The following is a 47,828-nucleotide window of genomic DNA, read 5'->3' as shown; positions in this document are numbered from 1 at the left end:
GATTGTCGAGCAAGACGCAGTGGTTGAGTGGGCTTTTTCTTGTCTCAAAAAATCGCTTCCAATATGCTATAATATAGTTAAAACATAAATCCGAAGAGAGCTCTCTTCCTTAATTATATTCATAACTAAGGAATCCTAATAGCTCCTTTGATGAAAAAATTGAGAGGAAACCTAAGGTTATGAAGCAAGAACTAGAGCGACTACTATTGCAGAAGGAAGAATTTTTAGTAGAGGGCGCACTAAACAAGAATAAACTGGCAGAACTGGCAAGACAATATGATTCTATGTTACTCAATCTTTTGATGAGTGAGCCTACTATTTCAAACCACTTTTTCAGCACACTTGAAGAAGGTATCTTGATTTTCAAAAAAGATACTTTTCTGCAGTTCCTCAATAATAAGGAGTTTTTGCCTGATAGCTTTACGGCATACAAGACCAAGATTGGGCTTGCGACTAGCGATAATCGCTACTTGTCAGAAAATAACGAAGTTGTCCTCAATTTCCCTTATAAAGACTGTGTATTAGAAGGTGGGCAGACCAAGGACGATGCCAAACGTCAGGAGATTTTCTTTAACGAAACCCTTGCACCAACGGAAATCAACCGCCTTTTGGATGATAAAGTACTGACTAATTTCAAACGATTTGACGTTGATGGCGAGCATGAGGTGACAGAACTGAGCGATATGGATAACCTTATCATCAAGGGGAATAACCTCGTTGCTTTACATAGTTTGAAAAAACGCTTCGCAGGGAAAGTGAAGTTGATTTTTATTGACCCACCTTACAATACAGGTTCGGATAGTTTTGGTTATAATGATAGTTTCAATCATTCATCGTGGTTGACCTTTATCAAAAATCGTCTGCAAGTCGCTAAACAATTACTCGCCGAAAATGGTTCTATTTGGATTACTTTAGACGATAGTGAGTCTCACTATATGAAAGTATTAGCTGATGAAGTTTTTGGAAGGGAAAACTTCATTGTTGATATTACTTGGGAAAAATCAGATAGCCCCAAGATGGACTCAAAATTATTTTCGTCAAGAAGTGACCATTTGTTAGTGTACGCAAAAAACAAAGAAACAGTTGCAATAAACAGGCTTATGGTTAAGGAGATACCATCACACTATAATAAAGTTGACGAACATGGAAATCCATATTACCTAAAGCCTTTAAGAGCAATGGGGGTTGATGGGTACAGAGAGTTGCGTCCAACAATGTACTTCGGGATAACAGCACCGGACGGCACTGTCGTATATCCTAAAAATGCGGATGATAGTGATGGACGTTGGAGGTGGGGTGAAACGACGGTAAATAAACGAAAAGATATTTTAGAATTTGTTAAAGGAAGTAAGGGCTGGAGTGTTTATTTCAGAACGTACTTTGATAATGCTACTGGAATTCCACCTGAAACGATATGGAAAAATGATGAAGTTGGAACTAATAGGACTTCAAAAAAAGAGGCGAAAGATTTACTTGGTAGTGGTGCCTTTGGCACCCCAAAACCTGAAAAACTCATTCAACGCATTATCCAAATTGGCTCAAATGAAGGTGACTTAGTACTTGACTTCTTCATGGGTTCAGCAACTACGCAAGCCGTCGCCCACAAGATGAGCCGCCAATATATTGGTATCGAGCAGATGGACTATATCGAGACTGTTTCAGTAGAACGCTTGAAAAAGGTTATTGCTGGTGAGCAAGGTGGCATTTCAAAAGACGTCAACTGGCAAGGCGGTGGTTCATTCGTTTATGCAGAATTAAAAAATGATGCTCAAGATTTTAAAGAGTCGATTTTGAAAGCAACTACGACCGAGGAATTGCTTGAATTATTCAATAAGGCAAAAACGTCCTCCTTCCTTTCTTACCGTGTGGATCCTAAAAAATTGAAAGAAGCTGAGTTTAAAGAGTTGAGTTTGGCAGAACAAAAGCAGGTCTTGTCAGAACTTATCGATAATAATAACCTTTATGTTAATTATAGTGATATAGAGGATAGTAGCTTTGCCATTTCTCCACAAGAAAAAACTCTTAACCGGGCCTTTTACGGGGAGGAGTAATCATGGAATTTCTATACGAAATCTATAACATGGCAAGTGCCAATGGTTTTATTGACTTCAAGGAAAATGTTCCAACCGAACTTGAGAAAAACCTCAAATACCCTCTTCGTGCCTACCAGAAGGAAGCCTTGGGGCGGTATTTACATTACAAGGAAGATACCAAAAATCGCTTGAGTCCCGAGCATGTCCTCTATAATATGGCGACAGGATCGGGCAAGACTCTTCTCATGGCCGGTCTCATTCTTGAAAAATATCAACAAGGGGAGCGCAACTTCATTTTCTTTGTAAATAATGAGAATATCTTGACGAAAACCCGTGATAACTTTTTGACAGCTGGAGCAAGCAAGTATCTCTTTGCGGAAAAAATCGTACTCAATAATCAAGTTATACCTGTGCGAGAGGTTACGGATTTTTCTGATAGTAATCCAAATGCGATTAACATTGTCTTTACGACTATTCAAAAGCTCCACCAAGATTTGAACACGCCGAGAGAAAATCGCTTGTCTTATGAGCAGTTCGAAGATATTTCAGTTGTGTTATTAGCTGACGAAGCCCACCATCTTAATGCAGGGCTGAATGCAGGCGAGAAAAAGGATAACACCAGCTGGACATCAACCATTGAAAACATTCAAAAGACGGCTAAAAAGTCTAGTCTATTAGAATTTACGGCAACTATTGACCTAAATAACAAGGATATTGCCCAAAAGTACGAAAAGCATTTGCTTTATAAGTATGATCTGAAAGAGTTTCGCTTGGATAAGTATTCCAAAGATGTTCTTTTTCATCTGGTGGATAGTGACGTGTCGGCACGTATGCTCCAAGCTATTCTTATCAGTCAGTTCCGCAAAAAAATTGCTCTAAAAAACGGCATCAACTTGAAACCTCTAGTCATGTTCAAATCACAGAAGATTGCAGAGAGCAAGGGCAATCTGGATAGTTTTTTGGATTTGCTGACAAATCTAAGTGTGCAACAAATTGTCGCTCAGCGTGAGATAGCCCAAGACGGCATTTTGAAACAAGCTTTTGACTTTTTTGATCAATCAGGGTTATCAGACCAAGATTTGATAGCAGAACTGCAAGAAGATTTTCGTCTCGAACGCCTGCTCTTGATTGATGGAAAAAATAAAACTAGCAATAGCTTGGTGGAATTGAATACACTTGAAAATCCTGAAAATGAGATTCGAGCGATTTTTGCTGTAGATATGCTCAACGAGGGCTGGGACGTACTGAATCTCTTCGATATTGTCCGTCTCTATGACACTCGTGATGGAAAAGTAACCAAGAATGGCTTTGTGGCGGGTTCAACGACTAACGCTGAAAAGCAATTGATTGGACGTGGCGCTCGCTATTATCCATTTGTCTTTGGCGATAATCTAGATGAGAAATACACTCGAAAATTCGATGAAAATGAGCTTCATGAACTGCGTGTCATTGAACAACTTCACTATCACTCTGCTAACAATCCACGCTATATTTCTGAGCTCAAGCAAGTCTTGCGTGAGTCTGGTATTTACGACGACCAAAACTTGGTAGAGCGTGAACTTCGTTTGAAAGACAGTTTCAAGAAGACTCGCACTTATACGGACGGGCTTGTTTGGATGAATAAGCTTTTGAGCCGAAAAGAGTTGGCTGAGAAGCAACAGCTATCTCTCTTGGATGATTCTATTATTCCGACTCGTTTTGAGGTGAGCTTGCCGACGAAATCCAGCCGTGATATTAGTGCTTTTGAAGGTGAAGATATTTTATTGGTCTCGGAAGATATTGTCAGTTTGCCTTACAAGTTTGGCAAGAAGATTGAACCGCATGTTGTTCGAGCAGCAATCAACAGAAATAAAGTCTATACTTTCGAAAACCTTAGCAAGGCATTTCCTGGTCTACCAAGTCTCGATGGCTTTATCATGATGCTGGAAAACATCGAATTGATTATCGAGGGAGATAAAAAGGCGGTAGATAAACTGAGCCAAGAGCACAAACTATTTATCGCTGAAAAACTCTTACATTATATCGAAAAAGACTTGGTGGCACTTGAAGAAAGGTTCTATGGCTCGAATGAGTTCACGGCTTATAGAATTCAGGATTTATTCGAGGTAAATATCAAGCGTAAATTCACAGTTAATCAAGGAAGTGATGCGGAGTTCGGATTGTCTCAGAAAAACCGCACAGAAACCCAGTATTTCGAAGATTTGGATACTTTTGATTGGTATGCTTATGATGACAACTTTGGAACTGACGAAGAAAAAATGTTGGTTCGAGTTATTAAGGAATTGATGGCGGATTTAGAAGAAAAGTGGACGGATATTTACTTGCTTCGCAATGAAAAAGCTGTTAAGATTTATAGCTTTGAAGATGGGCGTGCATTCGAGCCTGATTTTCTGATGTTTGCGAACGATAAGAAAACGGGAAATGTCTCTTGGCAGATTTTCATCGAACCAAAGGGTGGTCAGTTCTTAGATAGTGACAATACTTTTAAAAATAGCAAGGAAGGTTGGAAACAGAAATTCCTTCTACAAATATCTGAACGAGATGAAGCTAGAACGCTGGTGGATGATGATCGCTATCGCATTATTGGCTTGCCGTTTTATAATCATGCGGTGAGCGAGGAACTGGTGAGGGAAGAGTTGAGAGGGTTATAAGGAGGGTAAAATGTATATTTCGAAAATGAGACTGGAAAACTTCAGGTGCTTTGAAGGTGTGAAAGAATTAACCTTCAATTCAGGAGTAAACTATTTTGTTGGTAATAATAATTGTGGCAAGACGACAATTTTTAGAGCTATCGAGTTTCTTAAGTCTGCGAAAACAAAAGACGGATGGATTACAAAAGGAAAAGAAGATGAGGATGTCTCGGTAGAGATAACACTTGAAGGTGAAAATTTAGCCGACTTTCTAGAGCAAGATGATTTGAAAAAGTTTCAACCCTACCTTATCAACGGCTCAAAACTAAGAATCAGAAAAAGTTCAGAGCTTAGTAGCTGGAAAGATAGTAGAGGAAAAGAAAAAGATATTTCTATTAAGAATGTCTCAGCTTTCAATCCAGAAACTGGAATTTTTGAAAATCCTTTTGGTGTCGGAGATACAGTTTCAGCTTTGTTTGATTCGCAGTTTGTTTGGTCTGACATAAATAGTGACGAATATAATAACTTTGGAAAAACGACAACGATAGTAAGCAAATTAATTAATAATATTACCGAAAATTTCAGAAAATCTGATAAGTGGCTAGACTTCGAAAAGGCCCATAAAGAAACCTTTGGAGATGAAGGATTGGTAAGTGTTTTAAATGGTCTACAGTCTAGAATAGAGGAAGTTATGAAAGCTCAGTATGGGGAGACGAAAGTGAATTTTTCTTTCGGCATACCAACGATCGATAATTTCTTCAAAACTGGACAAATTCTACTGGAAGATAATGGCATTCAAACAGATATCTCTGAAAAAGGAACGGGGATGCAGAGAGCTTTGGCACTAACATTGATTCAGGTTTATTCACAAATTGGAGATGAATCTAGAGAAATTACCAAACCTATTTTATTTTTTATAGATGAGCCTGAAACATTTTTACATCCATCCGCTCAGGATAAATTGCTTCAATCATTGAATAAATTATCGAACAATCATCAAATATTTATTACTACACATTCTCCATATCTATTGAAAAATTTCAATAGTAGCACAAACAAATTAAGCATTTTTTCTAGAAATGAGCATGCGATTAATATCGAAGAAGATATTCAATTAAATTTATTCCCTTATAGTCCGTCTTGGGGAGAAATCAATTATAAGGCTTTTGGTGTAGTCAGCGAGGAGTTTCATAACGAACTTTTTGGTTTATTACATAATAAAGCGAGGGAAGATAATAAAACTTATGATGGAGGTAATCGAACAGTTGGTGGAAGCATAGCCAGTTTTGACGACTGGCTTATTGAACAAGATTCTAGCAACTTAGTCGATAGTAACCATCAAAACAAAAACCCTAGAGATGATCGAGTCGACAAGACTATGAGTTCGTATATCAGAAACTATATTGATCATCCTGGCAATGATGAGTCGCTACCAGAAGGCTGCAGCAGAAATAAACCAACAATTGGTGAAATTCGCACCTCTATTGAGAGTATGATGAAAATATATACAGATAACTATTGATAAAAATAGCTTCGCACCGCCATTCGCTCCTAGTGGTTTGAGAATGAGCGACTACGCCCGATACAACGCCATTTTTCGAGCTCCAAGTATGTTTGGCGGTAAACTTCCTGCGCCTATTCGAAGATTAGCGTGACGGACTTCGGTTTGCCGTGGATTGAAATAGTTAAGTCGCTTTCTGAAATAATGGGGTGCTCTGGTCGCTCCCTTCACGGGGCGTGTATTTAAATTCTATGAGAGCTGGCAAGCAGACAATAAAACAGATCGCTATCTTAACGGGAGAATGGATTGAAAGAATATCTTCATTTTTGAATGAAGTTGAGTCACAGTCGCCATTTCCGTGGCCATTTATTGTTTTTTTAAGCTGATCCTGGTACAATAGAAACAATGAAAACAACTAAAAAACATTAATCTATAAAACAGTGAAGATATGGGAGCTCGCAAGTTCGAGCTTCTTTTTTGATAGATAAATGAATGTCAGAAGTGGTTTCGTTTGATCGTAGCTTTCTTTTCCCCTTTTCCATTGACTATCCTTTCTTATTTTTCTAAAATAGTAGGTGTGTGAAGGGAGATTGATATGAAAAAAGGTTTTGTAATGATACTTTCTGCATTGGTCTTGGTTTCGTGTGGTCGTCCTCAGAGGACGGTAATGCCTAAGAGCTCGGACACCAAGCAGACCAGCACTTCGGAAAAGAAGCGGTCCGGCATGGACTTGAAAGCGATCAAAGATAAGGACTACTCGAGCATCAAGGGGACTTGGATCGATGGTCGTGGCAATGAGCTGGTTTTTGATGACAAGGGCTTGGTTAGCGAGGATGTTGAACTCAATGCATCGAGCTTTAAGCAGAAGGACCAGATTGCTGAGATGACGGTCAGTGCTAAGTCAGGTGTTGGAGGCTACGGTCTCTTGCTCCTTCCAAAGGGTCAGAAAGCGGGCAAAGACGATGCTTCGGATAAGTCCAAGGATCGGATCTGGGCGGGTCAGTCGCCGGCTTATGGCGATGATGACAATTTCTACTATCGCAAGAAAGAGCAACCGAAAGATCGGGAGCAAGCAGATACAGACGATAGCAGTAGTACGTCTAAGACGAGTAAGGCCAAGAAGTGGAATACTCGTTCGGATGGTGAGGTCAATTCTTCGAAGAAGGCAGACCAGAATGATTATCCAGGCTACACCGCTGCTCAGGTTGAAGCTGCGCGTGTCTGGGCTTATGTGATCAAGTCTGTACCGACAGAATTGAGTATTAATGAAAAGAGTGCTGGTACAAAGATTTACTTTGGTGGGCTAGGAGTTGACTATCCTAAAGATGTTCGTCAGTTGTTTACACCAATTTCTGCAGAAGGTCATGTGACTTATGCATCCAACGGTGATGGGACGGTGACCATCTATCCTGTACCGAGCCATTGGCAACAGTCTGCGGATGAACTCAATAGTGAAGAGTTTATGACGCAATTTACCCAAGGGATCTTGGACCATGCTGAAACGGTGACATTGCCAGATGGGGATCCAGACATGATTCGCCAGATCCTAGCTGTATTGAAGTAGGAGCTAGATTTGAAAGCTCAGTTTATTGTTTTTTTAAGCTGATCCTGTTACAATGATAGTACACGGAAAAGACTGGTCTTCCAGCCTTTTTCATTTCACTTTAGAAAGGTCTTTTATGAAACGCAAATCGATTTTGTTTCTCTATTTACTCTTGCTAGCGATCGGCCTAGCCTATGAGACCCAGTCGCTGACAGAAGGCTGGATGTCTGGCAGTCAGTACGGGATTGTGGGACTTTCTACCCTGATCCTTTTGGTCTATGCATTTCCTGCTGTCTGGGCCCTCTTTCATTTTGCTAAGAAGTGGAAGTTGTCTTGGGTACCGATTCTCTTTTCTCTGCTAGGAGGGGGCTTTGTTGCCGGTTGGTTGTCTAGCTTTGCTAATACCTATTTCCATGACATGATTCAAGCGATCGCTCCAAATAGCGACTTTTGGAACCAGTACGAGAGTGCCATCGCTGCGCCACTCTTTGAGGAACCCTTTAAGTTGATTCCAATCTTCTTTGTCCTCTATTTGTTCAGTGTCCGTCGCATCAAGTCGATCTTCCTCTTGGCGATTGCCTCTGGTCTTGGTTTCCAGATCGTGGAGGATTTTGCCTATATCCGTCAGGATCTGCCGGAAGGTTTCTCTTACACGGTGTCAGGAATTCTCGGTCGTGTGGCTAATGCGCCTATGTCTCACTGGGTCTACACAGGTCTTGTCATGCTGGGGCTCTTCTTGATTGTCCAAGCAAGCAGAGGACGCAAGGATCTAGGTCTAGCAGGTTGGGGATATTTAGTAGCAGGGTTTGGACTCCATTTTGTTGGCAATTCACCCTTCTCACAAATCGTGACCGAGTTGCCGATTGCGATTCCAGTCTTGAATGCTACTGGGCTCTTCCTAATCTACCAAGCTTATCAAACCGTCGAGCGATTAGAACAAGAAAAATAAAACAAAAAAAGAATGCGTATGTTTGGACACATACGCATTTTTGTTATTTTGGACACATTGTTTTTCTACTTTTGTATAAACTGAGTGATACTATAGCTGTAAACTAAATTCTATTTTGAAAGAAATATTTGAGACTTTCCGCCGTGAGAAAAGTGCTTGAAACATTGTTGTTTCAAGCACTCGGGAGTTTTGAAACGTTAGATTCAAAACTAAGTCATGGAACTTCTTCGAAGTTCGCTGACGTCCGTACTCACCTAAGGAAAGTCTCTAAGAGTATAGGATCTTAAAATGGATTTATTTACCAAGACAGAACTGGCTGAAGAGTTGGGTGATGAGCTCATCTGGAGCAGCATCCCCTGTGATTTCTCCGAGGATTTCCCAGGTGCGGGTGAGGTCGACTTGAAGCAGGTCGACCGGCATACCGAGAGCCAAGCCTTCGTTGACCGCTTGTAGGCTTTCCACAGCTTTCTCGATAAGGGAGATGTGACGAGCATTAGAGAGATAAGTCGCATCTTGCTCGACCAAACCAGCATTTTCAAAGAAGAGGGCGTTGATCCGGTCTTCGATTTGATCGATATTTTGATTTTTTAGAACGGAAATCTTGATATGATCTTCCGGCAGTTGGTCGATTTCGATCTTCTCTGGGAGGTCGACCTTGTTGAGAAGGATGATACGGTTGCTGTCTTGAGAGATTTCAAGGAGTTGGCGATCTTGATCGGTTAAGGGTTCGCTAGCATTGAGGACCAGGAGGACCAGGTCGGCTTCCTTGAGGGCTTTTTTCGAACGTTCGACACCGATTTGCTCGACGATGTCTTCGGTTTCCCGGATCCCGGCCGTATCGACTAGTTTGAGGGGAACGCCGTTGATGTTGACGTATTCTTCGATGACGTCACGGGTGGTTCCTTCGATATCGGTAACAATAGCTTTTTCTTCGCGCAGGAGGTTGTTGAGGAGACTGGACTTGCCGACGTTTGGTCGACCGATGATAGCAGTAGAAATCCCTTCACGCAAGATCTTACCGCGACGGGCAGTCTTGAGGAGGTTGGTCAAGAGGGCTTCAAATTCACTGGTCTTTTCGCGGATGATCTCAGTGGTTGCTTCTTCGACATCATCGTACTCAGGATAGTCGATATTGACTTCGACCTGGGCCAGGGTATTGAGAATTTCTTGGCGCGTGTTGTTGATGAGGTCAGACAGGGAACCATCTAGTTGCTTAACGGCGATGTTCATTGCTTTATCAGTCTTGGCGCGGATAATGTCCATGACAGCTTCGGCTTGGGTCAAATCGACCCGACCGTTCAGAAAGGCCCGCTTGGTAAACTCACCAGGTTCAGCTAATCGAGCGCCTTCACGGATCACCAATTGTAGGATTTCATTGGTTACGGCAATCCCGCCGTGGGTATTGATCTCGATGATGTCCTCACGGGTGAAGGTCTTCGGCGAGCGCATGGCTCCAACCATGACTTCGTCGAGAATCTCGTCCTTATCAGGATCTACGATATGACCGTAGTTGAGCGTGTGGCTAGCCACCTTGCTTAGATCTTTTCCCTTAAAGATTTTTTGAGCAATGGCAAAACTGTCTGTCCCGCTCAAGCGGACGATCCCGATAGCCCCCTCACCGAGAGGAGTCGAGATGGCAGCAATGGTATCAAATTCTTTAGTAATCATGTCATTTCTCTTTTCCTGTAGATTCATCTCTATTCTATCGTAAAGTCAGCAGACGGGCAAGGTTTTGCTTTTAGAACTAAAACTTGGAAAGGGTTTCAATTAATTAGTGAAATCTCTTACAGAATATGCTATACTGTAATAGAATATAAAAGGAGGTCTATGATGGTAAACCTAAAAGAACAGGTAGGAATTAAAGCGGCTGAGTTTGTCAAAGACGGCATGATTGTCGGTCTTGGTACAGGGTCAACTGCTTATTATTTTGTGGCTGAATTGGGTCGTCGCATCAAAGAAGAAGGCTTGCAGATCACAGCTGTCACAACGTCGAGTGTGACCTATGATCAGGCTGAAAGTTTAGGCATCCCGCTCAAGGCTATCGACGATGTCGAAGTGGTCGATGTGACAGTGGATGGCGCAGATGAAGTGGATCCTCAATTAAACGGGATCAAAGGTGGCGGTGGTGCCCTCCTCATGGAAAAGATTGTCGCTACCAATTCTAAAGATTGTATTTGGATCGTAGATGAATCGAAACAAGTCGCAACTCTTGGGGCTTTCAAACTTCCAGTGGAAGTAGTGCAATACGGAGCTGAGAATCTTTTCCGTCACTTTGAACAAAAAGGTTACCAGCCTGCTTTCCGTCTTGCGGAGGATCAGCGCTTTGTCACCGACCAAGGCAACTTTATCATTGACTTGGATCTCAAGGTGATCAAGGATTCAGAAGCTCTAGCCAATGAACTGGATCATACGGTTGGAGTTGTAGAGCACGGTTTGTTCTTGAACATGATTTCAAAAGTGATTGTAGGGACACCAGATGGTCCTGTCATCATCGAAAAATAGGTTTCTCTAAAGAGGAGCCGGGTTTAAAACGGCTCTCTTCTTATAGGGAAGTGGTATAATATAGCTAGTTTAATAAAGGAAAGAGGCAGTTTATGTCAAAATTTAAACGGATGCACTTAGTTGTGCTAGATTCAGTTGGGATCGGTGCTGCACCAGATGCCAATAACTTTGTCAATGCAGGAGTTCCAGATGGCGCATCAGACACTCTTGGACACATCTCAAAATCAGTTGGTTTGAATGTCCCAAATATGGCGAAAATTGGGCTTGGAAACATTCCTCGTGAACAAGCCTTGAAGACTGTTCCAGCTGAGAGCAATCCAACTGGTTATGCAACAAAATTACAAGAAGTTTCTCTTGGAAAAGATACCATGACTGGTCACTGGGAAATCATGGGGCTTAATATTACAGAACCGTTTGATACTTTCTGGAATGGTTTCCCTGAAGAAATCTTGACAAAAATCGAAGAATTCTCAGGTCGTAAGGTCATTCGTGAAGCTAACAAACCTTATTCTGGTACAGCTGTTATCGATGACTTTGGACCACGTCAAATGGAAACTGGTGAGTTGATCATCTATACATCTGCTGACCCAGTTCTTCAAATCGCAGCTCACGAAGACATCATTCCTTTGGATGAACTCTACCGTATCTGTGAATACGCTCGTTCCATCACTTTGGAACGTCCAGCTCTTCTTGGTCGGATCATTGCGCGTCCTTACGTTGGTGAGCCAGGAAACTTCACTCGTACGGCCAACCGTCGTGATTTGGCTGTATCGCCATTTGCGCCAACTGTTTTGGACAAATTGAACGAAGCTGGTATTGATACCTATGCGGTTGGTAAGATTAACGATATCTTCAACGGTGCAGGTATCAACCACGATATGGGCCACAACAAATCAAATAGCCACGGTATGGATACCTTGATTAATACGATGGGGCTTCCTGAGTTCCAAGAAGGCTTCTCATTTACCAACTTGGTAGACTTTGATGCTCTTTATGGTCATCGTCGCAATGCTCACGGCTACCGCGATTGCTTGCATGAATTTGACGAACGCTTGCCAGAAATCATTGCAGCTATGCGTGAAGATGACCTCTTGATGATCACGGCAGACCACGGGAATGACCCAACTTACGCTGGTACAGACCATACGCGTGAATACATCCCATTCTTGGCTTATAGCCCATCCTTCAAGGGCAATGGTGTGATTCCAGTCGGTCATTTCTCTGATATCTCTGCAACAATTGCAGAGAACTTTGGTGTTGAAAAAGCCATGATCGGTGAAAGCTTCTTAGACAAATTGAACTAAGATGACACGCTTCGCTCTCCTCGTAAGAGGGATCAATGTTGGCGGGAAAAACAAGGTCGTGATGGCAGAGCTTCGAGAGGAGCTCCAAACGATCGGGCTGGATGGGGTAGAGACCTACATCAATAGTGGCAATATCTTCTTTGAATCTGCTGGTTCTAAAGCAGAATTGGTGGATTTGCTGGGACATTTCTTTTGTGATCACTATCCCTTTATCCAGTCTTTTTCTCTCTTTTCAGCTGAGGACTATGCGCAAGATCTCGCTGCTTTACCAGCCTGGTGGCAGGAGGATCTGGCCCGCAAGGATGTTCTCTTTTACACAGAAGGCCTTGATCAGGATGCCGTTTGGGAGCTGGTCTCCTCTTTTTCGCTCGGTGATGAAATCATTCATCGTGGAAGACTTGGGATCTACTGGGGCAAATACTCAGAAGAAACCTATACAAAGACCGCTTACCACAGACAAGTCCTCAAGATGCCGGATTACCGTCTGTTGACCATTCGCAATGCCAATACATTCGACAAAATTGGCCAATTTTTAAGGAAATCATAAAGGAGATATGCAATGACATTATTAGCAAAAATCAATGAAACAGCTGCTTTTTTGAAGGGCAAAGGAATGGAAGCACCTGAGTTTGGCTTGATCCTTGGATCAGGTCTTGGAGAACTGGCTGAAGAAATCGAAAATCAAGTTGTAGTAGACTATTCTGAAATTCCAAACTGGGGTCGTTCAACGGTTGTCGGTCATGCTGGTAAATTGGTCTACGGTGATCTTGCTGGACGCAAGGTTTTGGCCCTTCAAGGACGTTTCCACTTCTACGAAGGAAACCCATTGGAAGTTGTGACTTTCCCAGTTCGTGTCATGAAAGTTTTGGGCTGTGAAGGAGTTCTTGTCACCAACGCTGCCGGTGGTATTGGCTTTGGTCCTGGTACTTTGATGGCTATCACAGACCATATCAACTTGACTGGTCAAAACCCATTGATCGGTGAAAACTTGGATGATTTTGGTCCACGTTTCCCAGATATGTCGAAAGCTTACACACCTGAATACCGTGAAATCGCCCACAAAGTAGCTGACAAATTGGGTATCAAATTGGATGATGGGGTTTATATCGGTGTGACTGGTCCTACCTACGAAACTCCAGCTGAAATCCGTGCGTTTAAGACTCTTGGTGCAGATGCTGTCGGAATGTCAACTGTTCCTGAAGTCATCATTGCAGCGCATTCTGGCTTGAAGGTTCTTGGTATTTCATGTATTACCAACTTTGCGGCTGGTTTCCAAGAAGAGCTCAACCACGAAGAAGTAGTGGAAGTGACAGAGCGCGTCAAAGGCGACTTCAAAGGATTGCTAAAAGCGATTCTTGCTGAGCTCTAATCCAATGAAAGTACGACTCCAAAGTCTGCCCTACGGACTGAGGTTACTTCTAGCCACCTTATCATTAGGGATCGGGACGGGTCTGGTCGGAATTGCCTGTCATTATCTATTAGAAGGGGTGCAAGGGCTGGCCTTTGGTCAAGATACGTCGGATTTACTCCAGCAATTTCAAGAAGCTGGAGGTCTCCGTAGATTTCTGGTCTTGTGTGTGACTGGGTGCTTGGCAGCAGGCTTCTGGTATGTCCTGCAAAAGCGTTATAAGATCCTGTCTATTCGCCAGCAAATTGACTTAGCTGGAGACAGGGAACCAGCGCCCTTAGCCCACCTCCTTCATTCAGGGATGCAGGTGGCAATTGTCGGAGCAGGTGCATCGGTCGGAAAAGAAGGAGCCCCACGTGAGGTCGGGGCTCTTCTAGCTGGTCGGTTGTCGAAGGGATTCTCTCTAGCTCTCAAAGAGCGGAAAGTCTTGATCGCCTGTGGTGCTGGAGCTGGTTTAGCTGCGGTCTATCAGGTCCCCTTTGCCAGCAGCTTGTTTGTCTTTGAGACCTTAGGACTCGCCTACAGTTGGCAGAATCTTCTACTGGTTTTGACCAGTACTTATCTGGCCACCTGGGTCGCTCAGCCCATCGTTGGTCAGGAGGCCATTTATCACCTGTCCGCAGTCTCATGGTCGGCTAGCAGCTTCTTACAGGCTATTGTGATTGCTTTCTTGGTCACTCCCTTGGCTCTGGTCTTTGCTTTCCTCGCCAAGCGGGCTAGTCACAAACGGCGGAAGGACGGGACGGTCCTTTGGGCTCTTCCTCTAGCCTTTCTAGTGCTGGGGAGCCTAGTAGCCTTTTTCCCTATCTTTATGGGAAATGGCCAGGTACTAGCACAAGCCCTCTTGTCTAGTCAGCCGATTCCTTATCTTCCACTGACTCTTGCAGTGAAGGGGCTTATAGTTTACCTCCTCTTGCGCAATGGTGCCTATGGAGGGACCTTGACGCCATCATTTGCCTTAGGGATTGGATCTGGCTATCTAGTGACCTTGCTTTTGACAGTCCTTAGGATTCATCTGGATCCAGCTATAGGGATGTTACTTGGAGTTACAGTCTTTTTAGGGACGACCCTAGAAGCTCCTCTGACAGCCATTGCCCTGAGCCTTGGATTTACAGGGCAAACTTGGAATTTGTCTATTCCGCTTGTACTTGCGGCTGGTCTGTCATACGTGATTCGAAAGAGATGGGAGAAGAAATGATGAAGGTTCATTTTGTACTGCATGAAACCTTTGAAGTGCCGGGCGCTTATCTAAAATGGGCACAGGAGCGTGGCCATCAAGTGACCACGACTAAAGTCTATGAGAATGAAACCTTACCAGAGTCAGTGGATGAGATTGACTTTTTGATCGTCATGGGAGGACCTCAATCGCCAGATGAAGATCGAGAAGCTTTTCCATACTACGATCCTCAGGCAGAGATTGAACTGATTCAAAAGGCCATGAAGGCAGATCGTTATATTGTTGGGGTCTGTCTGGGTGCCCAGCTCCTGTCTGTTGCCTATGGAGCGAAGTATGAGCACAGTCCGGAACGTGAGATTGGGGTTTATCCAGTGACCTTGACGCCTGAAGGACTCACAGATCCACATGTCGGTGAGTTTGGAAAAACTCTTGAAACTGGCCACTGGCATGGTGATATGCCAGGATTGACAAAAGATGCTGTTGTTCTTGCTACTAGTCAAGGGTGTCCACGTCAGATTATTCGCTTTAGTCCGAAACATTATGCCTTTCAAGCCCACTTGGAATTTGATTCAGAAGCAGTCGATCTCTTGATTGCTGCTGACGGTGAAGATGTTTTGGAAGAACAAAGTCAAAAATTGACCTTTGTTCAAAAACCTGAAGCCATTCGTGCTTACGATTATCGAGAAATGAATGCCAAACTCTTTGCGTTTTTGGATTCATTAACAAAATAAATAAAAAAAGAAAGGATGGGTTTACCGTATTCGCTGAACTGAATACGGGCGGAGAACTGTGTAAAAAAGATAAATCCTTCTAGATGCGGTGCATCTTTGTCGGATTTCCTATTTTTACTTTGCCTCTTTCACGCCTATTCTAAAAAAATAAAAAAGAAAGGTAGAGCATGTGTTCTAATTTGAACACGAGCGGAAAGCTCGGAAAATAGATAATCTGACTGAGAAATCAGGATTTCTCGTCAGATTCCTAATTTTCAGTCGCTTTCTGGTCGCTCTTTGTATCAAAAACTATGTCTATCCATATTGCTGCTAAGCAGGGTGAAATTGCTGATAAAATTCTTCTTCCTGGGGATCCTCTTCGTGCGAAATTTATTGCTGAGAACTTCCTTGAAGATGCTGTTTGCTTCAACGAAGTCCGTAACATGTTTGGTTATACAGGGACTTACAAGGGTCACCGTGTATCTGTCATGGGTACTGGAATGGGGATGCCATCCATCTCCATCTATGCGCGTGAGTTGATTGTCGACTACGGTGTGAAGAAATTGATCCGTGTGGGAACGGCTGGTTCTTTGAATGAGGATGTGCATGTTCGTGAATTGGTCTTGGCACAAGCTGCCGCAACCAACTCAAATATCATCCGCAACGACTGGCCTCAATACGATTTCCCACAAATCGCTAGCTTTGATCTTTTAGACAAGGCCTACCACATTGCTAAGGACCTTGGCATGACCACTCACGTGGGTAATGTCTTGTCATCAGATGTCTTCTATTCAAACTATGGTGAAAAGAACATCGAGCTTGGTAAATGGGGTGTGAAAGCTGTAGAAATGGAAGCAGCAGCTCTTTACTATCTTGCTGCTCAACACCATGTGGATGCGCTTGCCATCATGACGATTTCAGACAGTTTGGTCAATCCAGATGAGGACACAACTGCTGAAGAACGTCAAAATACTTTCACAGACATGATGAAAGTTGGTCTTGAGACCTTGATTGCAGACTAATGGCAAAATTCCTTCATGATGAATGGCTCTACGATCTCCAAAATTATCACTACAGCCGGGCTCTGCGCTCTATCAAACAGCAGGAAGAAGTACCGGATTTGTTGGTGAGCTTACTGCAGTTAATGGCGGAGCGTCGTGAACTCAATATCCAACCCGTCATGAATCAAAAGTTGAGAACCGAGTTGCTAGAGGCGACTGGTTTTCAGCTTTTTTGGCATGAAGAACCAGAAGATGAGCAGTTGGCCAATTACCTTTATGACTTAGAGGCGAAGTTGCGAAATGAGCAGATTATTGACTTTGTTCGTGCCGTTAGCCCAGCTATCTATCGGATCTTTATGCGATTGATTCAGTTGAAAATTCCTGATATTACTAACTATATTCATAACTCCAAAGAATCGAGTTATGACCGTTGGAAGTTTGAGAGCCTGCATGCGTCCGACAACCCTATCCTGCAGCAATTCCACAGCGAAAGTGTGGTCAATTCATCCAGTTTGACGGAGTTGATTGTGCAGTTGGATTTGCCAGATAGCGTCAAAGTTGCGGCCCAACAATTGCGGGAGTTAGAAAAATCAGTTCGCAACCCCTTGGCCCACTTGATCAAGCCCTTTGATGAAGAAGAGCTCCATCGGACGACGGGTTTCTCATCTCAGGATTTTATGAAGAATTTGGTTGACCTTGCAAGCTACACAGGCATCCATTACGATCAAGCTAACTTTTATTTTGATCAGGCCAATGCTGTCATGGAAGAGCTACTAAAGGAGAAGTAGATGGATAAGATTGCGCAATTACAGGAGATGATTGATCAGAGTCAACGGATCGTGTTTTTCGGTGGAGCAGGAGTTTCCACGGAGTCAAATATTCCAGATTTTCGAAGTTCAGACGGTGTCTATAGTGTTCAGTTGGGGCGGCATTTGACAGCTGAGCAATTGGTCTCCCATACCATGTTTGAGCGCTATCCAGAAGACTTTTTCGACTTCTATAAGAAATACCTACTCTACCCAGATGCCAAGCCCAATGCAGCCCATCGCTATCTGGCTCGGCTTGAAGAGACCGGTAAACTCAAGGCGGTGGTGACACAAAATATTGATAGTCTCCATGAAATGGCGGGGTCTAAGAAAGTCTTGAAACTCCATGGTAGTGCTGACCGTAATTACTGTACGGGTTGCCAGCGATTTTATGATTTAGAGGCCTTTCTAGCTTTAGAAGGCCCAGTTCCACACTGTTTGGACTGTGGTAAGGTGGTCAAGCCGGATGTGACTCTCTACGAGGAACCTCTTGATATGGAGGTCTTTAGTCAAGCAGCCCAAGCCATCCAAGAGGCTGATTTGCTGATTATCGGTGGAACCTCTCTTGTGGTCTACCCAGCAGCTAGCTTGATCCAGTATTTCCAAGGGAAGAAGCTGGTTGTCATCAATAAGACCAGTATCCCACAAGACAAGCAAGCAGACCTAGTTATCGAAGGAAAAATTGGAGAAGTATTTTCTCAATTAAGACCATAAAAAATATCTGAGTGAACATGGATCACTCAGATATTTTTTTACTTATCAAACTTCACTTCCTCAAGCAAGTATTCGATGAATTTTTCTCCCATTTTTGAGAGGGCTGTTTTTTCATGTTTGATGTAGACCAGCTCGATCGGGTCTTCGATATCAAGGGGAATGGAGACGATGTTATTTCCGTTGAGATTGCTGTTGAGGATCCCGGTCGCAATGGTGTAGCCATCTAGACCAATCAAGAGATTAAAGAGGGTCGCCCGGTCACTAACGACGATGGATTTCTTATGATGCTCTTGAGAGAGGATCTCTTCTGAGAAGTAGAAGGAATTGTGGGTTCCTTGGTCATAGCTAAGGTATGGGAAATCTTCCAGATCTGACAAGTGAACGATCTCTTTCTTGGCAAGAGGATTGGTCTTGCTGACAAAGATATGAGGTTGCGCTGTAAAGAGGTGGGTGGCAATCAGGTGATTATCATCCAGCATCTTAGAGAGGACATCGCGGTTGTAGCTATTCAAAAAGAGTACGCCAACCTCGCTGCGGAAGTTCTTGACGTCATCGATGATCTCCCAAGTCCGCGTCTCCCGTAGGAAGAGCTCGTATTTTTCCATGTCGCTTTTTTTCAATAGTGAAACGAAGGCCTCAACCACGAAGGCGTAGTGCTGTGAAGAGACGCTGAAAAGCTCACGAGAGCCCACAGGATTTTTATAGCGCTCGGACAAGAGGTCAATCTGCTCCACCACCTGGCGGGCATAAGAGAGGAACTCCATCCCATCGCGGGTCAAAGTGATCCCTTTGGGATTTCGGATAAAGATTTCAATTCCCATCTCATTTTCCAAGTCCTTGACAGCATTGGAAAGGCTAGGTTGAGTGATGAAGAGTTGTTTTGCGGCCTCATTCATAGAGCCGGTTTCGACGATTTTGATAATGTATTGTAATTGTTGTATTCTCATGCTTTTATTTTAACATAAAAAAGCGCGTTTTTCCCGTAAAATGTGGTCTTTCAAGGACTGTATGAGAATAAGACAGGCTGAGGTAGGTAATAGGAAGTAGGCTAGATCAAATAGTTAAAAAATAGAAGATTGGAAACAAAATCTACATCTGGGGACTGATTTTGATGGAAAAATACAGTTTTGCCTTGCTGAAGGTAAGATCTGATTGATAGAATGGTAAAAAATTGATTGAGGAGATCTTATGAAAAAACTCGTTTCCTGGTATAAGAAAAAGGATAAGGAATTGGAAACCCATTTCACAGCTGGTCTGTTGCAGATCAATTTTGTGACCAATGCTCTGATTCTATTGGCCTTTTACATCTATTTGGTTATTAGTCAGTCGCTCTACGCAATTAAGGATCCATTCATTCAATTTAGTTTTCTTGCTATAGTATCCTTTACGATGGAGGTCTTGCCCTATGGTGTGACCTTAGCCCTTTTTGTTCCCAATATTTTTGTCATTATCTATGGGATCGGTCGGTGGTCTAGCCTCCAGTTCAAAGAAGCTGAAGAAGAAGCTCTCAAAGATCCGGATTTGTTTGAAGATAGGGTGCCAAAGGAAGGAAAAGGGACAAGAGAAGATGACGCATCTCTTATGAAGGAAAAGCAAGAATCACCTAATCCTAAGCCTGTCAAAAAGAAAAAGCAACAGCCTACAATTGTTCTTTGGTTTGGTCTCTTTGGTTGCTTTCTCGAAGCGATTTTCATTTACATCGTCAAGGAGATGACCTTTTACGAATGGAATGAGCCCTTGATCAATTCTCAGAAACATGCCTTGATCTGGTCTGGCGCCTATCCGACCTTCTTTACACTGGCAGCTCTTACTTTACTAGCCTTGATTATCTATTCCTACCGGGATGCGAATTCACTTTCGCCGTTAGCAAATGTCTTCTGTATTAGTGGCATTCTAGGAGGAGTGGTTCTCCTCTTAGTTTTTGATAATCAACTGCAGGTAGCAAGTTTTCACACCTTTTTCTTACTGATCTATTCCATCCATCTCTTATGGGTTCGCATTAAGGAGTGGCAGGAAGATCGAACAGAGATAAGCTATGAGAATCGTCTACTTCAATGGCTCCATCAGCTCTTAAACAAGTCGCGCAACTGGCCATGGCTAGCGGTCCTTATCGCTATTCCAACCCTTGCCCTTGTTGTCCTTGTTCTCATGCTCTTTGGGCAGCAGCCGGATTCCATGATCAAGGCATGGACCAATACAGCTGATTGGGCCTTCTCACAGAAGATCCCTCCTCAGAATCTTATCATTGATGAGCACTATCTCTGTACGGTTGCGGCTGGTGGGCATGAAAAAGTTGTCAAGCCCCAGCGGATGGGCATCCGCCACGGTCATCCAGTCGTTGTCAATCGCCAGCTTTGTATTGCCAATGCCTTTGAACAGGTACTAGAAGAAAAGACGCCGCGATTCCATCGCTTCTTGCGTCGCAATTACGACCGCTATGGCTATCCCTTTGCTAAACACATCAAGAAGAAATGGGCTATGGACCTGATTTACTACCTAATGAAACCCTTGGAATGGCTCTTTTTACTTGTTCTTTATCTAGTTGATCGTAAGCCTGAAAATCGAATTGCCATGCAATACATCAAACCGATCCCAGAAGATTTTGACCCCAAGAAAGCTTCGTAAGCTACCGATTTCTACTTGACAAGCGAGAAGGAGCGCGATATAATGAGACAAATTTAACCTTTAAGAGGTCCAGAGAGGCCTGCAAGGAAAGACGGAATAAAGATCAGCGGACGGAGTCTAGCTGACCATTTGTGGGACCTTGCTTTTGCGAGGTCTTTTTTGCTGAAAGAAAGAAGAGGAAACCAATGGTCAGTGACAGTTGTAAAAAACGCTTTGGCAAAATCATGATGGAGGAGATGGAGCTCGTCGCTCAAGAAGAAATCGCTCCCCGCATCTATTCTATGATCTTGAAGGGGGAAATGGTGGCGCAGATGCTGCCAGGTCAATTCCTTCATATCCGCGTCCCTGATGGGGCCAAGCTCCTTCGCCGTCCGATTTCAATTTCTGAGATTGATCCTGAGACACAGACGTGTCGCTTGATCTACCGCATCGAAGGTGGGGGGACAGCTATCTTTTCCCAATTGCCAATCGGTAGCAAACTCAGTGTCATGGGGCCTCAGGGAAATGGCTTTGATCTCACTAATCTCGGTCAAGGTCAGAAAGCCTTGATCATCGGTGGCGGTATCGGTGTTCCTCCTTTGGTCCAAGTGGCCAAACAACTCCATGAGCAAGGGGTGGAAGTTGAAGTGGTTGTCGGCTTTGCGACCAAAGAAGCCGTTATTTTGGAAGAAGAGCTTTCTCAGGTGGCTCATGTCACTGTAACGACAGATGATGGTTCTTATGGCACCAAGGGCTATGTTTCAACCATCGTTGATCAGATGGACCAGGAGTTTGATGCTATCTATTCTTGTGGAGCCCCTGGTATGCTCAAATATGTCAATACCAAATTTCATGACCATCCTCGCGCCTATATTTCCATGGAATCGCGTATGGCTTGTGGGATGGGTGCTTGCTATGCCTGTGTAGTGCATCTGGAAAATGAAAGCCAAGCAGCCAATAAGCGCGTGTGTGAAGACGGTCCAGTCTTTGAAACCGGTACGATTGTGATGTAGGGAGGAAAGTATGACAAGTAATCGATTAGCTGTATCCTTACCAGGATTAGACTTGAAAAATCCCATTATTCCGGCTTCCGGCTGCTTTGGCTTTGGTCAGGAATATGCCAAATACTATGATTTAGACCTGCTTGGATCCATCATGATCAAGGCGACAACCGCTGAGGCTCGTTTTGGTAATCCAACGCCCCGTGTTGCTGAGACGCCTGCAGGCATGCTCAATGCCATTGGTCTCCAAAATCCAGGGGTAGACGTGGTCCTAGCAGAGAAACTCCCTTGGTTGGCCCAGCATTATCCAGATCTACCGATTATCGCCAATGTAGCTGGCTTCTCTAATGAAGAGTATGCAACGGTATCGCGGAAGATCTCGCAAGCGCCAAATGTCAAGGCCATCGAGCTCAATATCTCTTGTCCAAACGTAGACCATGGCAACAATGGCCTCTTGATTGGGCAGGTCCCTGAGTTGGCCTATGCGGCAGTGAAAGCAGCGGTAGATGCGTCCTCAGTCCCTGTCTATGTCAAGTTAACGCCTAGTGTAGCAGACATCACGCAGGTCGCAAAAGCAGCAGAGGATGCAGGGGCGACTGGCTTAACCATGATCAATACCTTGGTGGGCATGCGCTTTGACCTCAAGACTGGTAAGCCCATCATTGCCAATGGAACCGGAGGCATGTCGGGTCCAGCTGTTTTCCCAGTTGCTTTGAAACTCATCCGCCAGGTTGCTCAATCCACTAAACTTCCGATTATCGGAATGGGAGGTGTCGATTCAGCCGAAGCAGCCATTGAAATGATGATTGCAGGGGCTTCTGCGATTGGAGTTGGAACCGCTAATTTCACTGATCCTTATGCATGTCCATCCATCATAGAAGATCTGCCACAGGTCATGGATCGCTATGGTATTGACACCCTTGAGAACTTCCGAAAACATGTACGGGAAAATCTACTGTAAATCCTTGACTTTTCCCAAATATCGTACTACAATAAATAAAAACCTTTAAAGTAGTCCAGAGAGGCTCCTAAGGTCTAGACGGTGAATCACGGTAGTTGTTCCTACCTAATTTTCGTGTAACCTTGCCTCGGGCAAGGTTTTTTTGTAGACAAAATGATCAATCAAAAAAGGAGTAATCCATGCGTGAAGAACGTCCTATTATCGCCCTTGACTTCCCAGCTTTCGAGGATGTCAAAAACTTTTTAGAGCATTTTCCAGAAGACGAAAAATTATTTGTAAAAATCGGAATGGAATTTTTCTATGCAGTTGGTCCTGAAATTGTACATTACCTCAAAGGGCTTGGACACAGTATTTTCCTTGATTTAAAATTGCATGATATCCCAAATACAGTCAAATCAGCCATGTCCGTACTGGGGACTTTCGGAGTAGATATGGTGACGGTCCACGCAGCCGGTGGTGTAGAGATGATGCGCGAAGCCAAGGCAGCTCTTGGTGAAGGGGCTAAGTTGGTAGCCGTGACCCAGTTGACTTCTACCAGTGAAGAAGACATGCGTGATTGCCAAAACATCCAAACAACGGTCCAAGAATCTGTAGTTAATTATGCTCGCAAGGCCCAAGAAGCAGGCTTGGATGGCGTTGTCTGTTCAGCCCATGAAGTAGCCTTGATCAAGGATGCCACTTCATCAGACTTTGTCTGTGTCACACCAGGGATTCGTCCTGCTGGAGCTGAAATTGGTGACCAAAAACGTGTCATGACTCCACAAGAAGCCCATAAAATTGGATCTGACTATATTGTCGTTGGACGTCCAATCATCCAAGCAGAAAACCCATGGGACGCTTACCATGAAATTAAGAGACAGTGGAATGCGTAAGAGCTACTAAAAGTGAAACTTTTGTAGCTCTACGGAAAGTCCTATGGGACCTTTCCTAACGCATTCACTAGATTTAGAGTATAAAAATAATCGTTTTATCCTCTAAATCGTCGGAATACCAATCGCTACTAAAAGTGGGATTTTTTGTAGCTGTACGGGAAGTCCTACGGGATCTTCCCTAACGAGTTCACTAGATCACAGAAGAGAAAATGATCGTTTCTCTTCTGTAATCGTCGGAATAATCGGAGCCCGATAGGGCCTTCTCTAAACTATTCACTAACTTAGTTGAAAGAAAATTATCGTTTCTTTCAACTAAGTGTCGGAACTTAAAAAGTCCATGGGATCTTCCCTAACGCGTTCACTAACCTGTAATGTTGTTGTTTAAATCTAAAAATGATTTAATTCGTATATGATTAAAATCGTAAAAAAGGAGTCGTCATGTCATTAGCTAAAGATATTGCTAGCCATCTTTTGAAAATCGAAGCGGTTTATTTGAAACCAGAAGAACCTTTTACTTGGGCATCTGGGATCAAGTCCCCAATTTATACCGATAACCGTGTAACCCTCGCTTATCCTGAAACTCGTACCTTGATCGAAAATGGATTTGTAGATAAAATCAAGGAAGCTTTCCCTGAAGTAGAAGTGATTGCAGGTACAGCAACTGCAGGAATTCCTCACGGAGCCATTATTGCGGACAAGATGAATTTGCCATTTGCCTACATCCGTAGCAAACCAAAAGACCATGGTGCTGGAAACCAAATTGAAGGCCGTGTACCACAAGGTCAAAAGATGGTCGTAGTGGAAGATTTGATTTCTACTGGTGGATCTGTCTTGGATGCTGTCGCAGCTGCCAAGCGTGAAGGGGCGGACGTTCTTGGTGTGGTTGCCATCTTCACCTACCAATTGGAGAAAGCCGATAAGAAATTTGCGGAAGCTGGCGTTCAACTTGAAACCTTGTCTAACTATACAGAATTGATTCATTTGGCAGAAGAACAAGGTTATATCACTTCTGAAGGTTTAGAGTTGTTGCACCGTTTCAAGGAAAACCAAGAAACTTGGCAAAATAAATAATAGGACGGAAGCGTTTCTAACGCTTCTTTTTTATACTATTTTCACTAGTTGGTGGTTAACTTGAATCTCAAAGTAAAATCCGGTATGATAGTAGTAATTGTTTTTATGGATGAAGGAAAAACTATTTTTAAGGGAGTAAGGGAGAATAAGATGACAAAAGAACATTATTTGCAAGTGAAGAAGCAGGCTCGGGTCTGGTTTACCGTCAATATCATCATCAGTTTGATTGCTATTGCAGGAGGAATTTTAGTGGTCATTAGTAAATCACGTCATATCCCATTTTTATTGATGGCCTTGGGGGCACTGACTTTGATGAACCAAGTCTTGGTTACCCCCGCTTTCAACGCCAAAAAAGAAGCTGAGGAAGAACATCCAGAATGGAAGAGCTTGTCTACTAAAGATACTAAACTTCCTGTGGAGAATCTGCAGAAAGGGGTTTTGGTATCAGCTGCGGCTCTTCTGATTGTCATTATTGGTTTCTTCATGTTCTATCGTCCTCTTCCGACAACAGACGCAGGAACTGAAGTGATCAAAACCTATCGAGAGATTCAGTCTGTTCCAGAAAGTTCGACAGAAAAAGAATCTAACTCGATCTCCAATTTGACTCCGAAAGATGTTCAAACCTTACAAGAATTGAAAGAAGAAATCGAATCCAATGCCCCATCAGATTCAAACTCACTAGATATAAACAAAGCAAAAGATCTTGCAGAAAAAGCGCAGCAACAGAATTGGTTGAAAAGGGGAGAATAAAAATTTTTTCAAGGGATTTGAAACCAACTAGTTTATGTGAAAAGGTAAAAAATTAATGACAGTAACAATATTCTGGCTTAGTTTGGGCATTCTGACACTTATTTTCCTGATCATGCTGCTTATCTTTTACACCTTGTATCGCCGTGAAATAAAAGTGAAAACAGAATCTACCGCAAAAGTTATGGGAGAAGTAGTTGCTTTTGATTCCCAAAATCAACTGCTTATTTCTCTGCCTGTGGTGGAGTATCAAGTCGAGGGTGAAAGATACCAGAAGAACTTTACCTACGCTTATTTTAGAGAGACTTCTTCTAAGTCAAGACAAACCAATGTTTTCGATAGAACCTATGTTCTTGGAGCCGGCAAAAATCTGGATTTGCGGATGATATTCCCAATTGGGTCTCCTATGACAGTTTTTTATAATCCAGTCGATCCACAGCTTGGTTTTGTCGAACGATATGCCGGCTTAGTCGGTTTCTATAAAATCGGAATGATTCTAACGGTTGGAATTTATCTTGGGTTAGTATGTATTCTAGCTTTGTTAGGTTGAATTGTTCCGACCTATCTGAAATAAAAAGCACATTCATATATGTTTGGTTGAATGAGAGGATTTTCAATGATCAAAAGAGGTCAATGTTTTAATATCAGTTTGAATGGGAAAAGGCCACTCTGGGGGTACTTTTTGTTGGTGACAGATCAAGGGGAAGAATTCATCGTCAAACGCAATAGTAAAATCCCTTTCGACAAGTACCGAAAAGTGTACCAGACCAACCATTCGTTTAAAGATCAAATTTTTTCAAAGAAAGCACCAGCAAATATTTATTCTTTGATTGGTGTTCCACTAGGCCTATTATTAGCAAGGACATTTATAAAGATCCTTCCCATGGACCTTTTCTTTGGGAAAGCAAATCTTGATTTGAATGTTAGAGAAGGGGCGATAAATGTCTTTTTGTTTCTATTTGCAGTTATGATCACTTTATGGCTGGTCGCTATTGCTAGATATGTGCAGTTGAAACGGTTTGTTAAGAAAAATGAAGCAGAACTAGTATTTGTTGGTCAGATAAAACCAGTAGAGTATCTTCAAAAAACAGCAAATGGAATCGAGGTGTGGTGAATGCGAAAAATAAGAAAACGTCAATTGTTTGCCCTGGTTTGTTTAAGCATGATAGTCCTGTTTTTAGCATATTTTGTTCAAATGCGCTTGTTTTTGGGATTGATTTTATATTTGTTGGTCGTTCTCTTTTATAGAGGCCTTGAATTCACAGAGCCTCGGGAAATTGAGTTTGATTTTAAGGAAGATCCTAAAGATTAAAGATTATTCCCCAACCTTAATGATTTCCTACCACCCCATAACAGCAGAAATGCTGTTTTTTTGATATAATGGACCTATGTTATCGAAAAGTAAACGTATTCTATTTGGGATGCTTCATGTTGTCATGTTGCTAGTGATGGTCCACTGGTTCTTGATCAGTGTGATCTATCTGAGAGAGATTTCATGGCTAGCCATTTTAGGTGCTGGATTGCTATTTCTGCTAGCCTGGCTGAAATGCGATGGGCTAAAGAGTGCCTTTGCTTGGTTGACTCGGCACAAAAAAGGCTTCTTGCTTGGTGCCCTTGTCTTTCAGGTGATTGTCATGGTCTGTGCGGAGCTCTTTATCCGTCGGGATGCTGCGGTTGTTTTCAAAGGGGCTTTTGATCTTCTTAAGCAATCTTCCATCACCAACTACCTCAGTCGCAATCCCAATAACATTCCGCTCTTTCTTTACGAGAAGTTTTTCTATGTCTTATTTGGCTCTAGCGGTCTGTGGGTCATGCAGGCTCTCAATATCCTCTATGTCAATCTGGGTGCAGTCCTCTTGTACAAGCTGTCCCAGAAGCATTTCAATCAAAAAACGGCTGATCTGGTCTATCTCTTCTATGTGAGCTTGATCTGTTACTCGCCTTATTTCTACTCCATGTACACGGACATTCCGCCGCTTCCATTGATTGCCCTTCAATTATGGTGGGCCTTGGATCTCTTAAAGGAAGATCAAGCAGTCTCCTGGAAGAAGATTGTTGGTTTGGGAATCTTATCTGGCGTGACCATGTTGATCCGTCCAACGACGATTATTGTCATGATTGCCTTTTGGACTGTGCTCTTCTTCAGAGGAAATTGGAAGGCCTTTGGCAAGATTGCTACGGTGACGGTCTTGACGACGGGCTTTGTCTTTGCAGGATTGAATACAGCGGTCAATCATCAAAGAGTTGTACCGATCTTGAAACAAGAAGGGCTGGCTAAAGGACCACTCTTGTTTATCAATCTGGGCTTGACAGATATGGGGCACAACCAAGAAGATATGAAAGAAGGCTTGCTGGCCTATATCGATGAGGATAAGCGCTCGGATTACAACAATGGCCTCTTTAAAAAAGAAAATGTGATCAAAGAAATCAAGCGCCGTCTCAAGGAGTACGGACCGTTCGGTTTGATCGGGCATATCTACTACAAGCAATCTTTGACGGTAGCAGAAGGGACCCTGGGCTGGCTGTACCGAGATGTAGAGTATGAGAAGACGCCTTTTATCAATCCTCTCTACGCACCCCTGACTAAAAATAATGGTTTGGCAAAATGGGTGCGGACCTATTTCCTTAGCATTGATCGCCCGCAGTACAAGTATTATGAATTTGTCAAGCAGGTGATTTGGATCGTCCTATCGGCTGGTTTGGTTGGAGCTTATCTCAAACGTCGAGATACAGATGACTTTAACTTCCTTTCCTTAGCGGTCTTTGGTGGCTTACTCTTCTTGACCATCTTTGAAGGCGGGAAGACCCGCTACCTCATCCAATTCTTACCGCAAATTTTACTAGTCGCTTCGATCGGTTTAGCAGGATTTATCAAGAAAGAAAATATCTAAAAGCTCTCGCTTGTTTGACAGGCAGAAATAGAGGCTAGGACTTTTGTCCCAGCCTCTTTTTTATCCAGTGGATCTGTGCCAAATGTGGTATAATGGAAGGTAAGAATTTATTGGATAGCGGAGAGTTTCCATGCAACATTCACCCTGGCATGAAGCCATCAAATCCCATCTTCCAGAAGGGTATTTTCATCAGATCAATGACTTTATGAATGAAGTCTATAGCAAAGGAGTGGTTTATCCATCGCGTGACAAGGTCTTTAAGGCCTTGCAGACGACAGAGATGGATCAGGTCAAGGTTTTGATCTTAGGCCAAGATCCCTACCATGGACCGGATCAAGCGCAGGGCTTAAGTTTTTCTGTTCCGGATCATGTACCAGCGCCGCCTTCTTTGCAAAATATTCTCAAAGAATTACGCTCAGATATCGGAGAGAAGCGCTCCCATGATCTGACCTCTTGGGCAGAGCAAGGAGTGCTCTTGCTCAATGCCTGCTTGACGGTGCCAGCTGGTCAGGCCAATGGCCATGCAGGACAAATTTGGGAGCCTTTCACAGATGCTGTGATCAAGGTGGTTAATGAGTTGGAGGAGCCTGTTGTCTTTATCCTCTGGGGATCTTATGCCCGTAAGAAAAAGCCGCTGATTACCAACGATCGACATTTGGTCCTTGAATCAGCTCACCCAAGTCCCTTATCGGCCTACCGAGGATTCTTTGGTTCCCAACCCTTTTCAAAAACCAATCAATTTTTGAAAGAGGCGGGACGTGAGCCGATTGATTGGTTAAGATAGGAGAAAAAATGCCACAATTAGCAACGATTTGTTACATTGACAATGGGAAAGAATTTCTCATGCTGCATCGCAATAAAAAGCCCAATGATGTCCATGAAGGCAAATGGATCGGAGTTGGTGGGAAATTAGAACGCGGGGAAACCCCACAGGAGTGTGCGGCGCGTGAGATTTTTGAGGAGACGGGCCTTAGAGCCAAGCCAGTCTTGAAAGGGATCATTACCTTTCCGGAGTTTACTCCAGATTTGGACTGGTACACCTATGTCTTCAAGGTAACAGATTTTGAAGGAGAACTAATCGAGTGTAACGAAGGGACCTTGGAGTGGGTGCCTTATGATCAAGTCCTCTCAAAACCAACCTGGGAAGGGGACCACACCTTTGTCGAGTGGCTCTTGGAGGATAAACCCTTCTTTTCAGCAATGTTTCGCTATGACGGCGACCGCTTGTTAGAGTCGCATGTTGATTTTTATGAATAAAGGAGAATGCAATGGTTGTCATTAAAAATGGTCGCGTAATGGATCCCAAGACTGGCTTGGATCAAGTCTGTGATCTTCGCATTGAAGGAAAGAAAATTGTAGAGATCGCTGAGAACCTCCCAACGGATGGACAAGAAGTCCTTGATGCTACTGGTCTGGTTGTGGCACCTGGTTTGATCGATGTTCACGTGCATTTCCGCGAACCCGGTCAAACTCATAAAGAAGACATCCATACGGGTGCCTTAGCCGCAGCTGCGGGTGGTTTTACTCGAGTGGTCATGATGGCCAATACCAATCCGACCATTTCAGATATTGCGACCTTAGAGGAAGTCTTAGCTTCTGCAGCCAAGGAAAATCTTCACATTCATACGGTTGCGACGGTGACTAAGAACTTTGACGGTCAACACCTGACAGATTTTGAAGGCCTGCTTAAGGCTGGTGCAGTAGGATTTTCAGATGATGGGATTCCCCTTCAAAGCACTAAGGTTGTCCGCCAAGCTTTGGAAGAAGCTAAGCGTCTAGGAACCTTTATTAGTCTGCATGAAGAAGACCCTGAGTTGAATGGCATTCTTGGTTTGAATGAAAACATTGCCAAGGAACACTTCCATGTCTGTGGGGCGACGGGTGTAGCTGAATATTCAATGGCTGCGCGTGATGCCATGATTGCCCATGCGACAGGTGCTCACCTCCATATCCAACACCTTTCCAAGGAAGAAAGTGTCAAGGTGGTGGAATTTGCCCAAGGATTAGGTGCTCATGTGACGGCAGAAGTGGCACCTCAACACTTTTCGAAAACAGAAAGTCTGCTCTTGACTAAGGGAAGCAATGCTAAGATGAATCCACCTCTTCGCTTGGAATCTGACCGTCTAGCAGTGATTGAAGGCTTGAAGTCAGGCGTCATCTCTGTGATTGCGACTGACCACGCGCCTCACCATGCAAATGAGAAGAATGTTCCTGATATTACCAAAGCACCATCTGGCATGACTGGGCTTGAAACTTCGCTCTCTCTTGGTTTGACCTACTTGGTGCATGCTGGCCATTTAAGCCTGATGCAATTGCTTGAAAAGATGTCCTATAATCCAGCACGTCTCTATGATTTTGATGCTGGCTATATCGCAGTGGATGGACCGGCTGATTTAACCATCTTTGATCCAGAAGCAGATCGTCTGGTATCGGATCATTTCGCTTCAAAAGCTGGCAATTCACCATTTGTGGGTGAAACATTAAAAGGGAAAGTGGCTTATACAATCTGTGATGGACAAGTGATTTTTCAAGGATAAGCGATCGTATTCATATGAATCTTAAAAAAATGATGCAAGGCTTGGTTTTCTTTTTAACCAGCCTTCTTGTCTTTGTCTTTCTATTTCGTGCTTTGCTACCAACTGCGTCTCCTCGTATGACCAAGCCCAAAACGGCTGAGAAAGAAATCACCTATACATATGTAGCTCTAGGAGATTCACTGACCAAAGGTGTTGGAGATAGTACCAATCAAGGGGGCTTTGTGCCCATCCTTGCTCAAAGTCTGTCCAATGAAAATGACGGCCAGTACCAGCCTGTCAACTATGGTGTAGCTGGAAATACAAGTGCTCAGATTTTAGATCGACTCAAGAAGCAAACAGACCTTCAGAAGGATCTCAAGAAGGCGCATGTCATGACCTTAACGGTTGGAGGAAATGATCTGCGCAAAGTCGTTGTCGATCATCTGAGTGACTTTTCCCTATCGGATATCCAAAAGCCGCTCAAGAATTATACAGCGAACCTCAAAGAAATTATTACAAAGGCCAGAAAGGACAATCCCCATCTTCCCATTTATGTAGTGGGGATCTACAATCCTCTTTACCTGAATTTTCCTGAATTAACTAATATCCAGACGGCTGTCGATCGTTGGAATGAGAGGACGGAAGAAACCATCGCGCAATTTGATCTGGTCTATTTCGTCCCGATCAATGATCTGCTTTATAAAGGAATTGATGGCAAAATGGGCGTATCAGAAGTCAGTGACGGGAAGACTACCGTTATCAATGATGCCCTGTATGAAGAGGATAGCTTTCACCCTAACAATACGGGCTATGAAAAGATGAAACAAGCAATATTGGAGAAAATCAATGCCACGAAGAAAACTTGGAGTCAAAAATAATCCCATCAACGAGAAGGTCCCCTTCCTTCAAAAAATTAATATTTGGAAATGGTTGTTTTTAGGATTGGTGAGCCTTCTCTTAGCCTTTGCTATAGTCGTGCAAGGACGCTTAGCGACGCCAAGAGAAGATGTTAGTCAGCTTCATCAAGCAGTTGGCACCAAAGATGTCAAAGTTGGAACCATGACAACGACTCGGGATCAACTCAATGATACTATCAAATCGCTACTGAAAAAATATAAGCTGTCCGACTACAAGGTCTATGCGGACAATCAGCAAATCCTATTAGAAGGGCAGTTGAGTCTCTTAGGAAAGGAGTATCCCTTATATATTTACTTCCAACCATCCAAATTGGAAAATGGGAACATCCTCTTGACGGTGAAGGATTTTTCAGTTGGAACCTTTCAAATTCCACAAAGGATGGTCTTGCAGCTCTTGAGTAAAAATAAAAATATCCCAAAATTTGTTCAGATCTCACCCAAGCAGTCTACCATCACCATTGTATTACCAGAAATCGACAATGACTTTGGAATCTATGTCAAGGCCAATACCATTGACCTCTATAATGACAAGATCGTTTTTGATTTGTATCAGAAGAAGTAGAGTAACAGGGTCTATTCAGATTGATGGAAAATTGTATTTTACATAAAACAACTAGAATGATGCTGAAAATAAAAACGATACTTACTATTAGGCTTATTCAATAAATATTGAAACTTTCCGCCGTGAGAAAAGTGCTAGAAACACTATTGTTTCTAGCACTCGGGAGTTTTGGAACCTTAGGTCCAAAACTAAGTCATGGAACTTCTTTGAAGTTCGCTGACGTCCGTCTTCACCTAAGGAAAGTTTCTAAGATGACTTTATCTTCAATCTAACTAGAACTGAACGCTTTATTTTGTTTCTATTCAAAAAATTCAGAATATTACAGAAAATTCTTGACATTGCTTTTTCCCTATGCTAAAATACTAAACAAGACATTGAACAAAGGAGAAAGTCAAACATGAAAACAGCTAAGTTTATTCAATTTGCTTTGTTGTTGAGGTATAAGGGCTAGTGCAGAAGCATTAGTCCTGTTTGGCTTACCAAGCGGGCAAAAACATCTCGCTTGGTTAACCGAGTGAGATGTTTTTCTTTATATCCACTACATAGAAATGAGGAGACCCTATGCGTAAAGTTGAATTTTTAGATACCAGCCTTCGGGATGGTGAACAGACTCCGGGAGTTAATTTCTCTATCAAAGAAAAGATTGCTATTGCCAAACAATTGGAAAAATGGGGTATTTCTGCTATTGAAGCAGGTTTTCCAGCGGCTAGTCCGGATTCCTTCACAGCTGTACAGGAAATTGCAAAGGTCTTGACCAAGACAGCCGTAACTGGCCTAGCTCGTTCTGTCAAATCAGATATTGATGCTTGTTATGAAGCCTTGAAGGATGCTAAGTATCCACAAATTCACGTCTTTATCGCAACCAGTCCCATTCACCGGGAGTTTAAACTCAACAAGACAAAGGAAGAAATCCTTGAAACGATCAAAGAACACGTTTCTTACGCTCGCTCAAAATTTGAAATTGTTGAATTCTCTCCCGAAGATGCAACTCGGACAGAATTGGATTTCCTCTTGCAAGTCGTACAGACTGCAGTTGATGCTGGTGCTAGCTACATCAACATTCCTGATACAGTCGGTTTCACGACACCAGCGGAGTACGGTGCCATTTTCAAATACTTGATTGACCATGTCAAGACAGATCGCGAGATTATCTATTCCCCTCATTGCCATGATGACCTAGGAATGGCAGTGGCCAATAGTCTCGCTGCTGTTAAAAATGGTGCCCGTCGTGTCGAAGGAACCATTAATGGAATCGGTGAACGGGCCGGCAATGCGGCGCTTGAAGAGGTAGCGGTTGCTCTCAATATCCGTGAAGATTATTACCAAGTTGAAAGTCCGATTGTCCTTAATGAAACCATCAACACTTCTGAGTTGGTTTCTCGTTACTCTGGTATTCCAATTCCTAAAAACAAGGCGGTTGTTGGTGGCAATGCCTTCTCACACGAGTCTGGGATCCACCAAGACGGAGTTCTTAAAAATCCTCTTACCTACGAAATCATTACGCCTGAGTTGGTGGGTGTTAAGAGCAATAGTCTCCCTCTTGGAAAATTGTCTGGTCGACATGCCTTTGTCGAAAAACTGCATGAGTTGGGACTGGATTTCACAGAAGAAGACATCAAGCCATTGTTTGCTAAGTTCAAATCTCTTGCAGACAAGAAACACGAGATCACAGATGCCGATATCCGCGCCCTTGTAGCCGGTACAGCAGTTGAAAATCCAGAAGGATTCCAATTTAATGACCTCCGCTTGACAACCAATGCAGACGAAACGATTACAGCAGCAGTTAGCCTCAGCAATGAAGAAGGGGAAGTGCTTGAGTTCCTTGCCAATGGTCAAGGGTCGGTTGAAGCCATCTTTAATGCGATTGATAAATTCTTCAACCAAACCGTTCGCTTGACCTCTTACAATATCGATGCAGTGACAGATGGGATCGACGCTCAAGCCCGTGTCTTGGTATCGGTGGAAAATGTCGATACAGATACGATCTTCAATGCCTCTGGTTTGGACTTTGACGTATTAAAAGCCTCTGCCATTGCTTATATCAATGCCAATACGCTGGTTCAAAAAGAGAATGCGGGTGAAATGGGACGAACTGTCTCTTACCGGGATCTTCCACAAGCCTAAGAGGAAATGAACATGACAAAGAAAATTGTAACACTTGCAGGAGATGGGATTGGCCCTGAGATCATGGCAGCTGGACTAGAGGTTCTCGCAGCCGTTGCTCCCAAAATTGGCTTTGATTATAGTCTAGAAGACAAACCTTTTGGGGGTGCTGGGATTGATGCCGCTGGCCACCCACTTCCCCAAGATACTCTCGAAGCAGCTAAAGGAGCGGATGCTATTCTTCTCGCAGCCATCGGGAGTCCTGAGTATGACCATGCTCCTGTTCGTCCAGAACAAGGCCTGCTCGCTATTCGCAAGGAATTAAATCTCTTTGCCAATATTCGTCCTGTACGGATTTTTGACGCCTTAAAACATCTGTCTCCTTTGAAACCAGAGCGTATCGAGGGTGTCGACTTTGTAGTCGTGCGTGAATTGACAGGTGGGATTTACTTTGGAGAGCATATCTTGAAAGAAGATACAGCGCGCGATATCAATGATTACAGCGCAGAAGAAATCCGTCGGATTATGCGCCAAGCCTTCAAAATTGCGCAAGGACGTGGCAAGAAAGTGACCAGTATCGATAAGCAAAATGTCCTTGCAACATCTAAATTATGGCGCCAAGTAGCAGAAGAAGTTGCCAAAGAATTTCCAGATGTGACCTTAGAGCACCAGCTTGTCGATAGTGCAGCCATGATCATGATCACCAATCCAGCTCGCTTTGATGTCGTCGTAACAGAGAATTTATTTGGAGATATCTTATCTGACGAATCGAGCGTCCTTCCAGGAACACTAGGCGTGATGCCATCTGCTAGTCATTCTGACCAAGGGCCAAGTATGTACGAACCGATTCATGGTTCAGCACCTGATATTGCTGGTCAAGGCATTGCCAATCCGATCTCCATGATCCTGTCCGTTGCCATGATGCTCCGAGACAGTTTTGGAGAAACAGCAGGTGCAGAAATGATCGAAGAAGCTGTCAATCAAACCTTGAATCAAGGAATCTTAACGCGAGATCTAGGTGGTCAGGCTTCTACTGCTGAGATGACTGCAGCCATTATTGGGAATCTCTAAGATGACTTGGAGAGATCGCTGTTTAGTTCTTATTGCTATTTGGAATAGTATCGTATTTCTGACCTATGGTTTAGATAAACGAAAAGCTATCCAAAAGAGGTGGCGGATTCCTGAAAAGGTCCTGTTACTCGAGAGCTGGCTACTTGGTGGATTCGGAGCTCTACTAGGCGGATATCTCTTTCACCACAAGGTGCGGAAATGGTATTTTCAAGCTAGCTGGTGGGGCAGTAGCCTACTTTTAGCAGGTGCCCTCTTTCTAATCCTTCAATGGATTTCCTAACAAGAAGATAAAAGGAGAAAGACGATGAGTGGAAAATCAATCTTTGATAAACTTTGGGACCGCCACGTGATTACAGGAGTGGAAGGGCAACCCCAACTCATGTATGTGGACCAACACTATATCCACGAAGTGACGAGTCCGCAAGCCTTTCAAGGATTACGGGATGCAGGACGCAAGGTTCGACGACCCGATTTAACCTTTGGAACCTTTGATCACAATGTTCCAACGGTCAATATTTTTGATATTCGAGATGTGATTTCAAAAGCCCAGATTGATAAATTAGCTGAGAATGTGGTGGAATTTGGGATTGATCATGCAGGTCACGGTTCTGCTAAGCAAGGAATCGTGCATATGATAGGCCCAGAAACTGGTCGGACCCAGCCTGGGAAATTTATTGTCTGTGGAGACAGCCATACCGCAACCCACGGAGCCTTTGGTGCCATTGCCTTTGGGATTGGAACCAGTGAAGTGGAGCATGTCTTTGCTACCCAAACCATCTGGCAAGTCAAACCCAAGAAAATGTTGGTTGAATTCACCGGAACCCCACAAAAAGGGATCTATTCAAAGGATTACATCCTAGCTTTGATAGCGTGCTACGGTGTTGCTTGTGGAGTTGGCTATGTCGTAGAGTATCGGGGAGAAGCAATTGATCGCTTGACCATGGAAGAACGCATGACCATCTGCAATATGTCGATCGAGTTCGGGTCCAAAATGGGGATCATGAATCCAGATGAGACGACCTTTGACTACCTCCGGGGACGCGAATGTGTGCCAGATGATTTTGAGGCCGCAGTAGCTGATTGGAAGACTCTGGTTAGTGATGACGATGCCGTTTATGATAAGGTCATCCGTATGGATGTATCCGATCTTGCTCCGATGGTGACTTGGGGGACCAATCCTTCTATGGGAGTGGACTTCGAGACTCCTTTTCCAGAGATTCGAGACATGAATGATGAACGGGCTTATCATTATATGGATCTAGAACCTGGCCAAAAACCAGCAGACATTGAATTGGGCTATATCTTTATCGGTTCTTGTACCAATGCGCGTCTCAGTGATTTGGAGGTGGCAGCCAAGTTTGTGAAAGGCAAAAAAATTGCACCAAACTTAACTGCTATTGTGGTCCCTGGCTCTCGTCCGGTTAAGCAAGCCGCCGAAAAGTTGGGTTTGGATAAAGTCTTTATGGATGCAGGCTTTGAATGGCGTGATCCAGGATGCTCCATGTGTCTAGGAATGAATCCGGACAAGGTTCCAGATGGCGTCCACTGTGCCTCTACTAGCAACCGGAACTTTGAAGACCGCCAAGGATTTGGGGCTAAAACCCATCTCTGTAGCCCAGCAATGGCCGCTGCAGCAGCAATCGCTGGTCGCTTTGTCGATGTGCGCCAAATGCCAGAAGTCGAGTAAAAGGAGGAAGCATGGAGAAATTTACCAGTTATACGGGAACTACAGTTCCTTTGATGAACGATAATATTGATACTGACCAAATCCTCCCCAAGCAATTCTTAAAGTTAATTGATAAAAAAGGTTTTGGGAAATACCTCATGTATGCTTGGCGCTATTTGGATGACCAATATACTGAGGATCCAGATTTTATCTTTAACAAGCCAGAATACCGCAAGGCAACCATTTTGATCACTGGTGACAATTTTGGGGCTGGTTCCTCTCGGGAACACGCAGCCTGGGCTTTAGCTGATTATGGCTTTAAAGTCGTTATCGCCGGATCCTTCGGAGATATCCATTACAATAATGAGCTCAATAATGGCATGCTGCCGATTGTCCAACCGCTAGAGGTTCGTCAAAAATTGGCAAGTTTGAAGCCGGCAGATCCAGTGACGGTAGATTTGGAAGAGCAGAAGATCCTCTCGCCTGTTGGAGAGTTTCGCTTTGAGATCGATCAAGATTGGAAGCACAAATTGCTCAACGGGTTGGATGATATCGGGATTACACTTCAGTATGAAGACTTGATCGCAGCTTATGAGAAGAACAGGCCAGCTTACTGGCAATGATAAAATTGTATACTGAATTACGAATTTTCTGAAAATATATTGAATTTGAGACTGTTTTTTGATACAATACTAAAAAGAATAGAAAAGGAAAGAGACTTATGACAAAACACATTCAATGGGACGGACAACTTTCACAAGAAGGATTTGATATTCTAAATGGAGAGGGTGGCTGTATCGTCTGCCCTACCAAAGTTGGCTATATCATCATGACCAGTGACAAGGCTGGCTTGGAACGTAAATTCGAAGCCAAAGAACGCAACCGCAACAAACCAGGTGTGGTTCTTTGCGGAAGCATGGACGAACTTCGTGCCCTTGCGCAATTGAATCCTGAAATCGAAGCCTTCTACCAAAAACATTGGGATGAAGATATCTTGCTTGGTTGTATCCTTCCTTGGCGTGAAGATGCCTATGCAAAATTGCAAGCCTTCGGAGATGGACGTGAAGAACTCATGACAGACGTTCGTGGAACTTCATGCTTTGTCATCAAATTTGGTAAAGCTGGTGAGCAAATTGCCAAAGAAATGTGGGAAAAAGAAGGTAAGATGGTTTACGCTTCTTCAGCCAACCCTTCCGGTAAAGGAAACCGCGGGAAGGTCGAAGGAATCGGTGAACGTATCGAAGGTGCCGTGGACTTGGTCATCGAAGCAGATGATTATGTAGCTTCTATCCAACCAGACAAGACCATTGAAACTCGCTATGAACAAGGCGTGATGGTCTCTATGGTTGATGCCGAAGGAAAACTGATCCCAGAACAAGGAGCAGGTAGCCGTTCTGTCAATACGTGTCCAGTTGTGATCCGTAAAGGATTGGATATCGATAAGATCATGATGCACTTATCTGATCATTTCAACTCTTGGAACTACCGCCAAGGGGAATACTATTAAGAAACAGAAAAAAGCATTCCATTTGGAATGCTTTTTTTGTGAAAGGATAAAAGATGGTATAATAGTGTCAAACAATGTTCCGATAAAAGGGGAAGTGGTATGGTCTCCAGAAAAGCATTTATCGATAAAGCCAATCAGGAAGGATTTTCCTTCAACATCCAAATCCCATGGTGGACGTACAATAACTTCAAGTCATTAGTTTGGAGAAAAAGGCTCTCTGAGGAGCAACTCTATCAGATCTTTCTTTTACTTTGTAGAGAGGTAGAAGACCGGCAAATGCAGGCAGTAGCCGATAAGAGAAAGTATCAGACCGGATTTTATATAGTCGCATGCAATGGTCGCGAATTTCGCTTTAAGTTTGCTTTTAAAAAGAACCAACAACTAAGAGTTTATAATCTCTTTGAGACCGTCAATGGTCGTAAGAAACTAACCTTGATGGATCTGCTTGATTACATAATGGATTGACTGTGTATAGAAACAATAAGGGTTCACTACAAATTGATAAAAGAAAGAGTAGTTCTATGATTTCAAGAGATGCATTTTTAGAAAGAATCAATCAGGAGGGATTTTCATTTAGTATTGACATCCCGCGCAGAAATTTTTCGGATTTTACATCATTAGTTAGGAGAAGAAGAATTTCAGAAGAAGACCTCTATCAGCTGTTTTATAACTATTGTCAGGAGCTAGAAAACTGTTTGAAAGAAGCAGGGGAGAAACGACGCTTGCTCTTCAATAAGTTTCCAGTTAGCCCCGTTCATGATAAATATAAAACGAAATTTGATACAGTGGCACCCAACGGACGCGAATTCCGCTTTGAGTTTGTATTTAGCAATGACAATCGTTTAAAAGTTTATCACATGATCGAAACGGTTAATGGTCGTAGGAAAAAAACACCTATGGAAATACTGATGGACCTGGTTGACGCCTTATAATGAGAATCTGTTCAAAAATAAAACTGTAGCCAAATCAAAAAAAACTAGAGTATGCGCTCTAGTTTTTTGGTTGTTGATGGGTGATATTCTTTCCCCAAGGGATGAGATTTTCTTTTTTCTCTTTGATCCGTTGGATATTGTCCTTGTGACGAAGAATGATCAAGGTCGCTAGTGCCAAGACAATGATTGTAAAAAGTGGATCATAGCTGTGCAAGATCCATCCAGTCAAAGGAAGAAGGAGGACCGAAAGAATGGCGAGTAGCGCAACGGTAACACTCGAAAACGAAATCATACTGGTTAAATACAGGCTGGCTACAAAATAAACAGCTAAAATGAGTAGCAAGATAGGCGAGAAACCAAGTAAGACACCAGCACTCGTCGCCACTGCCTTTCCACCCTTGAATCCAGCAAAAATTGGGAAAGTGTGTCCCAAAACGGCTAAGAGACCAAAGACCATCGGCGAGATCCCCTGAATTCCAAAGAAAGTCGGAAGGAGAACGGCCAAAGTTCCTTTCAAGAAATCAATCGCAAAGACAATGATTCCAGCTTTCTTCCCTAAAATCCGAAAGGTATTGGTCGTTCCAGTATTGCCCGAGCCATGTTCCCGTAAATTAATATGGAAAAAGATTTTCCCAATCCATAATCCCGAAGGAATGGAGCCTAACAGATAGGCTAAAATTAAAACACTTATTTCTTTTATCATACTTTCATTATATCAAAAAGGCATCAATAGAAAAAGCAATTTTTGGAGTTCAAGTGTGACATCTGAAGAAAGTGTCCAGCCAGCTTTTTTTACTGAGATATAGAAATCTCCATATAAAGAGAAAAAATTTTGCAAAATTTCCTAAAAAACTGTAATATAGAAAAGATGAACAAACAGGAGGTTCCTTGTGGCAAAAAAGGAAATCAATATTAATAATTATAATGACGATGCCATTCAGGTACTAGAAGGGTTGGATGCAGTCCGTAAACGTCCAGGGATGTATATCGGATCGACCGACGGAAATGGCTTGCATCACATGGTCTGGGAGATCGTGGATAATGCGGTCGATGAAGCCTTGTCTGGCTTTGGCTCACAAATCGATGTAACGATTAATAAAGATGGTTCGCTATCGGTAGAAGACCAGGGACGTGGAATGCCGACCGGGATGCATGCTATGGGTAAACCAACCGTTGAGGTGATCTTTACGGTTCTCCACGCCGGAGGGAAGTTTGGTCAAGGAGGCTATAAGACATCTGGAGGTCTTCACGGAGTGGGATCTTCTGTCGTCAATGCCCTTTCTAGCTGGCTAGAGGTAGAAATTACCCGTGATGGAGCTGTCTACAAGCAACGTTTTGAAGATGGTGGAAAACCAGTTACTACACTCGAGAAGATTGGCTCTGCTCCCAAGTCTAAGACAGGGACCAAGGTCACCTTCATGCCAGATCCAACCATCTTTTCAACGACAGATTTCAAATTCAATACCATTGCTGAGCGAATCAAAGAATCAGCCTTCTTGCTGAAGGATGTGACGATGACGTTGACCGACCTCCGCAAGGAAGAAGACAACCATGTGGCCTTTCACTATGAAAATGGTGTCCAAGATTTCGTAGAGTACTTGAACGAAGACAAGGAAACTTTGACACCTGTTCTCTACTTTAGTGGCGAATCAGATGGTTTTCAGGTAGAAGTGGCCATGCAATACAATGATGGTTACTCAGATAATATCTTGTCCTTCGTTAATAATGTCCGCACCAAAGATGGGGGAACCCACGAGACAGGTCTGAAGACAGCCATTACCAAGGCTATGAACGACTATGCAAGAAAGATAGGACTCCTCAAAGAAAAAGACAAGAATCTGGAAGGATCAGACTACCGTGAAGGTTTATCTGCTGTTCTCTCGATCCTGGTTCCAGAGGCCCATTTGCAGTTTGAAGGACAAACCAAAGACAAATTAGGAAGTCCCTTGGCTCGTCCAGTCGTCGATAGCATTGTTTCTGATAAATTGACCTTCTTCCTCATGGAAAATGGAGAATTGGCTTCTAATCTCATTCGTAAGGCTATTAAAGCCCGGGATGCGCGTGAAGCCGCTCGGAAGGCGCGGGATGAGAGTCGAAATGGCAAGAAGAGCAAAAAGGACAAGGGACTTTTGTCTGGTAAATTGACACCAGCCCAGTCTAAAAATCCTAAGAAAAACGAACTTTATCTAGTCGAAGGAGACTCAGCCGGCGGTTCTGCCAAACAAGGACGGGATCGGAAGTTCCAAGCGATTCTTCCACTTCGTGGGAAGGTTCTTAATACTGAGAAGGCCAATATGAGTGATATCCTCAAGAACGAGGAAATCAACACCATGATCTACACCATCGGTGCTGGAGTTGGGGCAGATTTCTCTGTGGAAGACGCCAACTATGATAAGATCATTATCATGACCGATGCGGATACGGATGGTGCCCACATTCAAACCCTCCTCTTAACCTTCTTCTATCGTTATATGCGCCCTTTGGTAGAAGCAGGGCATGTCTACATTGCACTTCCTCCTCTTTATAAGATGTCGAAAGGCAAAGGCAAGAAAGAAGAAGTAGCCTATGCTTGGACAGATAGCGAATTAGAAGAGTTGCGTCGGACCTTTGGCCGTGGGGCAACCCTCCAACGATACAAAGGGTTGGGGGAAATGAATGCGGATCAGCTTTGGGAAACGACCATGAATCCAGAAACTCGTACCTTGATCCGTGTCACCATTGATGATCTAGCCCGTGCAGAACGCCGCGTTTCCGTCCTCATGGGAGATAAGGCTGCACCACGTCGTCAATGGATTGAAGATAACGTTAAGTTTACCTTGGAAGAAAATACGGTATTTTAATCACTTTCTACTTATCAATTAAATAAGCTGGGATGTAGAAATGGTAAGGAATCGACATGAGAACTGAAAATGAACTGATGAATCTGATTTTGCAAATAGCTGATACTCTAGAAGTAGAAGCAATTGCCTTATCCGGATCACGAACGAATCCTCGGGGCCCCAAAGACGAGTTTCAAGATTATGATGTGGTCTATATAGTTGATGATCTGGAAGACCTGATTTCAGATTTATCCTGGTTGGATCAGTACGGAAATAGACTCATCGAACAGCACAACCGACTGGGACACCGTCGTCTGTATCTCATGCTTTTTGAAGATGGGAATCGTATTGATTTAACCCTCTGCCCCAAGGAGTATATCGAAGAGTGGGTGGACAGCGAAGCAAATTTTGAAGTTATAAAAGACGACAAAGGCTTGTTTGAAGCCTATCAGCCTAATTCCAAGCGCTACTGGACTTGTCCTCCTACTGAAGAGGAATTTGCAGCCACCTGCAATGAATTTTGGTGGGTATCGGCTTATATCGTAAAGGCCATTCGAAGAAATCAGCTGATCTATGCGACTGATCACCTCTATGGCATTTGCCAGCAAGAATTGCTCAAGGTCTTAGCTTGGCAGGTGACAAGCGATAGGGGAGTAGTTGATATCGGAAAGAACTACAAGTACCTCTTCCAGTATCTACCAGCTGAGCAAGAGAAGGAGTTCTCAGCTTTGCTTGATTTATCTAGTTTCGATAAAATCACTCAGTCTTTATTTTCTACCATGAAGGGATTCGATCGAGAAGCTCAATTTCTGGCCCAAAAGATGGGATTTACTTACGATATGGAAGTTGCAGAGAAAATAACTTCTTATGCTAAAGAGAAACTTTCTAATCATTAATGAATCTATTTTAAACATCAGAAAGGGACGTTTGGTTACTTGGTGTAACTGAATTTCTTTTTCGTAAAAAAATATTCAACATTCTTTGAAAGGAGTTGAACACGCCCTAAATACTGTGTGAAAAAGATAAATTCTCTTGTGAGCATGGCTCACTGCAAGAATTTCCTATTTTCACTTTGTATTTTACGGGCTTTGTACCCTATATGAGTAATATCCAAAACATGTCCTTGGAGGACATCATGGGGGAGCGCTTTGGTCGCTACTCCAAATACATTATTCAAGAACGGGCTCTTCCTGATATTCGGGATGGCTTGAAACCTGTTCAACGGCGGATTCTTTATTCGATGAATAAGGACGGCAATACCCATGACAAGGGCTACCGCAAGTCTGCCAAGTCTGTCGGAAATATCATGGGGAATTTCCACCCTCACGGGGACAGTTCTATCTATGATGCCATGGTCCGCATGTCTCAAGACTGGAAGAACCGCGAGATCCTTGTTGAAATGCACGGAAACAATGGTTCCATGGACGGTGATCCACCAGCGGCTATGCGTTATACCGAGGCGCGCTTGTCTGAAATTGCGGGTTATCTTTTGCAAGATATCGAAAAGAATACAGTGCCTTTTGCCTGGAACTTTGACGATACAGAAAAAGAGCCAACTGTTTTGCCGGCAGCCTTTCCAAATCTCTTAGTCAATGGGGCAACAGGGATTTCAGCTGGTTATGCGACAGATATTCCACCACATAATCTTGCTGAAGTCATTGATGCCGTGGTCTACATGATTGACCATCCATCTGCCAAGGTAGACAAGCTCATGGAGTTTTTACCTGGACCTGATTTCCCAACTGGCGCCATTATCCAAGGCCGGGATGAGATTAAGAAAGCCTATGAAACTGGTAAGGGCCGAGTAGTTGTCCGATCTAAAACAGAGATCGAGCAGCTCAAGGGCGGTAAGCAGCAAATTGTGGTTACCGAGATCCCTTATGAGATCAACAAGGCTGTTTTGGTCAAGAAGATCGATGATGTTCGTGTCAACAACAAGGTGGCAGGTATCGCTGAGGTTCGGGATGAGTCTGACCGAGATGGTCTTCGTATTGCCATTGAGCTCAAAAAAGATGCCAATGCAGATTTGATTTTGAACTACTTGTTCAAGTACACAGACTTGCAGGTCAACTACAACTTCAATATGGTGGCGATTGACAACTATACCCCTCGTCAAGTGGGGATCGTACCGATTCTCTCTAGCTACATTGCTCACCGTCGGGATATCATTGTCGCTCGCTCGCGCTTTGATAAGGAAAAGGCAGAACGACGGCTCCACATCGTAGAGGGCTTGATCCGCGTGATTTCCATCCTCGATGAAGTCATTGCCTTGATCCGCGCTTCTGATAACAAGGCAGATGCCAAGGAAAACCTCCAGGTCAGCTACGATTTCACGGAAGAACAAGCAGAAGCTATTGTTACTTTGCAATTGTACCGTTTGACCAATACAGATATCGTCACCTTGGAAGAAGAGCATGCCAGTCTCAAGGAGCAAATCGCGACCTTGGCAGCCATCATTGGGGATGAACGGACCATGTTTAATCTTATGAAGAAAGAGTTGCGTGAAGTCAAGAAGCTCTTTGGTAATCCGCGTCGCAGTGAGTTGCAAGACACTGCTAAAACGATCGAGATTGATACAGCTAGTCTCATTGTTGAAGAGGAAACCTTCGTCAGCGTAACCCGTGCTGGATATATCAAACGGACCTCGCCTCGTTCTTTCAATGCCTCAACACTGGAAGAAGTCGGTAAGCGAGACGATGACGAGTTGATTTTTGTAGAGCCTGCTAAGACCACTCAGCATCTCTTACTCTTTACCAACTTGGGGAATGCCATTTATCGACCAATTCATGAATTGACAGATACCAAGTGGAAGGATATCGGAGAGCACCTCAGTCAGACCTTGACAAATTTCGAGCAAGAGGAAGAAATTCTCTTTGCGGAGATTGTAGATCAGTTTGAGGGAGTAACCTACTTTGCGGCAACTCAACAAGGACAAATCAAGCGCTTTGAACGCAAGGAATTGAGCCCATGGCGGACCTATCGTTCTAAATCGACTAAGTATGCTAAGCTAAAAGACCAAGACGACCGTATTGTAGCAGTTGCGCCAGTTGTCCTTGAAGACATCATGATCATTACTAAAAATGGTTATGGGTTGCGCTTCAATATTGAGGAGGTCCCTGTCGTAGGAGCCAAAGCAGCAGGGGTCAAAGCCATTAACCTCAAAGACGGAGATCAAGTTGCTGCCGCCTTTAAGTCGACAACTCCAAGCATGTACATTTTGACTCAACGAGGCAGTCTCAAACGGATGTTACAAGACGATATTCCTGTGACCAGTCGGGCTAAACGGGGACTACAGGTCTTGCGTGAGTTGAAAAATAAACCACACCGCGTCTTCAAGGCAGGTCCAGTCTTCACTGACCAGGGAGATTTTGATCTCTTTACGAGCCAAGAAGAAGTGGCAGAACAAGATCAAATCCTTCAAATCACTTCTACAACAGGTCAGGTGACAGAAGTTGATTTGACACAATTAAGCATTTCTGAAAGAACAAGCAATGGATCCTTTGTTAACGATACCATTTCGGATCAAGAAGTTTTTTCAGCTACCATCAAATAAAAGAAAGCGTCGGTCCATTCTAGGACTGACTTTCTTTAAAAATAAATTTTCTGAAAATTGAAAATTTCGCTTGAAATTCTCATGAAATGGTGTACAATAGTGTACATAGATTGAGAAACTGAATCGACCTACATCAGATCGACTAGGAATAGAAAGAATTAAAAGGAGCACTATCATGACAGTATCACTTGATTGGGAAAACCTTGGCTTTTCATATATGAAATTACCTTATCGCTATTTGGCACATTATCGCAATGGAGCTTGGGAAAAAGGGGAATTGACAGAAGATGCGACCTTGCATTTGTCCGAATCTTCTCCAAGTTTGCATTACGGTCAGCAAGCCTTTGAAGGCTTAAAAGCCTACCGTACAAAAGATGGAAGTATCCAATTGTTCCGTCCAGATCAAAACGCTAAACGTTTGCAACGTACAGCAGATCGTTTGTTGATGCCTCAAGTTCCAACGGATATGTTTGTGGATGCTTGTAAGGCAGTTGTTAAAGCAAATGAAGAGTATGTTCCACCATATGGTACAGGAGCTACCCTTTACCTTCGTCCTCTGTTGATCGGTGTTGGTGATATTATTGGTGTGCATCCAGCAGATGAGTATATCTTTACTATCTTTGCCATGCCTGTCGGTAACTACTTTAAAGGTGGTTTGGTTCCAACGAACTTCTTGATTCAAGATGAGTATGACCGTGCTGCACCACATGGTACAGGGGCTGCAAAAGTTGGTGGGAACTACGCAGCTAGTATGTTGCCAGGTAAGATTGCGCATGATCGTAACTTCTCTGACGTGATTTATCTCGATCCAGCGACGCACACCAAGATTGAAGAAGTTGGTTCTGCAAACTTCTTTGGTATTACTGCTAATAACGAATTTGTGACGCCATTGAGTCCTTCTATCTTGCCATCGATCACCAAGTATTCTTTGCTTTACTTAGCAGAACACCGTCTTGGTATGACACCAATTGAAGGGGATGTCTTTATCAATGACTTGGATCGCTTCGTAGAAGCAGGAGCTTGTGGTACCGCAGCTGTCATCTCTCCGATCGGAGGCGTTCAACACGGTGATGACTTCCATGTCTTCTATTCTGAAACAGAAGTAGGTCCTGTCACACGGAAGCTTTATGACGAGTTGACCGGTATCCAATTTGGTGATGTCGAAGCACCAAAAGGATGGATTGTCAAAGTCGATTAAACCGAAAGCGTCTGAAACAAAGTGTCCAGGCTTCAATGAGAACAAGTCTTAAGGAAAAGACGCAGTAGCCAATCTTTCTCTTCATTCGCTTTTAGGAATAGAAGAGTGCCGAATGACTCTTGCGGGGGTGGGATAAAGAAGGAATTTCTAACTAAATTCTTTCTGACCCACTCCCTTTTCTCTTGCGTCATCAAGAGAATTTTTGTAAAATAGAAAAAGTGAAAAGAGGGTTGAAATGAGTAAAAAAGATAAGAAAATTGAGATTCAAATCGTTGATAGTAAAGTAACCGTCGGGAAAGACACTTTTGATGGATTCACTTTGTCCATTGGAAAGAAAACGATTGGTGAAATTGCAGACATGTCTGGTCAATTTGCCATTATCAAAAATGGAAATGTGGATTCTCTTTACAAAAAACTTGAAAAAGCCGTTGAAATTTTAATAGAAAATTATAATTTGAATAAATAAGGGCTTGCAATCATAGTAAATCAATGGTATAATAGATCCTGTTGATTTATATGGAGAGATAGCGAAGAGGCTAAACGCGGCGGACTGTAAATC

Annotated in this window: 45 protein-coding genes; 42 read left to right on the top strand and 3 right to left on the bottom strand. The window is 43.3% G+C overall.

Translation table 11 applies throughout. The features are described 5' to 3' along the window. The first annotated feature begins 179 nt into the window (after window positions 1–179). The 5 genes from HMPREF3002_RS07550 to HMPREF3002_RS07530 all read left to right on the top strand — a co-directional run bounded on the left by HMPREF3002_RS07550 (window position 180) and on the right by HMPREF3002_RS07530 (window position 8,656). Window positions 180–2,051, top strand: coding sequence for a DNA methyltransferase (locus HMPREF3002_RS07550; protein ID WP_070665932.1), 1,872 nt, complete (start codon window positions 180–182; stop codon window positions 2,049–2,051). Between the two features lie 2 nt (window positions 2,052–2,053). Continuing rightward, the gene (locus HMPREF3002_RS07545; protein WP_070665930.1) at window positions 2,054–4,684 is read left to right on the top strand and encodes a DEAD/DEAH box helicase family protein; all 2,631 of its coding nucleotides are present in this window, start codon (window positions 2,054–2,056) and stop codon (window positions 4,682–4,684) included. A 10-nt stretch (window positions 4,685–4,694) separates the two neighbouring features. Next, entirely contained in the window at window positions 4,695–6,185 is a 1,491-nt protein-coding gene (locus HMPREF3002_RS07540; RefSeq protein ID WP_070665927.1) for an ATP-dependent nuclease, read from the top strand. 574 nt (window positions 6,186–6,759) lie between these two features. Further along, window positions 6,760–7,728, top strand: coding sequence for a DUF6287 domain-containing protein (locus HMPREF3002_RS07535; RefSeq protein ID WP_070665924.1), 969 nt, complete (start codon window positions 6,760–6,762; stop codon window positions 7,726–7,728). 115 nt (window positions 7,729–7,843) lie between these two features. Further along, complete coding sequence (locus HMPREF3002_RS07530) at window positions 7,844–8,656, top strand: PrsW family glutamic-type intramembrane protease (protein ID WP_070665921.1); 813 nt, start codon at window positions 7,844–7,846, stop codon at window positions 8,654–8,656. 294 nt (window positions 8,657–8,950) lie between these two features. On the opposite strand, the gene mnmE is transcribed toward HMPREF3002_RS07530, so the two are convergent. Next, window positions 8,951–10,324 carry a tRNA uridine-5-carboxymethylaminomethyl(34) synthesis GTPase MnmE gene (gene mnmE, locus HMPREF3002_RS07525; protein WP_037607860.1) on the bottom strand — a complete coding sequence of 458 codons (1,374 nt, stop codon included), beginning with the start codon at window positions 10,322–10,324 and terminating at the stop codon, window positions 8,951–8,953. A gap of 162 nt (window positions 10,325–10,486) precedes the next feature. Between mnmE and rpiA the strand changes: the two genes are divergently transcribed. From rpiA to HMPREF3002_RS07480, 9 genes are all read left to right on the top strand, one after another. Next, on the top strand, window positions 10,487–11,158 hold the full coding sequence (gene rpiA / locus HMPREF3002_RS07520) for a ribose-5-phosphate isomerase RpiA (RefSeq protein ID WP_070665918.1): 672 nt from the start codon (window positions 10,487–10,489) through the stop codon (window positions 11,156–11,158). A 92-nt stretch (window positions 11,159–11,250) separates the two neighbouring features. Then, entirely contained in the window at window positions 11,251–12,462 is a 1,212-nt protein-coding gene (locus tag HMPREF3002_RS07515) for a phosphopentomutase (RefSeq protein WP_070665915.1), read from the top strand. A 1-nt stretch (window position 12,463) separates the two neighbouring features. Further along, window positions 12,464–13,009: a DUF1697 domain-containing protein gene (locus tag HMPREF3002_RS07510; RefSeq protein ID WP_049499152.1), complete on the top strand. Its 546-nt coding sequence runs from the start codon at window positions 12,464–12,466 to the stop codon at window positions 13,007–13,009. 12 nt (window positions 13,010–13,021) lie between these two features. Then, window positions 13,022–13,831: a purine-nucleoside phosphorylase gene (locus HMPREF3002_RS07505; protein WP_070665912.1), complete on the top strand. Its 810-nt coding sequence runs from the start codon at window positions 13,022–13,024 to the stop codon at window positions 13,829–13,831. Window positions 13,832–13,835: 4 nt separating this feature from the next. Next, window positions 13,836–15,068: a chloride channel protein gene (locus HMPREF3002_RS07500; protein ID WP_256263421.1), complete on the top strand. Its 1,233-nt coding sequence runs from the start codon at window positions 13,836–13,838 to the stop codon at window positions 15,066–15,068. After that, window positions 15,065–15,778, top strand: coding sequence for a type 1 glutamine amidotransferase (locus HMPREF3002_RS07495; protein WP_070665904.1), 714 nt, complete (start codon window positions 15,065–15,067; stop codon window positions 15,776–15,778). Before HMPREF3002_RS07500 ends, HMPREF3002_RS07495 begins: the two co-directional genes overlap by 4 nt. A 290-nt stretch (window positions 15,779–16,068) precedes the next feature. Continuing rightward, complete coding sequence (deoD, locus tag HMPREF3002_RS07490) at window positions 16,069–16,779, top strand: purine-nucleoside phosphorylase (RefSeq protein WP_003007097.1); 711 nt, start codon at window positions 16,069–16,071, stop codon at window positions 16,777–16,779. After that, complete coding sequence (locus HMPREF3002_RS07485; RefSeq protein WP_070665901.1) at window positions 16,779–17,546, top strand: hypothetical protein; 768 nt, start codon at window positions 16,779–16,781, stop codon at window positions 17,544–17,546. The genes deoD and HMPREF3002_RS07485 overlap by 1 nt, the downstream gene beginning before the upstream one ends. Beyond that, window positions 17,547–18,278, top strand: coding sequence for an NAD-dependent protein deacylase (locus HMPREF3002_RS07480; RefSeq protein ID WP_070665898.1), 732 nt, complete (start codon window positions 17,547–17,549; stop codon window positions 18,276–18,278). A 38-nt stretch (window positions 18,279–18,316) separates the two neighbouring features. Here the strand turns inward: HMPREF3002_RS07480 and HMPREF3002_RS07475 are convergent, their stop codons facing one another. Then, window positions 18,317–19,225, bottom strand: coding sequence for a LysR family transcriptional regulator (locus HMPREF3002_RS07475; RefSeq protein ID WP_003003594.1), 909 nt, complete (start codon window positions 19,223–19,225; stop codon window positions 18,317–18,319). Window positions 19,226–19,466: 241 nt separating this feature from the next. Between HMPREF3002_RS07475 and HMPREF3002_RS07470 the strand changes: the two genes are divergently transcribed. The 23 genes from HMPREF3002_RS07470 to HMPREF3002_RS07360 all read left to right on the top strand — a co-directional run bounded on the left by HMPREF3002_RS07470 (window position 19,467) and on the right by HMPREF3002_RS07360 (window position 39,699). After that, on the top strand, window positions 19,467–20,903 hold the full coding sequence (locus HMPREF3002_RS07470; RefSeq protein WP_049506512.1) for a DUF6688 domain-containing protein: 1,437 nt from the start codon (window positions 19,467–19,469) through the stop codon (window positions 20,901–20,903). A gap of 185 nt (window positions 20,904–21,088) precedes the next feature. Beyond that, complete coding sequence (locus HMPREF3002_RS07465) at window positions 21,089–21,895, top strand: dihydroorotate dehydrogenase electron transfer subunit (RefSeq protein WP_070665895.1); 807 nt, start codon at window positions 21,089–21,091, stop codon at window positions 21,893–21,895. 10 nt (window positions 21,896–21,905) lie between these two features. Continuing rightward, window positions 21,906–22,844, top strand: a complete 939-nt coding sequence (locus HMPREF3002_RS07460; RefSeq protein WP_070665892.1) for a dihydroorotate dehydrogenase — start codon at window positions 21,906–21,908, stop codon at window positions 22,842–22,844. A gap of 179 nt (window positions 22,845–23,023) precedes the next feature. After that, the gene (gene pyrF / locus HMPREF3002_RS07455) at window positions 23,024–23,716 is read left to right on the top strand and encodes an orotidine-5'-phosphate decarboxylase (protein ID WP_003014774.1); all 693 of its coding nucleotides are present in this window, start codon (window positions 23,024–23,026) and stop codon (window positions 23,714–23,716) included. Window positions 23,717–24,154: 438 nt separating this feature from the next. Next, window positions 24,155–24,787: an orotate phosphoribosyltransferase gene (gene pyrE / locus HMPREF3002_RS07450; protein ID WP_003003338.1), complete on the top strand. Its 633-nt coding sequence runs from the start codon at window positions 24,155–24,157 to the stop codon at window positions 24,785–24,787. 150 nt (window positions 24,788–24,937) lie between these two features. Then, window positions 24,938–25,537 (top strand): hypothetical protein, encoded by a 600-nt coding sequence (locus tag HMPREF3002_RS07445; RefSeq protein ID WP_070665890.1) that lies wholly within the window; start codon window positions 24,938–24,940, stop codon window positions 25,535–25,537. A gap of 55 nt (window positions 25,538–25,592) precedes the next feature. Beyond that, window positions 25,593–26,084, top strand: a complete 492-nt coding sequence (locus HMPREF3002_RS07440; protein ID WP_070665888.1) for a DUF3592 domain-containing protein — start codon at window positions 25,593–25,595, stop codon at window positions 26,082–26,084. Between the two features lie 66 nt (window positions 26,085–26,150). Continuing rightward, window positions 26,151–26,648 (top strand): hypothetical protein, encoded by a 498-nt coding sequence (locus HMPREF3002_RS07435; protein ID WP_239681882.1) that lies wholly within the window; start codon window positions 26,151–26,153, stop codon window positions 26,646–26,648. Further along, a complete protein-coding gene (locus HMPREF3002_RS07430) occupies window positions 26,649–26,846 on the top strand; it encodes a hypothetical protein (RefSeq protein ID WP_049506507.1) in 198 nt (65 codons plus the stop codon). A gap of 76 nt (window positions 26,847–26,922) precedes the next feature. Continuing rightward, complete coding sequence (locus HMPREF3002_RS07425) at window positions 26,923–28,425, top strand: glycosyltransferase family 39 protein (RefSeq protein WP_049506506.1); 1,503 nt, start codon at window positions 26,923–26,925, stop codon at window positions 28,423–28,425. Window positions 28,426–28,555: 130 nt separating this feature from the next. Beyond that, window positions 28,556–29,209, top strand: coding sequence for a uracil-DNA glycosylase (locus HMPREF3002_RS07420; protein WP_070665887.1), 654 nt, complete (start codon window positions 28,556–28,558; stop codon window positions 29,207–29,209). An 8-nt stretch (window positions 29,210–29,217) separates the two neighbouring features. Further along, a complete protein-coding gene (locus HMPREF3002_RS07415) occupies window positions 29,218–29,682 on the top strand; it encodes an NUDIX hydrolase (protein WP_003003493.1) in 465 nt (154 codons plus the stop codon). An 11-nt stretch (window positions 29,683–29,693) separates the two neighbouring features. Next, window positions 29,694–30,962, top strand: a complete 1,269-nt coding sequence (locus HMPREF3002_RS07410) for a dihydroorotase (RefSeq protein WP_049483126.1) — start codon at window positions 29,694–29,696, stop codon at window positions 30,960–30,962. A 14-nt stretch (window positions 30,963–30,976) separates the two neighbouring features. Beyond that, window positions 30,977–31,819 (top strand): SGNH/GDSL hydrolase family protein, encoded by an 843-nt coding sequence (locus HMPREF3002_RS07405; protein ID WP_070665886.1) that lies wholly within the window; start codon window positions 30,977–30,979, stop codon window positions 31,817–31,819. Next, complete coding sequence (locus HMPREF3002_RS07400; protein ID WP_024055930.1) at window positions 31,788–32,420, top strand: YpmS family protein; 633 nt, start codon at window positions 31,788–31,790, stop codon at window positions 32,418–32,420. Before HMPREF3002_RS07405 ends, HMPREF3002_RS07400 begins: the two co-directional genes overlap by 32 nt. A gap of 561 nt (window positions 32,421–32,981) precedes the next feature. Next, complete coding sequence (locus HMPREF3002_RS07395) at window positions 32,982–34,544, top strand: 2-isopropylmalate synthase (RefSeq protein ID WP_049483121.1); 1,563 nt, start codon at window positions 32,982–32,984, stop codon at window positions 34,542–34,544. 12 nt (window positions 34,545–34,556) lie between these two features. Further along, window positions 34,557–35,594 carry a 3-isopropylmalate dehydrogenase gene (gene leuB / locus HMPREF3002_RS07390; protein ID WP_049474888.1) on the top strand — a complete coding sequence of 346 codons (1,038 nt, stop codon included), beginning with the start codon at window positions 34,557–34,559 and terminating at the stop codon, window positions 35,592–35,594. Between the two features lies 1 nt (window position 35,595). Beyond that, entirely contained in the window at window positions 35,596–35,874 is a 279-nt protein-coding gene (locus HMPREF3002_RS07385) for a DUF1294 domain-containing protein (protein ID WP_049474889.1), read from the top strand. 24 nt (window positions 35,875–35,898) lie between these two features. Further along, window positions 35,899–37,281 (top strand): 3-isopropylmalate dehydratase large subunit, encoded by a 1,383-nt coding sequence (gene leuC, locus HMPREF3002_RS07380; RefSeq protein ID WP_070665885.1) that lies wholly within the window; start codon window positions 35,899–35,901, stop codon window positions 37,279–37,281. Between the two features lie 11 nt (window positions 37,282–37,292). Continuing rightward, window positions 37,293–37,883, top strand: coding sequence for a 3-isopropylmalate dehydratase small subunit (gene leuD / locus HMPREF3002_RS07375; protein ID WP_070665884.1), 591 nt, complete (start codon window positions 37,293–37,295; stop codon window positions 37,881–37,883). Window positions 37,884–37,981: 98 nt separating this feature from the next. Further along, the gene (locus tag HMPREF3002_RS07370; protein WP_070665883.1) at window positions 37,982–38,767 is read left to right on the top strand and encodes an L-threonylcarbamoyladenylate synthase; all 786 of its coding nucleotides are present in this window, start codon (window positions 37,982–37,984) and stop codon (window positions 38,765–38,767) included. A gap of 99 nt (window positions 38,768–38,866) precedes the next feature. Beyond that, window positions 38,867–39,232, top strand: coding sequence for a hypothetical protein (locus tag HMPREF3002_RS07365; RefSeq protein WP_070665882.1), 366 nt, complete (start codon window positions 38,867–38,869; stop codon window positions 39,230–39,232). A 56-nt stretch (window positions 39,233–39,288) separates the two neighbouring features. Next, window positions 39,289–39,699, top strand: coding sequence for a hypothetical protein (locus tag HMPREF3002_RS07360; RefSeq protein ID WP_070665881.1), 411 nt, complete (start codon window positions 39,289–39,291; stop codon window positions 39,697–39,699). Between the two features lie 58 nt (window positions 39,700–39,757). Here the strand turns inward: HMPREF3002_RS07360 and plsY are convergent, their stop codons facing one another. Next, complete coding sequence (gene plsY / locus HMPREF3002_RS07355) at window positions 39,758–40,402, bottom strand: glycerol-3-phosphate 1-O-acyltransferase PlsY (RefSeq protein ID WP_031576989.1); 645 nt, start codon at window positions 40,400–40,402, stop codon at window positions 39,758–39,760. A gap of 187 nt (window positions 40,403–40,589) precedes the next feature. Between plsY and parE the strand changes: the two genes are divergently transcribed. The 5 genes from parE to HMPREF3002_RS07330 all read left to right on the top strand — a co-directional run bounded on the left by parE (window position 40,590) and on the right by HMPREF3002_RS07330 (window position 47,735). Next, the gene (gene parE / locus HMPREF3002_RS07350; RefSeq protein ID WP_031576991.1) at window positions 40,590–42,539 is read left to right on the top strand and encodes a DNA topoisomerase IV subunit B; all 1,950 of its coding nucleotides are present in this window, start codon (window positions 40,590–40,592) and stop codon (window positions 42,537–42,539) included. A gap of 56 nt (window positions 42,540–42,595) precedes the next feature. Further along, the gene (locus HMPREF3002_RS07345) at window positions 42,596–43,414 is read left to right on the top strand and encodes an aminoglycoside 6-adenylyltransferase (RefSeq protein WP_070665880.1); all 819 of its coding nucleotides are present in this window, start codon (window positions 42,596–42,598) and stop codon (window positions 43,412–43,414) included. Window positions 43,415–43,617: 203 nt separating this feature from the next. Continuing rightward, window positions 43,618–46,071 (top strand): DNA topoisomerase IV subunit A, encoded by a 2,454-nt coding sequence (gene parC, locus HMPREF3002_RS07340; RefSeq protein WP_070666559.1) that lies wholly within the window; start codon window positions 43,618–43,620, stop codon window positions 46,069–46,071. Window positions 46,072–46,246: 175 nt separating this feature from the next. Beyond that, on the top strand, window positions 46,247–47,269 hold the full coding sequence (locus tag HMPREF3002_RS07335; RefSeq protein WP_070665878.1) for a branched-chain amino acid aminotransferase: 1,023 nt from the start codon (window positions 46,247–46,249) through the stop codon (window positions 47,267–47,269). 235 nt (window positions 47,270–47,504) lie between these two features. Next, entirely contained in the window at window positions 47,505–47,735 is a 231-nt protein-coding gene (locus HMPREF3002_RS07330; RefSeq protein WP_049473022.1) for a DUF2969 domain-containing protein, read from the top strand. The last annotated feature ends 93 nt before the right edge of the window (window positions 47,736–47,828 follow it).

It is taken from the genome of Streptococcus sp. HMSC065E03, from assembly GCF_001815045.1.
GTDB classification, from domain to species: Bacteria; Bacillota; Bacilli; order Lactobacillales; family Streptococcaceae; genus Streptococcus; species Streptococcus parasanguinis_AD.
This window is presented reverse-complemented; position numbering and strand designations above follow the sequence as displayed.

Bases quoted from the DNA above. Each gene is read 5' to 3' on its own strand.
- HMPREF3002_RS07335 (WP_070665878.1), top strand. From the start codon at position 46,247: ATGACAGTATCACTTGATTGGGAAAACCTTGGCTTTTCATATATGAAA.
- HMPREF3002_RS07410 (WP_049483126.1), top strand. From the start codon at position 29,694: ATGGTTGTCATTAAAAATGGTCGCGTAATGGATCCCAAGACTGGCTTG.
- HMPREF3002_RS07385 (WP_049474889.1), top strand. From the start codon at position 35,596: ATGACTTGGAGAGATCGCTGTTTAGTTCTTATTGCTATTTGGAATAGT.
- leuD (WP_070665884.1), top strand. From the start codon at position 37,293: ATGGAGAAATTTACCAGTTATACGGGAACTACAGTTCCTTTGATGAAC.
- HMPREF3002_RS07485 (WP_070665901.1), top strand. From the start codon at position 16,779: ATGGCAAAATTCCTTCATGATGAATGGCTCTACGATCTCCAAAATTAT.
- HMPREF3002_RS07505 (WP_070665912.1), top strand. From the start codon at position 13,022: ATGACATTATTAGCAAAAATCAATGAAACAGCTGCTTTTTTGAAGGGC.
- rpiA (WP_070665918.1), top strand. From the start codon at position 10,487: ATGGTAAACCTAAAAGAACAGGTAGGAATTAAAGCGGCTGAGTTTGTC.
- HMPREF3002_RS07330 (WP_049473022.1), top strand. From the start codon at position 47,505: ATGAGTAAAAAAGATAAGAAAATTGAGATTCAAATCGTTGATAGTAAA.
- HMPREF3002_RS07475 (WP_003003594.1), bottom strand. From the start codon at position 19,225: ATGAGAATACAACAATTACAATACATTATCAAAATCGTCGAAACCGGC.
- HMPREF3002_RS07370 (WP_070665883.1), top strand. From the start codon at position 37,982: ATGACAAAACACATTCAATGGGACGGACAACTTTCACAAGAAGGATTT.
- leuC (WP_070665885.1), top strand. From the start codon at position 35,899: ATGAGTGGAAAATCAATCTTTGATAAACTTTGGGACCGCCACGTGATT.
- plsY (WP_031576989.1), bottom strand. From the start codon at position 40,402: ATGATAAAAGAAATAAGTGTTTTAATTTTAGCCTATCTGTTAGGCTCC.
- HMPREF3002_RS07345 (WP_070665880.1), top strand. From the start codon at position 42,596: ATGAGAACTGAAAATGAACTGATGAATCTGATTTTGCAAATAGCTGAT.
- HMPREF3002_RS07480 (WP_070665898.1), top strand. From the start codon at position 17,547: ATGGATAAGATTGCGCAATTACAGGAGATGATTGATCAGAGTCAACGG.
- HMPREF3002_RS07545 (WP_070665930.1), top strand. From the start codon at position 2,054: ATGGAATTTCTATACGAAATCTATAACATGGCAAGTGCCAATGGTTTT.
- parC (WP_070666559.1), top strand. From the start codon at position 43,618: ATGAGTAATATCCAAAACATGTCCTTGGAGGACATCATGGGGGAGCGC.
- HMPREF3002_RS07495 (WP_070665904.1), top strand. From the start codon at position 15,065: ATGATGAAGGTTCATTTTGTACTGCATGAAACCTTTGAAGTGCCGGGC.
- HMPREF3002_RS07365 (WP_070665882.1), top strand. From the start codon at position 38,867: ATGGTCTCCAGAAAAGCATTTATCGATAAAGCCAATCAGGAAGGATTT.
- deoD (WP_003007097.1), top strand. From the start codon at position 16,069: ATGTCTATCCATATTGCTGCTAAGCAGGGTGAAATTGCTGATAAAATT.
- HMPREF3002_RS07445 (WP_070665890.1), top strand. From the start codon at position 24,938: ATGACAAAAGAACATTATTTGCAAGTGAAGAAGCAGGCTCGGGTCTGG.
- HMPREF3002_RS07510 (WP_049499152.1), top strand. From the start codon at position 12,464: ATGACACGCTTCGCTCTCCTCGTAAGAGGGATCAATGTTGGCGGGAAA.
- leuB (WP_049474888.1), top strand. From the start codon at position 34,557: ATGACAAAGAAAATTGTAACACTTGCAGGAGATGGGATTGGCCCTGAG.
- pyrE (WP_003003338.1), top strand. From the start codon at position 24,155: ATGTCATTAGCTAAAGATATTGCTAGCCATCTTTTGAAAATCGAAGCG.
- HMPREF3002_RS07500 (WP_256263421.1), top strand. From the start codon at position 13,836: ATGAAAGTACGACTCCAAAGTCTGCCCTACGGACTGAGGTTACTTCTA.
- HMPREF3002_RS07515 (WP_070665915.1), top strand. From the start codon at position 11,251: ATGTCAAAATTTAAACGGATGCACTTAGTTGTGCTAGATTCAGTTGGG.
- HMPREF3002_RS07360 (WP_070665881.1), top strand. From the start codon at position 39,289: ATGATTTCAAGAGATGCATTTTTAGAAAGAATCAATCAGGAGGGATTT.
- HMPREF3002_RS07415 (WP_003003493.1), top strand. From the start codon at position 29,218: ATGCCACAATTAGCAACGATTTGTTACATTGACAATGGGAAAGAATTT.
- HMPREF3002_RS07440 (WP_070665888.1), top strand. From the start codon at position 25,593: ATGACAGTAACAATATTCTGGCTTAGTTTGGGCATTCTGACACTTATT.
- HMPREF3002_RS07535 (WP_070665924.1), top strand. From the start codon at position 6,760: ATGAAAAAAGGTTTTGTAATGATACTTTCTGCATTGGTCTTGGTTTCG.
- HMPREF3002_RS07470 (WP_049506512.1), top strand. From the start codon at position 19,467: ATGAAAAAACTCGTTTCCTGGTATAAGAAAAAGGATAAGGAATTGGAA.
- HMPREF3002_RS07395 (WP_049483121.1), top strand. From the start codon at position 32,982: ATGCGTAAAGTTGAATTTTTAGATACCAGCCTTCGGGATGGTGAACAG.
- HMPREF3002_RS07530 (WP_070665921.1), top strand. From the start codon at position 7,844: ATGAAACGCAAATCGATTTTGTTTCTCTATTTACTCTTGCTAGCGATC.
- pyrF (WP_003014774.1), top strand. From the start codon at position 23,024: ATGCGTGAAGAACGTCCTATTATCGCCCTTGACTTCCCAGCTTTCGAG.
- HMPREF3002_RS07400 (WP_024055930.1), top strand. From the start codon at position 31,788: ATGCCACGAAGAAAACTTGGAGTCAAAAATAATCCCATCAACGAGAAG.
- HMPREF3002_RS07435 (WP_239681882.1), top strand. From the start codon at position 26,151: ATGATCAAAAGAGGTCAATGTTTTAATATCAGTTTGAATGGGAAAAGG.
- HMPREF3002_RS07460 (WP_070665892.1), top strand. From the start codon at position 21,906: ATGACAAGTAATCGATTAGCTGTATCCTTACCAGGATTAGACTTGAAA.
- HMPREF3002_RS07420 (WP_070665887.1), top strand. From the start codon at position 28,556: ATGCAACATTCACCCTGGCATGAAGCCATCAAATCCCATCTTCCAGAA.
- HMPREF3002_RS07425 (WP_049506506.1), top strand. From the start codon at position 26,923: ATGTTATCGAAAAGTAAACGTATTCTATTTGGGATGCTTCATGTTGTC.
- HMPREF3002_RS07550 (WP_070665932.1), top strand. From the start codon at position 180: ATGAAGCAAGAACTAGAGCGACTACTATTGCAGAAGGAAGAATTTTTA.
- HMPREF3002_RS07405 (WP_070665886.1), top strand. From the start codon at position 30,977: ATGAATCTTAAAAAAATGATGCAAGGCTTGGTTTTCTTTTTAACCAGC.
- mnmE (WP_037607860.1), bottom strand. From the start codon at position 10,324: ATGATTACTAAAGAATTTGATACCATTGCTGCCATCTCGACTCCTCTC.
- HMPREF3002_RS07465 (WP_070665895.1), top strand. From the start codon at position 21,089: ATGGTCAGTGACAGTTGTAAAAAACGCTTTGGCAAAATCATGATGGAG.
- HMPREF3002_RS07540 (WP_070665927.1), top strand. From the start codon at position 4,695: ATGTATATTTCGAAAATGAGACTGGAAAACTTCAGGTGCTTTGAAGGT.
- HMPREF3002_RS07430 (WP_049506507.1), top strand. From the start codon at position 26,649: ATGCGAAAAATAAGAAAACGTCAATTGTTTGCCCTGGTTTGTTTAAGC.